This is a genomic window from Mannheimia massilioguelmaensis (assembly GCF_000940515.1).
GTDB lineage: Bacteria > Pseudomonadota > Gammaproteobacteria > Enterobacterales > Pasteurellaceae > Basfia > Basfia bettyae.
In genome coordinates this window covers 57,672-115,342 of sequence record NZ_CDQL01000005.1, presented here as the reverse complement: position 1 = coordinate 115,342, position 57,671 = coordinate 57,672, and the positions used below count along the sequence as shown (strand labels likewise).

Below are 57,671 nucleotides of genomic sequence, written 5' to 3'. Positions count from 1 at the left end.
TGTTCCCAGCCAAAGGTGCATTACTTGTTATGGGACACCGAATTAATAACATGGTTATTAATCGTTGTCGTAAACCAGCTGATGCAGATATCTTAGTGCCTGGCGATACGATTTGCGTTATCGGTACGACCTCTGATCGTATTCCTTATGATCAAATTGATAATATGGAAGTAACGCCTGAAGAAGTTGATATTCTATTCCGTGAAGGTGAAAAACTTGCCCCGAGCCTACGCCATACCCGAGTTTTACGTGCTTATGCAGGCGTTCGACCATTAGTCGCAAGTGATGATGATCCATCAGGTCGTAATGTTAGCCGTGGTATCGTCTTATTAGATCATGCTGAACGTGATGGTTTAGACGGTTTCATTACAATTACTGGCGGTAAATTGATGACATATCGTCTTATGGCTGAATGGGCAACTGATTTAGTTTGTAAAAAACTCAATAATAGCAAAACATGTGAAACCGCAGATCGAGTTTTACCTGGTTCTAATGAAAGTCGTGAAGAAACCAGTGAAAAAATGATTTCATTACCTGCCACTATTCGTAATTCTGCTGTTTATCGACATGGTTCACGAGCAACACGATTATTAGATAATCAGCGTTTAGATCGTTCTTTAGTTTGTGAATGTGAATCCGTTACCGCAGGCGAAATCAATTATGCGGTAAATGAACTCAATGTAAATAATTTAGTAGATTTACGTCGTCGCACTCGAGTAGGTATGGGAACATGTCAAGCTGAATTATGTGCCTGTCGTGCTGCTGGACTAATGGCTCGTTTTGATGTTGCTACACCTCGTCAATCAACAGATCAATTAATTGCTTTTATGGAAGAACGTTGGAAAGGTATCCGTCCAATCGCGTGGGGCGATGCGGTGCGTGAGGCCGAATTCACAAGCTGGATATATTACAGCTTACTTGGCTTAAATGATGTGATTCTAGAAAAAGCACAGGGAGTGAATAACAATGAATTTTGATGTCGTGATTATTGGCGGAGGCATCGCAGGTCTTACTTGTGGTCTCACGCTACAGGAAAAAGGAATACATTGTGCCATTATCAATAATGGTCAAGCAGCTATTGATTTCTCTTCAGGTTCTATGGATTTACTGACCCGTTTACCTCATGGTGAAACAGTAAGTTCTTTCTCTGAATCTTATGCAGATTTAGTTCAACAAGCACCACAACATCCTTATGCTATCTTAGGTAAAGATGTGGTATTAGAAAAAGCACAACAATTTGAAGCACTAGCAAAATCCCTCAATTTATCATTGATGGGGTCAACCCAAAAAAATCATAAAAGAGTCACCGCACTTGGTGGTTTAAGAGGTACATGGCTTTCACCAACCAGTGTACCAACAATTATGGATGAAGAAGCCTTTCCTTATTCAAAGATTGCATTATTAGGCATTGAAGGTTATCACGATTTTCAACCACAATTATTAGCGGAGAATCTCAAACAAAATCCTCAATTTACACATTGTGAATTGACTATTGGCTACTTAAATATTCCTGAGTTAGATCATTTACGTGAAAGCAGTCGTGAATTCCGTAGTGTTAATATTGCACAAGTTCTTGAGCATAAATTATCCTTTAATAATCTAGTAGCAGAAATAAAAGAAGCCGTAGGTGAAGCCGAAGCCGCATTTTTGCCCGCATGTTTTGGTTTAGATGATCAAGTTTTCTTCGATTCATTACGTCAAGCAACAGGTATTGAGCTTTATGAATTACCGACTCTCCCTCCTTCATTATTAGGTATTCGCCAACATCGTCAATTACGTGCACGTTTTGAAAGTTTAGGTGGTGTAATGTTTAATGGTGATAGAGCGTTACGTGCAGAATTTGAAGAAAATAAAGTTGCTCGAATTTATACTCAACTTCACCTTGAAAATGCAATTACCGCAAAATATTTTGTGTTAGCTTCTGGCAGTTTCTTCAGTAATGGCTTAGTTTCTGAATTTGAAGAAATCTATGAGCCATTATTCCGAGCCGATATTATTAAAACAGAACAATTTGATGCAACCAATCGTTTTTCATGGATCAATAAACGATTTTCAGCGCCACAGCCATACCAATCTGCTGGTGTTTTAATCAATGCACAGTGTCAAGTTCAAAAACAAGGCAAAACCATCGATAACTTATTTGCTATTGGTTCCGTCATTGGTGGCTATAACAGCATTGAACTCGGATGTGGTTCAGGTGTTGCAGTGGCTACAGCCTTAAAAACTGCTGACAATATTCTTGCAGCACAAACTAAGAACTAGGAGGCGATGATGAATATTCAAGAATTAATTAGTCACGCAAAACAAGAAATGTTATCTCCTGCTGTGATGGAAGCTTTTCATGATAAAAGCTTTGAAAGTTGTATTAAATGTACTGCTTGTACTGCAGTTTGTCCTGTTTCACGCAATAACCCATTATATCCAGGTCCGAAACAGTCTGGTCCAGATGGCGAACGTTTACGTCTTAAAAATGCCTCTTATTATGATGAAGCATTAAAATACTGTTTAAACTGTAAACGTTGTGAAGTTGCCTGTCCATCCGATGTTAAAATTGGTGATATCATTGTTCGTGCTCGTAATAAACATATCGAACAACAAAATAAACCTTTAGTTTATAAATTACGTGATGCAGTATTAAGTAACACGGATATTATGGGAACATTGGCTACGCCATTTGCACCAGTTGTAAATACCATCACAGGGCTAAAAGCGACTAAATTTATTTTAGAAAAAACTTTAAAAGTCAGTAAGCACCGAACCTTACCTAAGTATGCTTTTGGTACATTCCGTAGTTGGTATATGAAAAATGAATTAGAAAAACAAGCCAAATTCGATCAAAAAGTAGCTTACTATCATGGTTGTTATGTAAATTACAACAACCCTCAACTAGGTAAAGAATTTATTGAAGTATTCAATGCTATGAATATTGGCGTAGTCTTACTTGAAAAAGAAAAATGCTGTGGCTTACCTTTAAGTGTAAATTCATTTCCAGAAAGAGCAAAAAAAATTGCACAATTTAATACTGACTATATCGGTAAAATGGTGGATGAAAATGGCTTAGATGTTATTAGCGAAGCCTCAAGTTGTGCCTTAAATTTACGAGATGAATATCATCATATTTTAGGTATTGATAATGCTAAAGTACGTCCACATATTCATATGGTCACCCCTTTTCTGTATAAATTACTCCAAGAAGGTAAAACCTTACCATTGAAGCCATTGAAATTAAGAGTAGCTTATCATACGGCTTGTCACGTTGAGAAAGCAGGTTGGGCAGCTTACACCTTAGAAATATTAAAACAAATTCCTGGTCTTGAAGTGGTGATGTTACCTTCACAATGTTGTGGTATTGCAGGAACTTATGGCTTTAAGGAAGAAAACTATGAAACCTCACAAGCCATTGGTAAGAACTTATTTGAACATATTAATGAGGGACAATTTGATTACGTCATATCCGAATGCCAAACCTGTAAATGGCAAATTGATATGTCTAGTAATGTGACCTGTATTCATCCTATTACATTGCTTTCCATGTCAATGAATCAATAAACGATAAACCGCACTTAATATGCCAATAAGTGCGGTTTTATTTTAGAAAATATTTTTTAAAATTTGATTTTTATTATGAATAATTTGATCTAGATAACGTTTTTTTATTTTTTATTAGAGTAGAATCTACCTATTAATTATTAGTTTTTAATTTTTTAACATTAATGAGGTACTGTATGACAGATCTAAACAAACTCACACAAGAACTTGCTGCTATTGGTATTACAGGCGCATCTGAAATCGTCTATAACCCAAGTTATGAATTCTTATTTAAAGAAGAAACAAAACCAGGGTTAGAAGGTTTCGAAAAAGGCACCTTAACAAATCAAGGCGCTGTTGCTGTTGACACAGGTATTTTTACAGGTCGCTCACCTAAAGATAAATATATTGTTTTAGATGACAAAACTAAAGACACTGTATGGTGGACTTCAGATGCCGCTAAAAACGATAATAAACCAATGAATCAAGAAACGTGGAAAAGTTTAAAATCTATCGTAACTAAACAGCTTTCTAATAAACGTTTATTTGTTGTTGATGCATTCTGTGGTGCAAACCCAGATACTCGTTTATCTGTTCGAGTTGTTACTGAAGTTGCATGGCAAGCTCACTTTGTGAAAAATATGTTTATTCGTCCAAGTGAAGCTGAATTACAAAACTTTAAGCCTGATTTTGTGGTCATGAATGGTTCTAAATGTACTAACCCAAATTGGAAAGAACAAGGTCTAAATTCAGAAAACTTTGTTGCTTTTAATATTACTGAAGGTATCCAATTAATTGGTGGTACATGGTACGGCGGTGAAATGAAAAAAGGTATGTTCTCAATGATGAACTATTTCTTACCTCTTCGTGGCATCGCATCAATGCACTGTTCAGCAAACGTAGGTAAAGATGGTGATACCGCAATCTTCTTCGGTTTATCAGGTACAGGTAAAACAACATTATCAACAGATCCTAAACGTCAATTAATTGGTGACGATGAACATGGTTGGGATGATGAAGGTGTATTCAACTTTGAAGGTGGTTGCTACGCTAAAACTATCAATTTATCACCTGAAAACGAACCTGATATCTATGGTGCAATTAAACGTGATGCATTATTGGAAAATGTCGGTGTTTTAGCAAATGGCGATGTTGACTATGCTGATGGTTCAAAAACCGAGAATACTCGTGTTTCTTACCCAATCTATCACATTCAAAATATCGTTAAACCTGTTTCTAAAGCAGGCCCTGCAACTAAAGTCATCTTCTTATCTGCTGATGCATTCGGTGTATTACCACCAGTGTCTAAATTAACTCCAGAACAAACTAAATACTACTTCTTATCTGGTTTCACAGCAAAATTAGCGGGTACAGAACGTGGTATCACAGAGCCTACACCAACATTCTCAGCATGTTTCGGTGCAGCATTCTTAAGCTTACACCCAACTCAATACGCTGAAGTATTAGTTAAACGCATGCAAGAATCTGGTGCAGAAGCATATTTAGTGAACACTGGTTGGAATGGTACAGGTAAACGTATTTCAATCAAAGATACTCGTGGTATCATTGATGCAATCTTAGATGGCTCAATTGATAAAGCTGAAATGAGTTCATTACCAATCTTTGATTTTGCAATTCCTAAAGCATTACCTGGTGTTGATCCTGCAATTTTAGATCCTCGTGATACTTATGCAGATAAATCTCAATGGGAAGTTAAAGCTAAAGACTTAGCTGGCCGTTTCGTTAAAAACTTCGAAAAATACACTACAAATGCTGAAGGTAAAGCATTAGTGGCTGCTGGTCCTAAAGCTTAATTCGTAAAAATTTTCTAAAATCAAACCGCACTTTGAAAATCAAAGTGCGGTTTTTTTAATTATATTTATTCTGCGGAATTAGCTCAGTATCATTCTTCAATTTAGCACATAAAAAAAGAGGATATAAAATCCTCTTTTGCAAATATCATCAATAATTAATGAATGACATCATCACTGGCTTGTTTTAATTTCTGAATGGCTTCCTTATTGAAGAAATAATGCGTACCACAACATTCACATTGCATATCAATGGAACCATTATGTGCTGCGAGAATTTCATCAATTTCATCATCAGAAATTAATAATAACGCAGACCCTGAACGTTCTTGAGAGCATCCACAATGGAATTTTACAACTTGTGGATCAAACACTTCTACGGTTTCTTCATGATATAAACGATACATCAATTCTTCTGCATTTAAACCAAATAATTCTTCATCTTTAACAGTCGATGTTAAAGTGGCTAAATGTTCAAAATCTTCTCTTGAACCTGAACCATCAGGCATAATCTGTAATAACATTCCTGCCGCAACAGGTTTACCTTCATATTCCCCAACTCTAATTAATAACTGTGTCTGAAGCTGTTCTGAACGTTCAAAATATTCTTCTAAACATTCAGTGATCGTTGGTTTATCTAGTGCAATAATGCCTTGATAACGTTCACCTTCTTTAGGAGCAATGGTAATAACTAACACGCCTTTACCAATTAATTGATGTGGCCCCATATCATTAGAGATATCGCCTTCAATACGTGCTAAAGCCCGAATATTTTGTTCATCTGTGCCATTAACTAAAGCTAAACGTAATGGACCATCACCTTGAATTTGAACGGTAATATCGCCTTCAAATTTTAAAGTAGCAGTAAGCAAGTTAGTTGCCACCATCATCTCACCCAATAAATGACGCACGACTTGAGGATAATGATGTGTATTTAATGTATCAATAAAAGTTTGATTTAAACGAACCCACTCACCACGCACGGCTCTATTTTGGAATAAATAACGATATAATTTGTCGTTATCCTGAATATAAGTCATAGTTTTCCTTAGTTGAAAACGGACATAATGCCCATTTTAATCATTATTGTTGCTGTATATTGGGATCCTTATCAAAATTTCAACTGATTCTGTTCATTGCAAACAAAATCATTTAATTTTGATTTTTAAATTTAATTAAATCCCGTCGTTCTTTCTTATTTGGACGATGATCTGGATGAGGCATCGCATTCATCTTACGTGCTAATGCCATTTTCTCACGATTCTCCACACTCATGGCAGTTTCAGCATAAAGCAATTGTGCTTGAGGAGCACCTCTGCGTTGTGTAGAAAGTGCAGTCACTTCAACTTCTTTTTCTTCATTACCTTGACGAAGCTTTATTTTCGCCCCTACTTCTACCGCTTTATTTGGCTTAGTACGTTGCCCATTATAATGAACCTTACCACCATCTATCATTTCTTTAGCGATACTACGAGTCTTATAAAAACGAGCAGCCCATAGCCATTTATCTAAACGAATGATGTCATCAGAGTTTTCTTTTTCATTATCTTTATGCAAATTTTTTGCCATAACTGATCCTTATTTCTGCTGCTTTATGGTATCGTTAATACACAGGTTTGTAAAATAAAGAGATCAATATGAAAGCATTACAAAAACCCGAAATCCTGAATATCTCTACTGCTGCAAAGTCTCGTATTCTTGAAATTCAAGCAGTGGATTTAAAATTCTCAAATGGACAATTACGCACCTATGAGCGAATAAAGCCTAGTCGTAAAGCGGCGGTAATGGTACTTCCTATTGATGGTGATGATTTACTGATGGTGCGTGAATATGCAGTGGGCACTGAACGTTACGAACTGGGTTTTACCAAAGGGCTGATGGAACAGGGAGAAACACCTGAGCAAAGTGCGAATCGTGAAATGCAAGAAGAAATCGGTTTAGGGGCAAGATCTATTATCTTTTTACGTACCGTAAATACTTCACCAAGTTTTATGAATAGCCCAATGCATATCTTATTAGCCAGCGATTTCTATGAATCAAAATTAGAAGGTGATGAACCTGAACCTTTAGAGCTAATTCGTTATCCTTTAGCCAATATAGATAAGTTATTAAACGATCCCGAATTTTATGAAGCTAAAAATTTAGTAGCACTCTATACTTTAAGAGATTATTTAAAAACCTCAAAATAAAGTGTATTTCACTTAAGATTTATACGAGAAAAGACGATATGTACACAAAAATTATTGAAAAATCTACCGCACTTTTCCGACTAAATTAATCAATTTCTTTTCTCGTCAAGCTCCAAAAGATTTGCTAGAATCGTTACATTACAGTTTCGGTGGAATATGCCAATGGAAATCACACAACAACTTCTTAATGACGTTTTGGAGCTTGCTAAACAGGCTGGTGAACACAGCAAAGTTTTTTATGCAAAAAATCTAACTGTACAAACAAAATCTGATAATACGCCTGTGACTGAAGCTGATTTATTCATTAGCCAATTTCTTACCCAAAAACTCACCTCTATTACACCTGATATTCCTGTTCTCTCTGAAGAAAACTGCCATATTGATTTTAATGAACGTAAACAATGGCAAGCTTATTGGTTGATCGATCCTATTGATGGCACACAGCAGTTTATCAATCATACCGATCAATTCTCTGTAATGATTTGCTTAGTTCAAAATAACCAACCTATGCTTGGTGTTATTCATGCACCTATGCTTAATCGAACTTATTATGCATGGCGTGAACATGGTGCATTTTTAATTGAAAATGGTATCACAAAAAAATTACCCAAAATTCAACCGCACAATCGAACCCAAATAAAAATTGCCATCGGCTCATCTAATCCAGAAAAAATCCGACAATCTATTAAGCCGCCATATCAACCTGAATTTATCGTTTATGGTTCAAGTAGTTTAAAATCGGGTTTAGTGGCAGAAGGTATCGTAGATTGCTACGTCCGTTTTGGAAATACTGGAGAATGGGATACCGCAGTAGCTGACATATTACTACATGAAGTCGATTGTAAAATTTTTGATTTAGCTTTTCAACCTCTGACTTATAATCAAAGAGAAACATTAATTAATCCCTATTTTGTAATGGGCAATTGCAAATTAGATTGGCAAAAAATCTTTCAATTTAATACGTAATAGCTATTAGATAATTCATGTGAAATACTGCATAGTATGCAAATTTCATAATTAAATATATTTAGGAAGCAAAATGAACGCAAAAAATAATTGTATCGTTATTTTTGGTGCCTCAGGCGATTTAACCCACCGAAAATTAATTCCAGCACTTTATAATCTTTATAAAATCGGTCGTCTAAATGAAAGTTTTTCAGTTTTAGGTGTCGCTCGTACTGATATGACAGATGAAGAATTCCGTTCTAAAATGCATCAAGCCTTAGTAGAGCATGAGTCTGCTGAGGGTGAACATTTAGAAAAGTTTTGTTCACATCTCTATTACCAAGCAGTAAATACCTCAGATGCCTCTGACTATGCTAAATTGGTACCTCGCCTTGATGAATTACATGATATTTATCAAACTTGTGGAAATACCCTTTATTATCTATCAACACCACCAAGTTTATATGGTGTTATTCCTGAATGTTTAGCTGCCCATGGTCTCAATACTGAAGAATTTGGCTGGAAACGTATTATCATTGAAAAACCTTTTGGTTACGATATGAAAACCGCTAAAGAATTAGATATACAAATTCATCGCTTCTTTGAAGAGCATCAAATCTATCGTATTGACCATTATTTAGGTAAAGAAACTGTTCAAAATTTATTAGTTTTACGTTTTTCAAATGGCTTATTTGAACCATTATGGAATCGTAACTATATTGACTATGTAGAAATCACTGGTGCTGAAGAAATTGGTGTAGAACAACGTGGTGGCTATTATGATGGCTCTGGTGCAATGCGTGATATGTTCCAAAACCATCTATTACAAGTTTTAGCAATGGTTGCGATGGAGCCACCTGCAATTATTAATGCAGATTCTATGCGTGATGAAACAGCTAAAGTACTTTATTGTTTGCATCCACTAGAACAAGAAACCCTACAAAATAACCTAGTGCTTGGTCAATATGCGCCCACAGAACATGATGGTGAACATATTAATGGTTACTTAGAAGAAAAAGGGGTTCCAGCTGATTCAACAACTGAAACTTATATGGCATTACGTTGTGAAATAGACAACTGGCGTTGGGCTGGCGTACCATTTTATGTGCGAACAGGTAAACGCTTACCAACTCGTGTCACAGAAGTGGTAATTCACTTTAAGAAAACACCACATCCAGTATTTAGCCAAGAAGCACCTGAAAATAAATTAATTTTACGAATTCAACCTGATGAAGGTATTTCAATGCGTTTCGGTTTGAAAAAACCAGGTGCTGGATTTGATGCCCAAGAAGTTTCCATGGACTTTAGTTATTCTGATTTAAGTGGTGCGAGCTTATTAACCGCTTATGAACGTTTACTATTAGATGCAATGAAAGGCGATGCTACTCTATTCGCGCGTACTGATGCCGTACATGCTTGTTGGAAATTTGTTCAACCTATTTTAGATTATAAAGCAAATGGTGGTAGAGTTTATCAATATGAAGCGGGTTCCTGGGGGCCTATCGAAGCTGACAAATTGATTGCTCATACAGGCCGCATATGGCGTAAACCCTCAGGGGCTATGAAAGAAAAGTCATAATTAAATGATAACTAACCTATTCTGACAAGTACATTCATTTATTGATATTACATAGCTCTCCTTTGTAAATAAAGAGCTATCAGGAAAAACCATGAATAAATTTATATTTCCTACAGCCCAAGCTGCTGTTGAAAAAATTGCCGAAGAGTTTAAAGCTTACAGTGAGCAAAATCGCCCTGTGCATATTTCGCTTTCGGGCGGTTCAACCCCAAAATTGCTATTCAAAACTTTGGCTCAATCTCCTTTTAAAAATGAAATCCAATGGCAAAACTTGCATTTCTGGTGGGGCGATGATCGTATGGTTCCGCCACAAGATCCAGAAAGTAATTACGGCGAAGTGCAAAAACTGCTATTTGATCATATTCAAATCCCAACAGAAAACATTCACCGCATTCGTGGCGAAGAAAACGTAGAGCAAGAACTTGCAAGATTTTCACAAGAATTGACTGCCTGCGTGCCAAATTTGGCGTTCGATTGGATTATTCTAGGAATGGGCAATGACGGACACACCGCCTCACTCTTCCCACACCAAACGGATTTTGACGATCAAAATGTTGCTGTGATTGCCAAACACCCCGAAACAGGGCAACTCCGCATTTCCAAAACGGCATCACTAATTGAAAAAGCCAAACGGATTACCTATTTGGTCACAGGATCAGCGAAAGCGGAAATTTTAAGAGAAATCCAAAATACTGAAGCGGAAAATCTGCCTTACCCAGCGGCAAAAATTAAAGCAAAAAATGGGGAAACGCAGTGGTATTTGGATAATGAGGCTGCAAAATTACTGTAAAGTGCGGTCATAATTTAAGGAATTTTTATGAAACCTGTTGTTTACTATGCACCATGGTGTCCTGACACTGAGCCATTTTTTACTGAACTCGCACGCTTAAATGCTGATGTGGAAAAAGTGAATATGGTGGAAAATTCAGCTGGCCTAAAAGCCTTTTTAAAACTACGAGATAGCCATTCTGCATTCGATGATGCGAAGAAAAACGGATATATTGGTATTCCAGCATTAGTGTTAGAAAATGGGGACGTAATTTTGGATAAAGAGCAGTTAACAACAATTTTTACAAAATAACTTTTAGACAGTGATGTCTCCTTATGAATGCTTGCATAACACTTTAAAGGAATAAACTGGGAGATTCATACTATTGAGCGTAAAATTATAACCAATTAAGTGCGGTCAAAATTTCCAAAATTTTCCGCCAACAGATTAACCAAAACAGGAGAGTAAAATGTCAACAAAAGGCGATATCGGCGTTATCGGTTTAGCGGTAATGGGACAAAACCTTATTTTAAATATGAATGATCACGGCTTTAAGGTAGTCGCATTTAACCGCACGACTTCAAAAGTCGATGAATTCTTAGAAGGGGCGGCAAAAGGCACAAACATTATCGGTGCTTATTCATTAGAAGATTTAGCAGCTAAATTGGAAAAACCACGTAAAGTGATGTTAATGGTGCGTGCAGGTGATGTAGTAGATCAGTTCATTGATGCATTGCTTCCACATTTAGAAGAAGGCGACATTATCATTGATGGTGGTAACTCAAACTATCCAGATACTAATCGTCGAGCGAAATCATTAGCAGAAAAAGGCTTTCGTTTTATCGGTACGGGTGTTTCAGGCGGTGAAGAAGGTGCACGTCATGGACCTTCTATTATGCCTGGTGGTAATGAAGAAGCATGGCCTTATGTGAAACCGATTCTGCAAGCAATTTCAGCCAAAACGGATAAAGGTGAACCTTGCTGTGATTGGGTGGGCAAAGAAGGTGCTGGTCACTTTGTAAAAATGGTTCACAATGGTATCGAATATGGTGATATGCAATTAATCTGTGAGGCTTATCAATTCTTAAAAGATGGTTTAGGTTTGAGCTACGAAGAAATGCAATCTATCTTCGCAGAATGGAAAAAAACTGAATTAGATAGCTACTTAATCGATATCACTACTGATATTCTTGGTTACAAAGAAGCTGATGGTGAAACATTAGTTGAGAAAATCTTAGATACGGCGGGGCAAAAAGGTACAGGCAAATGGACTGGAATTAATGCTCTTGATTTTGGTATTCCATTAACCCTAATCACAGAATCTGTGTTCGCTCGTTGTGTATCTTCTTTCAAAGATCAACGTGTAGCCGCATCACAATTGTTCAACAAAACTATTGAGCCAGTTGAAGGCGATAAAAAAGTATGGATTGAAGCGGTTCGTAAAGCGTTATTAGCCTCAAAAATTATTTCTTATGCTCAAGGCTTTATGTTAATTCGTGAAGCCTCTGAGAACTTTGAATGGAACATCAACTACGGTGCAACAGCGCTATTATGGCGTGAGGGGTGTATTATCCGCAGTGCGTTCTTAGGTAATATTCGTGATGCTTATGAAGCAAACCCAGGTTTAGTTTTCTTAGGTTCAGATCCTTATTTCAAAGGCATTTTAGAAGATGCTCTTAAGGATTGGCGTAAAGTAGTAGCGAAATCTATTGAAGTGGGTATTCCAATGCCTTGTATGGCGTCTGCAATTACTTTCTTAGATGGCTATACTTCAGAACGTGTGCCAGCAAACTTATTGCAAGCTCAACGAGACTACTTTGGTGCTCACACTTATGAACGTACAGATAAACCACGTGGTAAATATTTCCACACTAACTGGACGGGTCGTGGTGGAGATACCGCATCAACAACTTACGATGTTTAGCTCTTCCAACTTCTTAAAAAAGTGCGGTAATTTACCGCACTTTTTATATATAGCATATCATTCAACAGATTATTTACTAAAATTTTATAGTTTTTCAATAAATCCCTGTATTGTTAACAATTAACAGATTTCATACAATGACTAAATGATTCAATAAACAATTTATTTTAATAGGAACTTATTATGGCTAAACAAATTGCAGTATTAATCGGTAGTGCAAGTAAAACCTCTTTCAGCCGATTATTAGTATCTCACTTACAAAAAATGGCACCTGCCTCTATTCAATTAAATATTGTGGAAATTTCAAACCTTCCTCTTTATAACCGTGATTTAGATGAAAATAGCCCAGCTGAATATATTCGTATCCGTCAACAAATTGCTAAAGCAGATGGCGTGTTATGGATAAGCCCTGAACACAATGGATCATATTCAGCGATGTTAAAGAATGCTATTGATATCGTCTCTCGTCCAATGGGACAAAGCTTATGGATTGGCAAACCATTAGGGATTGCTACAGTAGGTGCGGGTATGGCGGGCGGCATGCGTGCAGCAGATCACTTACGCATCATTGCATCAGGTTCATTTATTAATATGCCAACGGCACCATTTGCATTAAATGTAGGTGGTTTATTTAATGGTGTATTTGATGAACAAGGTGAAATTACTGTAGAAGCAGTAAAATCAAGCGTACAAAACTTTATTAATAGTTACGCTGACTTCGTACAAAAATTCTAAATAGATAGATTCTAAAGGGGTAATTTAATCACTTACCCCTTTATTAATTATACTTGATCAGCAGCATAATGCTGTTCTTCTCTTACCAATACCTCTAATTGTGGCAATAACTGTACGATCATTCGAAGTTGTTGTATCAGTACTAACGCTACTTGATCGTGATGATTTTGGCGAGCAATTTCAAATGTAGCCAAAGATTGATCTATTTCTTCTACCTGAGTATTAATATGTTTTGTGGAACAATCCAGATTAGTAATACAATCTAGAATCTCACTGGTCTGTTTGCCTTTTTGAAAGAATAATGCGGAAAATTCCACATGATGATTCAAATCTGCACTCTCTGTTCGATAAGCGCCTAAAGTTGAAATATAACTTAATAACGTATAAGTCATACCTAAAAGACGAGGTGCAAAACTTAATATCGCTTGATATTTCTTAGGTTCACTATGCATATTGGAAATCACTGTACTTAGTGCTGAAATATGGTTATGCACTTCTCGACGAGCCATTCGATAAGCAAGTTGTTCATTATAACCAAATTGTAATTGCGCCATAATATGGCGCAGATATTCTGAACATGCCTGTAAAGTATTTTTTAAATTACGATGTAAATTAAGATACTTCCAGTCTGGCCATAAAAAAGATACTGCAAACCACGCCAATGCCGTGCCTAATAAAGTATCAAATAATCTTGGTAAAATCCCTTCATGGGAACCTAAACCAATAATATCTAAACTCATAAATACGAGTAGAGTAATAAAAAATGTAGATGAACCATAATTACTTAAACGGAAAAAATAATAAAGGCTACTACTAATCACCATAAGCCCTAAAGAAGCCTCCAAACTTGGTGATAGATATTGGAAAGCAAACCCAAATATCACACCTAACATAGTGCCAATAATCCGCTGTACTAAACGTTTCTTAGTAGCTGAATAATTAGGTTGGCAAACAAAAAGTGCGGTTAAAGCGATCCAATATCCCTTACTATCCAAGTTCAATAAAGGCACGATAGCACTGCAAATTACCATAAGAATGGATAATCTAATTGCATGGCGAAACAATTGTGAAGAGAAGGTACATTGATGATAAATAGCTCGTAGCATATTACCTAATCCTGATACATTATCAGCAGTAAGGCGAGTAGAAGATAATAATACTTCTGATTGTGCATTCTCTCCATTATCTTGCTCAATTTGTGCAATTTGGCTTTCAATATGACGCAAATTTTCGGCAATCATTTGCCAACGATAAGCATTCACTAAGCCATTCTCTTGGTTATATTGAAGTGAAGTGAGTAAACCCTGTAATGCTCGTTGACCTCTTGGGCTATGTTCGTAAGTTTCTCGATGGCGTAAAGCATTTGCAATGTGTTGGCAAGCTATTGCCTGCAATTCCATTACTCGTTGGAAACGAAACATTAAATCTGTATTGCCTAATTCCTTAAATAGTTCATGGTATTGATAATGGCTTGAGCTAGCTCGTTCTAAAATATCTTGTGCAATAAAATAATAGCGTAATAAACGATGGGTTCTTGCTTGACGATTATGCCCCTGAAGGCGATAAAATAAGGATGCTCTCGTCATATCAAAAGACAACATCACTTGACGATTAGCATTAGCTAAAGCCAGTTGTTTTGCATTTAAATTATCATCATCAGGATCAAAATATTCTGATTTTGCCTGTAAATAAGCAGCCAGTGCATCATAGGCTTTAGCTAAATTTTCTTGAGTCATTCGATTGGGAAAACATAAGTAGACTACAATACTCACTAAACCATAAATCGTTGCACCAATCAGAATCATTGTCATATTACTGTGCCAAGGCAATTGAGGGTTATAGCTAAGACAGGTATAAATCGCCACCACAAGAGTCCCAAAAGCAATCGTGCTATAACGTTGCCCAATAGCCCCTAACATGACTAATAAAAAAGCACTCACCATCACCGCAGGAATAAAAATCCACCCATAACCTAAAGAGATTTGAGCACCAATGGAGGAAAGTGCAAATGCCAGTAAACTCAAAATCAAGTTTTTGATCCGACCTAATATACTACTATCTAAGTCAACTAGCCCGCCCGCAATAACGCCCAATATTAATGGCATCGCTAATTCAGAAATCTGTAAATTCCAAATCACAATAGCTACTAAATTAGATGCAATAAAAATAGGTAAGGTTTTGATTATGCTTTCAGAAAGCCAATCAGAACTAATTTTTTTTAACAATGAATTCATAAAAGAAAGGTTTTAACTGTCATAAGAAATTTATTGATGAGTTTAAGTTCGTAAGCAAAATATAGCAAGTAAAGGTTGAGAATATAACCACTTTCTTTCAAGAAATGAGGGAGAATAATTTTCTCCCTCACACTGATATCATTTTTGAATTTTTTCTATCGTCGCCTGAATAGAAGGTTGAATAACCGCTCCGTGATCAGCTTGACGAATTAATTCAAACTGAACAGGTAATCCTTGCATTTTTAATTGGGAAGCAAATTCTCTAGTTGTGAGAAAATGTTGACGATGTTTAATCTTTTCTAAGCGCTTTTTATACATATTAGGATCTAACTCTGGGTGTTCTTCATATTCCCCAAAAGTCACTAAAATAGATTGAGGTGACAAACTCACCCAAGGTTGCTGTTTAGGAATAATGGCGCCGTTTCCCCACCAAAGTGAAGGGCTTGCAATAATATAGTGATCAAATAACTCGGGCTGATTAAATAAAACATAAAGACCGAATAAACCACCAAATGAATGCCCAAAGAAATATTCTTTTTCCTTATCAATAAGATATGTTGCTTCAATACTTGGCTTAACTTTCTGGGTAATAAATGCCAAAAAATTAGCTGCTTGTCCGCCTTTAGAGAAACGTTCTCCTGATGCAGGAATAGTATAATCCCTAGTTCGTTCCGCAATCACTTGAGATAAATCAGTGTTATACCCAATCCCAACAATTATCGGTAAAGTGCGGTCTGTTTTTACAGAATTTACCGCATAAGGAAATTGTGTATTGCCATCCAATAAATATAAGACAGGGGTCGGTCCATTTGTTTGTTTCGGAATAGCGATGAATAACCGATATTGATGCTGATTAAATTCGATATTTTGTGTAACAAAATTAAAATATGGCGTTTTATCAGTGTCTATCGCAGGAGTTTTTAAAATAGGTTCAGCCTGAGCTACTGACATAAAAGCGATACTCCATACCCATAAAAGAAAAAATTTTTTACTCATAATAGAAAAAATTGCACAAGGTAAAAACCCTGTGCAATCATATAATTAAACTCAATTAAAATGATACTGTCATATTAGCCCAATAGCGGCGACCATCTTCACGAGCCCAGTTACCACCATTGGTATCAATAACATCCAAACGTTCATTACCTAAATTTAAGACGGCTAAATTTAATAAGACATTTTTACTGATTTGATAATTTGCACCTAAATCGACAGTAGAGAAACCTGAACGTTCACGGGCAATATTTTTATTATCGCCATTGCGTGGATTTGCCCAAATTTGTTTACCTTGATAATGAAGTCTTGTGTAAACATCTAAATTATCATTCACCGTCCAAGTAAGTTTAGCACTTCCTGAATGTTTAGGTGTGTAATCTAATGGTAAACCTCTTAATGAAAGACCTGAAGCTGATAAATCCTCATCAGATTCACGTTTTGAATGTTGATAGGTATAACTTAAATCTAATCCTAATTGTTTCATTAATGGAATATGAGAAGAGAATTCAACCCCTTTAATATTCGCTTTACCCACATTATCATACACGTATAAATTTGCTCCAGTGATAGGATCTCGGGTACCTGTACTATAGCTAGTTAGTTTATTTTTAAAGTCTGTATTAAACACGGTTAAATTCGCATTAAATCCTGATTTATGAACATAGGTTACACCCACTTCTTCATTCACACTGGTTTCAGGATTAATATTTGGATTACCATAAATTACCCCAGCACCAGATTGAGTTGAAGTGACATACCCTTCGCTGACTTCTCGAATGCCAGGCGCTCTAAATGCTTTCGCTACGCCACCCTTTAAAGTAAATTCATCATTTAGGTGATACACTAAGTAAGCTTTAGGACTCCAGTGAGAGCCATATTTTTCATGATGATCTACACGTGCGCCTAAAGTTAATAATAAATCTTCAGTGAATGAAATTTCATCTTCTAAGAACAAGGCTTTTTGAATTGCTTTATTTTTAGTCAACGCCATATTTGCCACTGAACGAACGGCTCCCGTACGAGGATTAGTCACTCTTGTAACACCTGATACTGAATCATCATCTAACTTAGCATGTAAATATTGACCACCAAATACCAAGAAATGCATACCTGCTGGCACCATAAATTTGGCATCAACTACAGAGTTAGTGATTTCAGGTTGACGACTGTTATAACCAGAATAATATTTCACTTGGCGTTTAGCTTGTTCTTGATATACGCTAAATTCAGAACTCATAAAGCCCCAATCCGCATAATGGCTTAATGCCCAATGATTACGGCTAGCCAGTGTTGTTGACCAACTATTTGCTGTACAGTTTGAGCCACGACATGTTTGAGTAGCAACTGATTTTCCTGGAGTTTCTTCTTTTTTCTGAACATTACGCCCAGCTTCTAATTCAAATTTTTGTTTTTCCGTTGGCGTAAAGGTCAATTTAGTGGTAATGTTTTTATTATTATTTTTATTAAAACCGCCCACAAATTCATCTTCATTACGTAAATTACCACCACCGTAAACTTGGATGCCTAATAAATTCTGAACTAATGGACCAGATAAGAAAAAGTTGCCATTATAACCATTACCTGATTCATTATCCTCGTGTAAAAAGCCACCGAAAGATAAAGCTCCAGTCCAATCTTTTGTACTATCTTTAGTAATAACGTTAACTACACCACCCATTGCATCAGAACCATAGAGTGATGACATCGGGCCACGAATTACCTCAATACGTTCAATTGCTGTGACAGGCGGAATAAAGCCAGATTCAAAACCACCATTACCATTTGGGCGGGATTCACGAGTATTTTGACGACGTCCATTAACCATAAATAAAGTATAATCGGCAGGTAAACCACGAATTGATACATCTTGTTTATTTGGTCCAGTACCGCCAATATTCACGCCTGGTACATCTTGTAATGCATCCACAAGATTATTGACGGGTTTACTTTGTAAGGCTTTTTGATTTACCACACTAATACTGGCTGGGGCATCTTTTAATTCTTGAACTGTACCTGTTGCAGTGACAACAATATTCTCTAATTTCTCAAATTTTTCATTTTCAGCCGCTAATGCTTGCTGTGTAAAGCAGGCAGCAGTAAAAAGTGCAATATAACTTAATGTTGTTTTCATGGTTCCCTCTAAATAGTTAAAAATTAATCAAAATCGATAATAATTTAACATTTAATAACATTAAATTAAATAATAATTATTTTATCTAAAAAGTGGATATTCCATGACACGACGAATTAATATTGTTTACATAGAAAATTAAATAAATAATCTTTCTTCAAAAAGGAATCAGCATTCAAACCTGTTAATATTTATACAAATAAACTTTGTGTTTAGATCAAATAATTATAAAAAAATTATAAAATTTAATCGCACTTTCCAATTTTTTTCTTTAATATAATAAACATGATTTGGGTTGTTAGCTCAGTCGGTAGAGCAGCGGACTCTTAATCCGTCGGTCGAGAGTTCGAGCCTCTCACGACCCACCAAACAGCAAATAAAAAAGTGCGGTAGCAATTTTTAAAATTGCTACCGCACTTTTTTATATATTACAATGCTATTTTCTTTCCTTGCGCCGCACTTTCAAAAGCTTTTTCAATAATATTTAATACTGCAATAACTTGTTCAATAGTTACAATCTGTGGTTGGTGATGCACAATACTTTCATAAAAGTTATCATATAAATTTTGATAGCTACAGCTCACATTGGGATAGCTTTGACGAATCAGTTCACCATTTAATTCCGTATGCAATATTCCCCATCCAGAGATTGATTCCATAAACCAGTCGCCTTTAGTGAGAACCCCCTTGTTTAATAAACTTTCTTGAATATCCACATCTTTCTTCACATAAGAGCCTAAACGTCCATGCAGTGAAAAATGATTGCCTGTTTCACGCACATATTTACTCGCTAATAAGGAAACTTTTAAACCATTTTCATAATAAAGATGGATATCAAAATTATCATCCACTAAGGCTCCTTCATGTTGATAACGAATATCCGCAAAAACAGCTTTAGGCTGACCAAATAAATACACTGACTGATCAATTAAATGTACAGCTAAGTCATATACTAAGCCTGTGCCTTTATCACCGAGTTCTTTCCAAAGTTTCGGATTTTTAGTTTTTGCATAGCGGTCAATTCGGATTTCACAATCCACTAACTCACCTAACAAACCTCGTTCAATAATCTGTTTGGCGGTAGCAATTTCACTATCCCAACGACGATTTTGGTAGACATACAGAACAACCTTATGTTGTTTAGCTAATTCACCTAATTCAAATGCTTCTTTTGCCGTCGCCACCAAAGGTTTTTCCACTAACACATGCTTACCTGCAACCATTGCCTGTTTCACCATTTCATAATGAGTTTGATTTGGCGTAGTAATAATGACAGCATCAATATCATCTGTTAATAATTGTGAATAATCACGTACAACTTCAGCAGTTGGAACCCATTGTAAACCACGCTCAGTAGTTCGTTCATAGAATTTTTTTATAGCAAAACGTGCATCATCTTTTAAAAATGGTACATGAAACAAACGACTAGAATAGCCACTCCCCGCAATTGCCACATTAAGCGTTCTCATCTTATTTCCTTTTGCATGAATTTTAAGCAAATATAATAATCTGCTTTAAGTTTAGATAGCAAAGTTTTTCTTTACCCTAACAAAAATCACTTATTTTCCTCTGCAAAACCATAAATACAATGAGCAAGAAAATAAGCTATCAAAAAGTGCGGTAAAATTTTGAAAAATTTTCTGCAAATACAAAACAATCTTTTTATAATCAGCCAAAACGTTATATTGATAAATATATAAAGAAGTATATAATCAAACAAATTTATTTATATAAGACAATATATTATGAAAAGCTTCCCTGTGATTTATAAATTTATGGTGATTTGCTTATTACTATGCTCCCTATGTTTAGTGGCAGCATCAGGAATAAGCCTATATTTAGGTTTTAACTTCTCTTTATCACTTTATCTACATCTTACTTGTGCATGCATCCTTGTTCTATTTGCCGTCCTACATTTTATTAATCGTCGTAGTAAATTTCGTAAACTAAAAACCCAAATGTATGATGTCATTATGCATAGCAAATATCCGAGCTATTGCACATTAGATCGCCTCATTATGACGTTTGAGGGACTGACTATTCAGCAACTAATCGATACTCTTCAATTAGATGAAACACAATTGAAAAATGCCTTCCAAGAAAATCGAATTTTTATTCAATCTAATCAACACACTCTACGTCAAGTCACAAAAAATGATGATGAGAAAATTTTCTTAGCGATTGATATTGTGACAAGACTAAAATTTCTATCAATCTAAGGAGTCTATTTTGCGTTCAATTTTATTTAAACTTAGTACCATATCTATAGCGTTGGCATGTGTTCTCCCTGCATTAGCTGAACAACAAAAAGACGCTAATGATGTTTTCTCTCTCGGCACTATTTATGTATACGATAGCAATAAAACCTTAGCAGATCGTTTAGAAACCACGGTGTCTAAAGAGGAAATGGAACGTTTTGAACATAAAAATATTGGTACTGCATTATCACGTGTACCTGGTGTGGTTTACAGTTATGCTCAGGGCAATCGTTATGAATCCGCTGTGACTGTACGTGGCTATGGTATGCGTTATGTGCCGATTTATGTGGACGGTATTCCTGTTTATATTCCCTATGATGGTTATTCCGATTTAGGTCGTTTCACCACCGCAGATCTTTCTTCTATTCAAGTCTCAAAAGGCTATAGCTCCGTGATGTATGGACATAATGCCATGGGTGGAGTTATCAATATTACAACCTTAAAACCACGCTCTGAATTAGATATTACAGGCACGCTAGGCTATGCCACTGGTAATACTCGTGAATTATCGGCCAATCTGGGCAGCTTACAAAATAAATGGTATTTCCAAGCTGGTGCTTCTGAATTAGAACGTCGTTTTATTGATCTTTCAGAACAAGCTACCGAAGATGCTAATGGTAATCCTGTCCATTCTGATAAATATGCTTATTACACAAAAGATCGTCGAGCAAACATGAAAATAGGCTATATTCCCAATGATTCTGATGAATACGTCATTAGCTACTCAAAACAAACTGCAGAAAAATATCCTCGTCCTGTGAAAAATGGTTTTGCACCAACTACTTGGGAATGGCCTACTTGGGATCGTGAAACCATTTCTTTTGTGTCAAATACAAAATTCTTTAATGAACAACTCTATATCAAACCTCGTATTTATTATGATAAATTCGAAAATACTTTAGTAGGCTGGGGTGGTAGTCGTAATGGTAGCCATTATGATGATAGTGCCTTTGGTTCATCTGTTGAATTAGGTACAACGGCAATAGCAGATCATTTGATTAAAACTATGGTGAGTTATAAACGTGAAAAACACCGCAGTTTTGATACCGATGCAACGACAGGCAGTGTGTTAGCTAATAGTGACTCAGAAGCAACACAAAAATTCTATTCAGTCGCTGTAGAAGATACCATTAAACTCAGCGATCAATTTGAATGGCAAATTGGTGCTCTTTATACTAAACGTAAAGCGCAAGCCACTAACTTAGGTTCAGGTGTACAAAGCATTATTCAAGCTTATCCACAAATTAGTGCCATGCTTGCTCCTAATATTGATGCTTGGGATTATCAAACAGCATTATTCTATAAGCCAGTAGAAAACCATATATTCCACGCAAGTATTGCTAAACGTACCCGTTTCCCTAGCTTTAAAGAAGCATATTCAAATTATTCTGCTGGAAATATGACAAAAAATCCTAAAACAGGAAAACGTGTACCCGCAGTAACCGTGCAAGATTCTGGTTTATCCCCTGAAAAAGCAATGAATTATGAAATTGGCTATCAAGGAAAACCTCTTGAAGGACTAAATCTTGAAGCTGCATTATTTCTCAGTCGCTCGAAAGATGCCATTACACGTAGTGGGTATGACTTTGATAGCTACCCTGGTTTTGCAGTGCGTAAAAATATGAATATTGAAGGCGTGATTGAACGCAAAGGTTTTGAGTTAGGGGCGAACTATGATGTGTCATCATTTTTCAGTTTAGGCGGAGCCTATACTTATTTGCAAGCTAAAAATCGTGATAATCCTAATGGTCAGTTAATAGATATTCCAAAACATTTTGGTAACTTATATGCGACATTCCGTCCAATAGAATCTATTTCTATCACGCCATCCCTAGAAGCACGTAGCAGTAGCTTAGCCACGAATAATGGTTCCGCTCGCAACCCAGGCTATACACTTTATCACTTAAAATTGTCCTATTCCCCTGAAGCATGGAAATATGTGACATTTAATGTAGGCATAGATAATCTGTCAAATAAAAACTATCAAGGTTATGATGATTACTATCCATCGCAAGGTCGTTACTACTACGCCAATATACGTATTGATTTCTATTAATCGCTAAAATAAAGTGCGGTAAGATTTTTAAAAATTTTTAAAAACCTACCGCATTTTTAGTACATTATTACGCCTTTTCAATAACCACTTTAATATCTTCGGGCATAGCATAATAAGGTGCAGAAGTAATAAATAAATTCACACCTGTTTTTGCATATTCAGCCACATTATCTTTATTTATCCCGCCTGCCACAGAAATCTGGATTTTAGCTGTTGGGTGCACTTGATGATACTGAGTTAATAATGCGACAGCAGTTTTAGTTTGTTCAATAGAAAATTTATCACATTGAATAATATCAGGTTCGGCAGAAAGCATTGCTGAAAATTGCTCTAAATTATCCGCTTCCACCGTAACTTTATTTTCAGGGGCTTCACTGCGAATTTGGCTAACAATTTGTTGCCAATTTTCGGGTTGACTACATAAATTACGATGGTTAGTGAAAACTAATAGGGTTTCACTAATTCCTTGACGATGAATATGCCCACCACCAGCTAATACTGCATTAGTTGCTAGTTTACGTGTATTAGGAATGCTTTTTCTTGTACAAGCCACCACCGCATTGGCATTAATTAGCTTTGCATTTTGCACCATATCATAAGTATATTGTGCAACACCACAAGACCATTCCAAAACCAGTTGGACGACTTTCCAAGCTTGATGTAATCGTTCCGCAGTACCTTTAACTTCGATCAAAACTTGGCCTTTATCCACAAGTTCACCGTCTTTTACATAAACTTGTGGACACAATTCTAATTTTTTTAGTAATTTCTCTGCAACTTGAATACCTGCCACCATCCCTGAATTTTTACGTTTAAATAGCATTTTTGCAGGAATATTCTCAATATTCAGTGCATGTGTGGTTAAATCACCACGGTAAATATCTTCTAATAAAAGATCATCGAGTTCTTTTTCTGAAAAATAGATCATTTGTGATCTCCTTATTTTTTCCAACTCACATAAGCCCATTGTTTTGAACATAGATAAAGTTGTAATTGGGTTTTATTGGCTTGATAATAGGCATTCAAACGGGCTTTCTCAGACTCGGTTAATGCACCTATAGACCAACTGACTGAACGTTCTAAATCGGCTAAACTCATCGCTTTATTTTCTACCATACCCATAGCAGACTGAATAAAGCTCACAGAAGCATAATAACCTTGCTGATAAAGAATATTGACCGCATAAATATAATTAGGAAAACCCACTGAATCACGTCCTATGGCTTGTAAAATATCACGAGAAATAAAGTCTTTTTCAACTGTCATGGTCATATAAACTGCACGTTTTGCTTTCTCATTGAGTTTGTTAAGCGCAACAGATAAATCTTCTACCATTGAAGAACGGGAAGACACGGCGATGTCACATTGAGGAATCTCATGCCAATCATCAAACCAAGCTAAATTAATTGGTGTAATATTAGTAATACCTAGTTTTTCAGCACGTTTTAGCAGAAGTTCGAGCATTTTTTGACTAAAATCTAAAGCATATACATGCTTTACCTTAGGTGCAACTGCAAGGCTAATTGCACCACCACCGCAACCAACATCTAAAACAGTATCCGTAGAATTAAGATCCATTTTTGATAAAAAGGCACTCACATATTGGTCGGTTGTATCGAAACTCGATTCCGCCATTTTCTCCGCTTTACGATCCCAATCTTCTGGACATTTTGGTTTTCTCGCTGCTAATTTAAAATGATTACGATAAAGTTCATCAAAAGCAACATCTCTGATAGTTTTCATCTTTTATCCTTATATTTACGTAATAATTGTTCTTCCAAGCCATAAATTTGTGCCAAATTCTCAATGGTCAGTGTTTTCTCTGGAGAATCATCTGCAATAATATGCCCCTGATGAAACAACAATACACGATCGGCAATTTGTTCTGCTTGCTCAGGTTGATGAGTGGTCAGTAAAATTGTAAAACCTTGTTGTTTTAAATTTTGAATATGTTCCATGACTTTAATTTGGTTTCCAAAATCTAAATTTGAAGTAGGTTCATCAAGAATCAAAATATTGGTTTGTTGGCTTAACGCTCTTGCAATCAGTACAAGCTGACGTTCACCACCGCTTAACTCGGTATAAACACGCTGAGTTAAATGAGCAATATTCAACGATTCTAAACTCTGATGCACAATGGCAATATCTTGTTTATTAGGCGTGCTATACCAAGGTAAATGTGCGGTTCTGCCCATTAATACCACCTCTTCTACTGAATAAGGGAATAACTGATGAGCCTGAGGCACATATCCTATCATTTGGGCAATTTCTCTAACCGAGAATGTGCTTAATGCTTTATGATTTAAATAAACCTCACCTGCAATAGGCGTTAATAAACCTAATAAAGTTTTTAGGAATGTGGTTTTCCCACAACCATTCGCCCCTAATAAGCACACTACTTCTTGTTGATTTAAGGTAAAATTTAGGTCAAAACCTACCGCACTTTTATGGTAACCAATGGATAAATCTCTTGTAGCTAAAATCATGGTCTACCGCCTCTAACCAGCAAACTCAAAAAGAATGGTGCACCAACCGCAGAAGTGAGAATTCCTAATGGAATTTCAATCTGAAATAAACTACGAGCAAGAGTATCTGTCAGCACTAAGAAACTCGCTCCGATAAATAAACTTGCTGGCAATAAACGTCGATAATCCGCCCCAATCCATAATCTAGCCATATGTGGAATCACTAACCCAATCCAGCCGATAATTCCCGTAATGGAAACCACCGCAGAAGTCATTAATGTTGCGGAAAAAATAAAAATGATACGTGTACGTTTTGGATTAATTCCTAAAGCTTGAGCCTCTTCTTCATCAAGGCTGAGGACATTCATTTGCCAACGTAACAAAATTAACGGAATTAAACTAACTAATATAAAAGGCAACGTAGTAAGAATATCCTGCCAAGTTGCCATATTGAGTCCACCTAACAACCAAAAAGTCATGGTCGTCAGTTGACTATAAGGGTCAGATAAAATCTTTAATAATGAAATGCCCGCTCCAAGCAAAGAGCCAATAGCAATACCTGATAACACTAAAGCGAGCTGCGGAGCATGATGACGTGCGGTTTGAGAAATAAGATAAACAAGGAAAACAGCTGTTAAACCACCACAAAAAGCAGCGATTTGAATAATAAATAAATTATAACCGAAATAAATCGCAATCACCGCTCCTAAACCTGCCCCAGAACTTACTCCAAGAATATCAGGTGAAACCAGCGGATTTTTAAACATTCCTTGATAAGTTGCCCCAGCTACAGATAGAGCCGCGCCAACAAGTATTGCCGTAATAATGCGAGGTAAGCGAATATTCCATAAAACAGTTTCAGCACTTGTTGATATATTCTCTTGAAAAAGATGAATAAACGCTTGCCACAATTGAGCTAAAGATAAAGGATATTGCCCCAAATTTAGAGCAACTAACATACTAATCAACAAGAGAATGGGTAAACTGCCCATTTTAAGATTTTGCATTATTTTACTCCAAAAGCTAAACCTTCTTGTTCCGTTAATTTATGATCATAAAATAATTCAAAATATTCTGTGATTAAGGCGCTATAAGTACTTTGATCTAATTTATGTGGATTGAGTAAATGTCCTAGCCATATGGCACCTAATAAACGATTAATACTTGGAGGGCTATCGATCCAACCAAATGGTTCATTAGGTACTAAATAAATTTTCTGATTTTTGACCGCAGTTAAGTTCTGCCATAATTCTGAAGTCTGAATAGCTTTATACAAATTAGGATCTTGGGTAATAATTAAATCAGGTTGCCATTGTAACAATTGCTCCATAGAAATGCGGACCGTTTTATTCTGTCCAATGACAGCCGCAGCATTTTTTGCGCCAACCCATTCAATCACCTCTGTATGAATAGAATGTTCTAATCCTGTTTCAAGCCCATCAACACCACGAGCAACATAAACTGACAAGCTATTATCTTGCCGACCAATATTTTCAGTAATTGATAAAATACGTTCAGCAAAAATCGCTAGCTTTTCCGCTCTATCCTGGTTATTTAGTAATTTACCAATGCTTCTAATCTGTTCTGCACTTTGTGAAAAACGCCCATCAATCAATACGTAAGGAACATTAGTTTGCTGATAAACTCGTTCTGCGGTAGCAATATAACTCGGTGTAGTACTACCTAAATCTAAAATAAGATCGGGATTTAAATTGGCAATTTTTTCTATTGGTGCAGTAGAACCACGCCCAGCTAAACGCCCAGTTTCAGGTAATTTCACAATATTTGGATCAAAATAGGGCTGAATTTTAGAAGATAAAGCACTAGATAGACCTATCAGCTTCTCAGGTGCAATAGAAATTAACATCACATCAGAAACTTTACCCGCACTAAATACATGTCGAACTTGCTGAGGATCAATTTCACCATAATGTGCAACAATTAATGGATCTTTTGCTACCGAAAACCATGATGTGAAGCTTAAAAATAAAAACGCTATTATTTTAAAAAATAGTTGTTTTTTCATATAAATGTCACCATAACTAGAACCGTTATATATTATATTTTATATGTTAATTTTTAAATAACAATAGTAAAAGATTTAGATATACATTAAAGATCTTGATGATTATTTTTTAGCAAAATTTACCTCTTGTAATTAGTCCTAAAATTTACTATATTAATAATAAACTTTAGGACTAATTTATGCTAATTACCAATAAACAAATTAATCAAGCAGCCTTAAATACTACATTAATTCATCAAAGTTACAGTGAATATGCTAAACGGTTTCATTTAAATTATAACGAATTGATCGTTTTGTATTCTCTTGTTACCCAGAAAGTCTGTACGCAAAAGCAGATAGGAGCAATTCGGGAATTACCCAAGCAGACTGTGCATAACATTTGCCGAAAATGGATTGCAGAGGGAATAATTAATGTACTTGATAATTCTGAAGATAAACGTGAAAAGAATCTAACATTAAGTAAAAAAGGACAAACTTTGGCATTGCCGATTATAGAACCTTTACTTGAGCTAGAATATCAATCCGTTGCTGAATTTGGCGTAGAAAATATGCATGCATTTATCCATTATTTTTCTACGCTACAGAAGATTATTGCCAAGAATATTGGCTCAAAATAGTCTTATCTTATTTCATTTATTTCAATTTTAGGAGAGTAATAATGGGCTTTAATAAAATCTTAACAAGCTGTTTGTTATCTAGTTTTATGATGACCGCTCATGCCGTGCCAATGGGTGATAATCCATTAAAAAATGTCCCTTTTGCTAATCAAACTAATCATGGTTTTAGTTTAGATTTTGATGGAAGTAAATTCGTAAAACGTAGCACTAACGTAAATGGAGAAGTGATTTCTTATCGTGCGATTGAAAAAATTGTGTATGTAAAAAATCCTGTTGAAGCAGAATATCAAACCATTAATTTTTATGTCCCTGAAGCCTATTTCTTAGCTAAAAAACTTAATGGCTACAGCTCAGAAACAGCTCCTATTTTCTTACCTAATAGCATTGGCGGATATATGCCAGCGGTTGCCGCAACAGCGGAAGCAAAAGGTATGGGTGGAAAAACAAGTACTATTTTACAAGCCTTAAAACAAGGTTATGTAGTGGCCTCAGTTGGGGCAAGAGGGCGTACTCTTGGTCATGATGGCAATTATACGGGGAAAGCACCTGCCGTAATTATTGACTTAAAATCAGCGGTTCGTTATCTACATGCAAATGATGCCAAAATGCCTGGTGATGCAAATAAAATTATTTCTAATGGCACCTCTGCTGGCGGAGCGATGTCGGCATTATTGGGTGCAAGTGGAAATAGTACGGATTATGAAAACTATTTCGCAGAATTAGGCGCTGCTCAAGCAAGCGATAGCATTTTCGCAGTATCTGCGTATTGCCCTATCACAAATTTAGAACACGCAGATATGGCTTATGAATGGCAATTTCATACGTTAACTGATTATGAACGAATGGACATGTCTAAACTAACAGCGCAAACCTATAATGATCGCTCTAAAGCTATGCCTATGATAACAGGAAGTCTAGATAGCAAACAGCGCAATGTCTCCAAGCAACTCAAAGCACAATTCCCTGCTTATTTAAACAGTTTAAATCTTAAAGACAGCAACGGTCAGCCTTTGCAATTAGATGCTGATGGTAATGGTAGCTTCAAAGATTATATTGCTGAACAGATTGTCGCTTCGGCAAATAAAGCTATCTCAGAAGGTATAGATTTATCAAATGAAAAATACTTAACTATTGAGAATGGCAAAGTAACCGCTGTTAATTTCGATGCCTTTATAGCACACAAAAAACGTATGAAAACACCGCCTGCTTTTGATGCTTTGGATTTAAGCTCTGGAGAAAATAATTTATTTGGTGATAAAACCACCAACAATAAACATTTTACTGCTTACAGTTTCGAAAATAGCCAAGTAAACGGCAAAATGGCAGATAGTAATATTATTCATATTATAAATGCGATGAATTATATTGATAATCCACAATCAGCAACCTATTGGCGTATCCGTGCTGGTTCGTCTGATTACGATACATCACACGCTATTTCCGCCATACTGGCAATAAAATTGCGTATGAATGGCAAACAAGTAGATTATGCCTTACCTTGGGGAATACCACATTCAGGTGATTATGATTTACTGGAGCTATTCTCTTGGATTGATAAAATCTCTAAGTAATGCTTAACTCCATCAGGGCGTTTGAAATAATCAAACGCCCTTCTCAAATATTCAGCTAATCTCACAAGTAATAAGTTATGCAACATATTTATTCACAACATAACGAAGGGCTTTCTCTTCGCTTAGTTTTACCTATAGCTTCTACTTCATTAATGTCATTTAGTGGTATCGTTAGTGAAACGGCAATGAACGTCGCTTTTCCCACATTAATGAAAGATTTGCAGATTACCACTTCAAGCGTGCAATGGTTAACCACAGGCTATCTACTAGTATTAGCATTGATTATGCCATTATCGTCTTTTTTGAAAAAACGCTTTGATATACGAACGTTATTTTTTATGGCTATTGGGCTATTTATTATAGGTACATTAGTTTGCATCATTGCTCCAAATTTTACCATACTGTTGTTAGGACGATTATTGCAAGGAGCAGGCACTGGAATTGCATTGCCGTTAATGTTTAACATTATTTTGGCAATCACTCCTAAAAGTAAGCTTGGTTTTATGATGGGCGTTGCTTCGTTAATTTCATCAATGGCACCCGCAGTAGGACCCGTTTTAGGTGGATTTATTGTTGGCACTTATGGTTGGCGAATGATCTTTGTTGTGTTATTGCCCATATTGATGATTTCATTAATCTTAGGCAGTAAATTTATCACTCCAATCAGCAAACCTATTACAACACAATTTGACAAAGTCGGCTATGTGCTTTTAATTATTGGTTTTACTGCTTTTGTTTATGCTACTGAGCAGAGTGCATCTGTGGGTTGGGTTGGTTCAACAGTTTTAGAATTAATGTCTATCGCTGTTTTAGCCTTGGGAATATTTGTGTGGCGTTCCATACATTTATCTTCCCCGTTGTTAAATCTCTACCTATTTCGCAATAATGCTTTCAGTTTCTCATTATTATTTATCTTAATCGGTCAATTTAATGTATTATCCCTTGGGTTTTTAATCCCAAACTATTCACAACTTGTTTCAGGCTCATCAACTTTTATTGCTGGATTATTATTGCTTCCTGGTTGCCTGATTGGTGCTTTTATTGCTCCTATCGCAGGTCGTTTATACGATAAATTCGGAGTAAAACCGCCTATTTTAACAGGGGCTATTTTATTAGTTATAGCAACACTTTTATTTGCCATATTTGTGAAACAATTAACTACGTTAATTACTATGATATTCTATATCGTATTTACCGTAGGCCAGGGTTTAGCCATCGGTAACAGTATGTCCTTTAGTTTATCTCAACTTAACCATGAACAATCTGCAGATGGCAATGCCATTATTAATACCTTACAACAATTAAGTGGCGCCGTTGGTACATCAGTTGCTGCAAGTCTCATCGCTGTAGAACAAACAACTTCATCATCTTTTGCTGAGACTACCTTACAAGGTAGTCAAAACGCCTTTTGGTTATTAGCCATATTGGCAATGGTAGCACTCGTATTAATTATTTTGGCATTCAAAAGCCACCTATTAAAAAAATAGATTTCTAACTAAAAGGAAAAAGTTTGTATCTACATAAACATTATTTAATCTATCGGCAAGAACAGCGCCAAAACAAAAAAATCTGTACTTTTATAGTATGACTGAAATAACAAAAAGTATAAAAGTGCGGTTCTTTTCTAGAAAATTTCTAAAAATCCTACCGCACTTTTAAAATACTGAGTAGTGCCTAAAGATAGCTGATAATAGCCTCCAATGCATCTGCAATATCGCCATCAACGCCCAGAGATTGATGGGCAATTTGTTCTGGAATATAAAGTTCACCTTTGTTAAAAGTCACATAAAACGCATTTGGCTGGCTTGCCACTAAATTCATTAACGGTGCCTTAATTAATTGATTACGAAAACCAATACCAAATTCCAAAACTAAAATAATTTTACCCGAATGTTGTTGCAGAAAGCCTTGTAAATCTCGTTGTTTCACTTGCCAATGAGAAGTACTAAAAAAGCGTTCTCCATGGCCAATATTTACTTTCATATCTCCCCCACATTTAGGACATTTAGGTAATAAATAGTCGGGAAGTTCAGTGGTCTGCGTATGATTTTCCATGGCTTTTAATGCCTCTGAATTATCATAAACACCATCATGGCAATGAGCAGCACAATGGCTTTCGGTTATTTTACCTTCAAGCTCAAAAACATTTTCAGATTTAAAGCCAGCTAACGTGAAATGATCTTCAGTATTACTAGTTAAGACAAAATGCGGTTTATTAGACACTAACTGATATAAATTCTGCATCATGGAAGTTGAATGCTCATGAAAACGTTTTAAATTAGCCAAACGTGCTATATATGCCCAATGCTGATTGGCTTTCTGATAATCATAAAAATAGCCTTGCAAAATACTATGGATAGCAAATTTACTACGAAAATCTGCAAAATGTTGTTGGAACCATACATTATCAGCGAAGATATTAAAACCTTCGGAAATAGACAATCCATTGCTTGCGCCAATTAAAATCGCATCAGCTTGTTTAATTTTTTCGGCAATATGTTGATAGATGGTATTCATTTTAGTCTCTTTAAATAAAAATTTCGCCAAATATAACCGCACTTTTTTATGCGACTTTTGCTTGATTCTGTTTTTTCATTGCTACTAAATCATGTAGAACTTCCGCAATATTGTGATCAAAAATGACTGATTTATTTTCTTCTACCATAGGAAAATGATCTTCATCTTTGTTAATTCGAATTAATGAGGCATTCGCCCAACTATTTACCATCTTAGCGAATGGCCACTTGATAATATTGGGGGTCATTTTTCCTACACCTAATTCAATAAATAAAATCTTTTTATGATGATTTTTAATGACAAAATCTTCATAGCGATTTAATCGCTCAGCCCAAAATTTACCTTCTAAAAATTCATAAGAACGGATCCAAGGTTCTAGTTCAGCCCCACAATGTGGACAATGAGGAATCGTATCAGGATCGACTTCTGTGCCTATGATACTCGCAGACATTTTACGTACAGCTTCTTCCGCAGGATAAATACCATCATGGCAAGGATGTTTACATTGCAACCAATGCGCATCACCCTGTGGATAAGCAATACGTTCTTCATCGAATACTTTTGAAAATTGCATATCTTGATTGGTAGTAATCACAAAATATTGTTTATCTTTAACCAATTCAAACAGATCTAAATAAGTTTGTCCTGCGGGTTCATCAAACATTGCAGTAGCATGCTTAGATAAATATGCCCAACGCTCTTTTGAGGTAGGATAGGCATAATATAATGCCTTGAAACACCCCGTGACCCCATATTTTTCTTGAAACTCACTAAAGTGTTTTTTGAAATAATCGCTGTTATGATAAAAATCATGGCCATTCGCAGTAGACATTCCAGAAGCCCCACCTATAACCACAGCTTCCGCTTGTTGAATACATTCAAATGCTTGTTGTAAATCTTGTTCGTAACCTTTCATCTTTATTCCTAATCATCAAATGTTCTACTGATGCAATCAGAAAATATTTTGCGAGATGATAGAAAAGATAAAAATTGACTTTTTATTCATAAAAAGAAAAAATTGGGTCAATTATTAAAAAATAACAAAGATGATTATGAAAACTGTCGCTTTAATACTTTATCCACATTTCAGTTTATTCCATTTTGCTATTCCTCAAATGGTCTTTTCTGAACGTGGCTTAAATGGTGAACCTTTATTTGATTTGAAAATTGTAGCAGAGCAACCTGAGATTCCTCTTTCAGGCGGAACTATGGTACATATTGATGGTGATTTCAGCTTACTTGAACAAGCGGATTTTATCATTATCCCTGCTTGGAACAATCCAGCTGAACCGCCCACTGAAGCGCTGAAAATTGCATTACAAAAAGCCTATCTACGAGGAGCAACCGTTGTCGGTTTATGCTATGGTGCTTATGCCCTTGCCTATTCAGGCTTATTAGATGGCAAACGGGCAGCAACCCATTGGAAAGCTGAGGAAGATTTTCATCAACGTTTTCCACAAATCAAATTAGATATGAATTCTCTTTATGTGGAAGAAGAACGCTTAATAACTTCTGCGGGTACAGTGGCAGGATTAGATTGCTGTTTAGCGATTGTGCGTTCTATATATGGTGTCAAAGCTGCTAATCATATGGCTCGATTATTTGTCACCTCGCCCCATAGAGAAGGTGGACAAGCACAATTTATTGAACAGCCCTTACCAAGAAAAACCTCAAATGAAAACATTAATCAACTGTTGGATTACTTACGAGAAAACTTACCATCTCCACATTCTGTTAATGAACTGGCCACTCGCCTAGCCATGAGCCGTAGCACGTTTACTCGTCATTTCCGTAAGGCAACAGGCATGTCCGTAGCGCAATGGCTAATTGAGACTCGATTACAAAAAGGGCGAGATTTATTAGAAAGTAGCCAACTGACTATCGAAAATATTGCTGAACAAATTGGCTTTAAAAGTGCGGTAGGTTTCCGACAACATTTTCTGAAAAAGCACCAAATCAGCCCGAGAGCTTGGCGTAAACAATTTGGTATTAGAAGCAGTTGATTTTATAACGACAAATTGTGACGAAAATTTTTTAAAACGACACCGCACTTTTGAGCATAACTATCAGGCTAGTAGTTATCGCATCGATAAAAATAATATTATCTTGCTAAATAGCCGTTGAGCCCTTCAATGGCTTTTTTACCATCTGCTAAGCCTAATTCATACATCGCTTGTACCATATGAGGGTCTTTCTCTAATCGACTAATTTTAAGGCTTTGAGAAGGGCGAATCACAAAGATTTGTTGTTGATTATTCAGCTCAATAATGCGTTCCACGGTTTGGTTATATTCCGCATAACGATTTTCCCAACGTTCCGCTAATTTGGGATATTTACGATAAAATAAATTAAACAATGCCATAGAACTTGGGGTTTTACGATATTCCAAAGGACGTGTCAAAACCACAATAATTTTGTCATAACCGAGATCAAAACATTTTTGCAGTGGAATGCTGTCAGCAATGCCTCCATCTAAATATTTCTGACCATGAATTTCTACCATCTTTGAAACAAAAGGCATAGCGGAAGTAGCTCGTAATACTTCCATTTGTTTAAAGGCATCTTGGATTTTAAAATATTCAGCTTCACCGGTTTCTACATTAGTAAGCGTCACCCAGAAATCCATTGCTGATTGCAAAAAAGCTTTTTGATCAAAAGGATCCAGGCTAAACGGCAATTCATAAAAAGCAAAATCTTTATTCACAATATTGCCCGTGGTCAGTAAACTGTATAGCCCCATATAACGTCTATCATTGAGATATTTTTTATTATAACGAATCACTCGTCCACGCTGTTTTGAAGGCAAATTAATACCAAATAAGGCGCCAGCGGATACGGTTACCGCACCATCAATATGAATATTTTCGTCTAAAAATACATCCAATACACCAGCCGTAAACATGCCACGCATGGCGCCACCTTCTAACACTAAACCAACTTTCATATTATTTGCCTTTGAACTCATGCACAAAAAATTTTAAAAAGGATTAATCATCAAAAAACTGAATAAAATCAATTCTATTGCCACCAGCATAAAATACCTGCAATAAACAATTGATGCAAATAATGCGGTTTTCTACATTAAAAAAAGTGCGGTTAATTTTTTGAAAATATTAACCGCACTTTGTTCTTTCTAGCTTATTAAAATGAACGTAAAGCTAATTGGAAAATGACTGATTCTGCTTGGCAACTAAACACAAAACTTGCAGTTAATTTATAACCAGCTTCAACTTCAGAAATATCACTGGTAATTGTACAAGGGTCACTTTCAATATCGCGTGCTTTTTGAATTAACTGAGATAAAGCTTGCTCTGCCTGATCTTTAGTAGCAAAAACTTTTTCAACCTTTGCCTCAACTTCATCATTATTTAAAATTGAACCAACGTCAAAAGTATTACAGCCGACACATTCAATAGGTTTATCTGATTTCATTATTCTTCCTCGTTTGAATTAATTATTGATTACTTTAATACTAAATAGAAATGGAATCAATCTTACAAAAAACGTTGGTCGTTTTCTTCTCAATATATCAATAAAAACGGCCATAAAACTTTTCAGAATGATGGCCGTAGAAAAACAAAATAATATTAGAAACCCGCTTGTTTTTCTAATTGCTCAACTAAAGCATCTTCTAAGCCTAATGCTTGTGCCAAGTTAGCTAAAAATACAATTTCTTTACGTTCCAAATTTGAACATACAACACGTGCGGCAAGATAAACTTGTGTGGCTAATGCAGGATTATCGCCAACTTGCTCAGCAATTTCTTGTACAGTTGCAGGTTGATACATTTCTTGTTGAATCCATTGTTGGACTTCAGGATCTTCACCCGCATGACTTAAAATAGCTTGCTTTTCTTCTTCTGTAATTGCACCATCAGCCGCTGCTGCTGCAATCATGGTTTGTAAAATAACTTTACTCACATCCGCTGATGAATGCTCTGCTGATTGGGTAAATTCCTTTTCAGTCACGGAGGAATTTCCTTTGACTTGTTTAGTTTGATAATCTTGATAAGCTTGATAAGCTAAACTACCTAATGCAGCTAATGAACCTAATTTGGCTAACCCCGCGCCACCATTACGTCCAAAAATCATTGAAAGAATACCAATGGCAGCTGCACCGCCACCAATTTTTGTCACTTTATCTGTATTTGAATTACCATTGATAGTTTTTTTGACTTGTTCTTGAGCGACACTTAATACTTGATTTAAAACTGAGTTGAAATCCATACTGTTCCTCCTGTATATAGATATTCTCTTTGTCCCTTTATTCTCTCCTTAGTTCACTTTAAAATAGTAAATAAATGTAAACATTATTCATATTTAAAACTCATACTATCCCACTAAACTGTAATAGATTTTCAGTATAATCTAGCCATAAATAACCATAAGAACTTGAGGGCAAAAATTAAGCAACTAAAAAAAATTAAGAAACTTTTTAAAAAAGTTACTTTCTAAAGGCATAAGTCATCTGCATCTGATCAGCAGATGTACTAAATTTTAATTTTAAACTAGGAGAGTTTTATGAAAAAATTTATTGTATTAGCGACAGCCGCTTTAATGGTAAGTAGTTTAGCACACGCAGCAGGTGAACAAAGTGACCCACGGGAAGCTTACGAAAGTACAGTAAAAACAGCAAAAGTAAAATATAGCTGCCAAAATGGTAAAAAATTAGCAGTAAAATATGGTTTTAATAAACAAGGTATTCCAACTTATGCAGAAGCCAAATTAAATGGTAAAACTCGTTTTATGCCAATTAATCTAAATACCACAGATGCTTCAGGTACAACATTTGGCGATGAAAATAATTTTAGCCTTTATGGTGATCCAATGGAATTCGATAACTTCCGCAAAGCAGATGTAAATATCCAAAATCCAGCTAGTGAGATTTTATATAAAGGCTGTAAAGCACAAAAAAGATAATTGAAAAATGCCTTATAAATAGGAATATTGCCTCATTGTTTTAGATTAAAAAGCCACCTTAGGGTGGCTTTTTTAGTAATTGAAAAATAACTAACTTTTTTCATGGCTTGGCTAATATTACGATAAAATGCAGCCAAAACTGACCGCACTTTCCATATTAAGTAATTATTCAGCTGTCATTTGTTTAGGTTTAATAATTGCATAAAGTACACCTGTAACCACCGAACCAATTGCAATTGCACCTAAATAAATTAATGGTTGAGATACCGCAGTTAGTGCAAATAAACCGCCATGTGGTGATTGTAATGTGATGCCTAACCCCATTGAGATTGCTCCTGCGATTGCACCACCGATGATACTAGTAACAATCACACGGATTGGATCTGCTGCAACAAAAGGCAATGCGCCTTCAGAAATAAAGCATAAGCCTAAGATAAATGAAGCTTTACCTCCATCTCGTTGGCTCGCCGTAAATTTAGAACGAGCAATCCATGTAGCAATCGCCATACCAATAGGTGGTACCATACCTGCTGCCATCACAGCTGCCATTGGTGTATAAACTTGTGAAGCAATTAACCCCGTACCAAATGTATAAGCAGCTTTATTTACAGGGCCGCCCATATCAACGCACATCATACCACCAACAATTGCTCCAAGAACTAAGGCATTAGCTTGTCCCATTGTCTTTAACCATTCAGCCAAGCTTTTCATTATGGTAGCAACAGGTTCATTAATCACATAAATCATGATTAAACCAACAATAGCTGTACCCAATAATGGCAGAATTAAGATAGGTTTTAATGAGCTGAATGTTGCAGGTAATTTAATAACGTCATTTAAGGCTTTCACAATATAACCGGCAAGAAACCCTGCAAAGATACCACCTAAGATACCCGCACCTGCACCATTGGCTAACATTCCACCAATGAAACCAACCGCTAATCCAGGACGATCAGCGATAGAATAGGCGACATAGCCAGCAAATGCTGCGATCATTAAACCAAATGCGGTACCACCAATTTTATTTAATGTATAAGCTAAGGTACCCGCATTTTCTTCCGCACCTGCATAGATACCACCTAAGATCCAAGCGATAGAAATTAATAAACCACCAGCGACCACGAAAGGTAACATATGTGATACCCCTGTCATTAAATGTTTATATACCCCTTTTTTTTCGCCTTGAGTTTCAGTCGCATTTGCAACCTTACCAACGCTTTCATAAATTTGAGCATTGTTGAAAGCCTTCTCAAATTCTTGAGCCGTTTTCTTTAATGCAAGACCCGTTGAAGTACGATACATTGGTTTGCCTGCAAACTTATCTAATGGCACATCAATATCCGCTGCTACAAAGACTAAATCGGCATCAGCAACTTCTTGTGGTGAAATTGGATTACCTACGCCAACTTGCCCACGAGTTTCAACTTTAATGTTCCAGCCTTGAGCTTTTGCATAAGTTTCAATGGCTTCTGCGGACATAAACGTATGAGCCACACCTGTTGGACAAGCAGTCACAGCGACAATATTCTTCACACGAGTTGAAGAGGCAGCAGACGGAATGCTTTCTGGTTGAACATAATCTATTGCATGAGTTAACGCCTCAGACAATGCAGATTCAGGGGCTAAAAATACTTGTTGTTCATCGACTAAAGCGACTTTTTTACCTAAAAGTGCGGTCTCATTTGGCAAAATTTTTCCAAACACGATGACAATATCTGCTTGTTCAGCTTGATCTACCACTTGATAATTTTGCTGTTTTGCGACTTGCTTAGCGACTTGATGCAATAAAAATGTCTTTGCTTGTCCTAAATTCGGAGATTGAGTAAGAAAAATGTTCATTTGATTATCCTTCAATCGTTGTAATTTTTACATTAGCTAGAATGGGGTCGAGGAGTCGTTGATCGCTTATACCAACATTGCTTTGTGAAACAGCGAAAGCAGACACGGCACTTGCAAAAGCTAACGTATCTTGTTGGGATAAACCTTTAACAAAGCCATAAATAAGCCCTGCCACCATAGAATCACCCGCACCTACTGTACTGACAACATTCTCACATTTTGCTGGTTGAGCTTGAATCACTTTATCATCATTTAACCATAATGAGCCGTTAGCCCCCATGGAAATAACCACATTTGCAATGCCTTGTGCTTTTAGCTGTTTTGCAGCCGTAACAATTTCTGCAATGCTATTCAAAGGATGACCAATCCAAGCTTCTAGCTCTCGATGATTTGGTTTAACCAACCAAGGATTAGCTTTTAACCCAGCAGTTAAGGCAGCATTACTACTATCTAATACCACTTTCACACCGGCTTCATGTAATTCACTTAACCAAACTTGAAATAACTCAGGTGTCACACCACGAGGTAAACTGCCACATACCGCCACGATATCAAATTGTTGACAATAAATAAGCGAATCTGCTGTGAATTTTTTCCAATCTTCACGGCTAATTTGATAGCCTAAAAAATTCAAATCCGTCACATCAGCTTCAGTTTCTGTGATTTTCACATTAATACGTGTTTTACCAGCAACACGTTGGAATTTATCTTCAATATTTTCTTTTTTGAATAAAGTTTCAAAATCACCAACATTATCTTCACCAAGGAAACCACCCACAGCAACAGGAATACCTAAGTCATTTAATACACGAGCGACGTTGATTCCCTTACCTGCTGGGAACAAACCTAAGGTTTCAACCGTATTTACTTCACCTAATTCAATACGTTTTAAACGCCCCACTAAATCATAGGCCGTATTTAAGGTAATCGTTGCAACTTTCGCCATGGTTATTCTCCTAAACCTGTAGCAATTACTGCACCAATACCATCTATTGCCTGTTGTGCATCTTCACCCGTGGCAACAAAACGTAATCGATGTCCTTTTACTGCACCAAGGGCTAAGATTTTCATCGCACTTTTAGCACTTACTAATTGGCTATCGCGATCAAGATTTTGAACAGCAATAGATGCCTGATATTTTTTTACCTCGTTCACTAATACCGCAACAGGGCGCGCATGTAAACCATGATCATTTTGTACAACAAACACACCTTCGACCTCTTCTGCTATGGTTTCTTCAGCCTTAACTGGTTGGCTTGTTTGATTATCTATTACTTCAATTCTATCTGGTTCTGTTGGCGGTACTGCAGAAACGGGTTCACCAAATCCCAATGTAATTTCTTTAGCAATCGCTTCAATAGCTTGTTGAGCATCCTTACCTTCCGCAACAAAACGTAAGCGGTGGCCACGAATAACACCTAATGCCACTAATTTCATTAAACTTTTTGCATTAACCGCAGGTGTACCACGACTAATATTTTCCACAGTGATATTAGCATCAAATGGTTTCACCAAATTCACAAGATTAGCACTTGGTCTCGCATGTAAGCCATTCTCATTACGCACGGTGAAAGTCCCTATGACGCTATGGCTTGATTGTGAAGCTTGAGAAAAGGAAGGTGGTGTTTGTTCTATAGAGATAGGATCGCCTTTTAATGCAGCAAGAATTTGCTCTAAATTTCCTGTTAATAAAGTATGTTGAACCTTCTTATCTAATAACCGAATCAGCGTATCATTCAAATTCTCATTTTTCATTGCGATGGTAATAACTGCATGAATAGTTTTACCATTATTTTCGAAAGGATGTTTTGCACGACTAAAAGAAAGCGCATTTTTCAAATTTCCTACCGCACTATCTGCTAGCCATAATCCCTTTCCTAAAGGTAATGCCGCATTTGCAATAATCTCTGCAACAAATTGATTATCCACAGCATTTTGTTGTTGCAATTGCCCTGCATTAATTGCGACGAGAGCCAGTAAACTAGAAGTATCAACATCTAAGTGAATATTTTCTCTATTAACAACAAAAGTTTCTTCTTCTCCCATCAATATTGCACGAAATTGTTTTGCATCTTGTAAGGTCGCCAATTTCTTAGCCTTTTCTTCATCACTTAACACGTGTGTTAGTTGACGAAGTAAAGTTAAATGTTCATCTGAACGTGCAGCAATCCCGATAACAACGTAAGCAATATTACCATCTTCCCATACAATACCTTGAGGAAATTGAAACACCTGAACACCAGTATTTTTCACCATACTACGCGTTTCTAAAGTACCATGTGGAATTGCAATACCATTGCCAAGGAAGGTTGAAGTTTGTTGTTCACGTGCTAACATGCCTTTTAAATAGCCACTTTCCACATAATCAGCTTGTTCTAGAGCCTGTGCAACTAACTGAATAGCCTGCTCTTTATTTGAGGCTTGAGCTGATAAGTGAATGTTGCTTTCTGATAAATTAAACATTCTGAATCCTTATTCTAAAATTGGTTATTTTAACTTGCAAAAACGTTTCAGTTTTTAATTCATAAAAAAAATCAAATGAATGGGTTGATTATTGCGAATAATAGACAAATGAGCAAGTTCAAAAAGAAATCAATAATAAAAAATTTGAACTTGCTCACAATATTGAGTAAAAAATGCTTATTTACAGACCTTTAATAAGTCTTCGCTGCCTTTAGTGATATATTCATCTTCATCTGAGCGTACTTTGTCTTTACGTAAGTCTATGACAGCATCGTAAATACCTTGCGTCATACTTTTTGTATCAATTTTCGACCAGCAAGTTTTACTCAAGCGGCTAAAGTTATTTTGTAAATCTGCAGCAAACACCACGCCACTATAATAAGCGTGTAATTGGCTATCTAAACCACTCGCTAATTTATTTCTAATTTGCTCAACTGGCACTAAAATACGTTTTAAATACCAGTCATTTACTCCGCTAGCAAAAGAATTAACATCATAATCTGAGTTAATACGACCTTTATAAGATTGTACCGTTGCCGCATAAGCTACAGCATAAGACTTTTGATCGATTTGCTCTTTATCTAGATTAATCACAGGCTTATCGTTGCCCATAAATGGCACATAAGTTTTCCAAGATGTAGAACAAGCGGAAAGTACCGCCATCATAGCCACAAGAGAAAGTTTTTTTAACATAAATACCCTTTAATAATGAATATAGCTAAAGCTATTATACTGCGACTGAGAAAGAACCTAAATGATTTTTCCTATCTTCATTCCTTCGCCACAAAGTGCGGTTAAATTTTAAAAAATTTATAAAAGATTTTCTCTATCTTAATTTACCCTATACAAAAATGTTGCTATATTACACCCTAATTTATAGTTGACAAAATCACTCAGAATTATGACAGAAATTATCCAAATTACACCACAACAAGCTTGGGACATGATGAATAGCGAAAACGCTGTGCTATTAGATATTCGTGATGAACAACGTTTTACCTATAGCCATGCCAAAGGGGCATTTCATTTGACAAACCAAACCTATGGTAAGTTTCAAGATTTATATGATTTTGATGATCCTATTATCCTAAGCTGTTATCACGGCGTGAGTAGTCTCAATGTTGGAAAATTCCTAATCGAACAAGGTTACGATAATGTATATAGCGTTATTGGCGGCTTTGAAAATTGGGAAAAAGCAAAAATGCCAATAGAAACCGCTTATTCACAGGATTAATAAAAAGCATAACTTGTTATATTATGCGCCAAACCCCACGCTCACGATATAATACAGTAACCCATAAAAAGCGATTGTACTCGCTATTAATAGTTTCTTAGCGAGATTATGATTACGCTGATTCAGCTTATAACAAATACGTGCCACAATAGCTAATACAAAAGGATAAAGCCATAAGCAAAGATACATAAATCTCACTTGACCTTGGCTTAATGCTGGATTTTTTTCTAAGTTAGTAGAAACTAACGATGCTAGTGGCCATAAAAAAATAGGCAAACAAAAAGCTGCAATTGCCCAGGTAAAACGACTAAAACCCTCTGGCATTGAAGGCGATTTTTGCGGTTGATTAATTGATTCCTTTTCCATTCCCTTCCTATCCCTTACAATAAACAAAATTTAGATTAGGAATATATCAAATGCAATTACTGTTTAGAAGTGAAATCCCAACTTTTCCTCGACAATTTAGAGATTATATACGCCAAAAATATCAAATAGAACTCATTTTAAAAACTGAACAAAATGAATTTCAACAACAAATCATTGCCGTTTATTTTCCTGAAAATACACCGCACTTTGACGAAATTATGCAAGATCTAGAAGAATTTAGTCGCAATCCTCTTGATGAACGCTATGAACAAGCCAGTTGGGAAACTGGAGATATTTCCATTTCAAAAGACATCACTAAAGATTTACCGAAAAATGCTACGAGTAATTTACGTCAACAGCTTCTCAAAACAGGCCCTTTCACTTTAGTCATAACTTTAATTTGTTTAATTGTCTATGGATTTGAAATTATCGGCTTTGATGAACAAATTATGCAATGGACACATTATCCTAGCGATTTTAAAGAAAATCATCAATTATGGCGTTATTTAACCCACACATTAGTCCATTTATCAACAATGCATGTTACTTTCAATCTAGTTTGGTGGTGGATTTTTGCTAGTGCGATTGAAAAATCTTTTGGCACAATAAAATTAATCATTCTCTACTTATGTGCAGCTATCATAACAGGCATTATTCAAAACTTTGCTTCGGGTCCTAATTTTTTTGGCTTATCTGGTGTAGTATACGCAGTGCTAGGATGTGTTGTTGTCATCGATAAATTGAGTCATCATCAATTTGCACTCCCACAAGGCTTTTTTAATATGCTAATTATCGGCATTGCTTTTGGATTCATCAGCCCTATTTTTGGCATTGAAATGGGAAATGCTGCACATATTAGTGGACTCATTATCGGATTAGTGCTTGGTTTTATCCAAGAAAAGATCACAAAAAGTTTTAATTTGGTTTAAAATATCAACAAATTATTTATTGCGTTTAGAGGATAGTATGAAACAATCCATTCGACATCAAAAAATCGTTGAACTGGTTATACAACAAGGCTATATCAGTACCGAAGAATTAGTCACATTACTAGATGTGAGCCCACAAACCATTAGACGTGATTTAAATGAATTAGCTGAAAATAATCTGATCCGTCGCCACCATGGTGGTGCTGCCTCTCCATCTAGTGCTGAAAATAGTGATTATTTTGAACGCAAAAATTTCTTTTCTACTGAAAAAAACCATATTGCACAAGTTGCTGCTCGCCTTATTCCTAACGGAGCCTCATTATTTATTGACATTGGCACCACACCTGAAGCGGTATCTAGTGCTTTATTAGATCACAAAAACCTTCGTATCGTAACCAACAATCTGAACGCAGCCCACATTCTCATGCAGAATGAAACATTCCAAATCACCATGGCAGGCGGTTCGCTACGCAAAGATGGAGGGATTATTGGAGAAGCAACAGTTAATTTTATCTCTCAATTCCGTTTAGATTATGGCATTTTAGGTATCAGCAGCATTGATTTAGATGGATCTTTACTTGATTACGATTACCACGAAGTACAAGTAAAAAGAGCCATTATTGAAAGCTCTCGTGAAACCATTCTGGTCACAGACCACTCAAAATTCTCACGTCAAGCTATTGTCAAATTAGCCTCAATCAAAGATGTGGATTACTTACTTACCGATCAAGAACCACCCAAAGAGATTATTGAATTGCTCAAAGAAAGCTCAGTAGAATTAAAAATCTGTAAATAATTTACATAAAAACTGCGGTAGGTTTTCGAAAAATTTTCCAAAATCCTACCGCAGTTTTATTTAACTATCCTTCTATTTCATTAAAGGATTTCTTTCGCTTTCGCAACTACATTCTCAACGGTAAATCCAAAGAGTTTGAACAATTGCTCTGCCGGTGCTGATTCACCAAAACTATTCATTCCAATAATCCGTCCTTGAGTTCCGACATATTTGTACCAGAAGTCCGCAATTTGCGCTTCTATTGCTACTCGTTTTGTCACTGAACTTGGTAACACGGATTCTCGGTAAGCTTCTTCTTGTTTATCAAATACGTTCGTACTTGGCATGGAAACAACTCGTACTTTGATGCTTTCACTCTCTAATTCTTCTGCCGCTTTCATTGCCAAATCCACTTCTGAACCCGTTGCAATCAGGATTAAATCTGCTGTGCCTGCACTTTCTTTTAAGATGTAACCACCACGTGCCACGTTCGCCAGTTGTTCTGACGTTCTCGTTTGTTGAGCCAGATTTTGACGAGTGAATATTAAGGCACTTGGTCCTTCTTTGCGTTCCACCGCTTGTTGCCATGCAATAGCTGATTCCACTTGGTCTGCTGGGCGCCAGGTGTTTAAATTAGGGATTAATCGTAAAGAAGCGGTTTGTTCTACAGGTTGGTGTGTCGGTCCATCTTCTCCTAAGCCGATAGAATCATGTGTGTACACAAATAATGAACGTTGTTTCATTAAGGCTGCCATACGTACGGCATTATGGGCATATTCGTAAAACATTAAGAAGGTCGCTCCGTAAGGAATGAACCCGCCATGCAAGGCGATACCATTCATGATGGCTGACATGCCAAATTCTCTTACCCCGTAGTTGATGTAGTTGCCATCAAGGTTGGTTTTCGCTCGTATCGGTTTTGAGCCTGACCATAAGGTTAAGTTTGAGCTCGCTAAGTCTGCTGAACCGCCTAAAAATTCAGGTAATAGGTGGGCATAGGCTTCAATGGCATTTTGAGAAGCTTTACGGCTTGCTATTGCTGCCGGATTCGCTTGTAATTTCTCTATAAATGCTTTTGATTCTGTCGCCCAGTTCGCTGGTAATTCACCATTGATTCGTCTGGTAAATTCTGTCGCTAATTCAGGATAAGCTTTTGCATAAGCCGCAAATTTTTCATTCCAAGCTTGTTCCGCTAATTGTCCCGCCACTTTGGCATCCCATTTCTCATAAACATCTGCAGGAATTTCAAAAGGAGCGTACTCCCAACCTAAGGCTTTACGCGTTAAGGCGATTTCTTCATCACCTAGCGGTGCTCCATGGCAGTCGTGAGAGGCAGATTTATTCGGTGAGCCGTAACCTATGATAGTTTTACAGATGATTAAGGTCGGTTTCGCTTGTTCTGCTTTCGCCAGTACAATGGCGGATTTGATTTGGCGTGGGTCATGTCCATCAATGTTGCGTATCACTTGCCAACCATAAGCTTCAAATCGTTTTGCGGTGTCATCGGTAAACCAACCATCAACATGACCATCGATAGAGATGTTGTTGTCATCATAAAATGCAATTAATTTGCCTAAACCTAATGTCCCCGCTAATGAACAAGCTTCATGAGAAACCCCTTCCATTAAGCAACCATCACCTAAAAATACATAAGTGTTGTGGTCAACAATTTCATGTCCTTCTCGGTTAAATTGACCCGCTAAGGTTTTCTCTGCTATCGCCATTCCCACTGCATTGGTTATCCCTTGCCCTAAAGGCCCTGTCGTGGTTTCAACTCCTGGGGCATAACCGTATTCTGGGTGCCCTGGGGTTTTAGAATGTAATTGACGGAAGTTTTTTAAATCTTCTATTGAAAGGTCATAACCTGTTAAATGTAACAAGCTATAAATTAACATCGAGCCGTGTCCATTAGAAAGTACAAAACGGTCTCTATCTGCCCATTTCGGATTATTCGGATTATGTTTTAAAAATTTACGCCATAATACTTCTGCAATATCTGCCATACCCATTGGCGCTCCTGGGTGACCTGATTTCGCTTTTTGCACTGCATCCATACTGAGTGCTCGTATCGCATTCGCCAGTCTTTTATGATCTGCCATTTTGTTCTCCTGAATAATTAAAATGAGGAATAAATATTGAAGTATTGTACCTGATTTATTGCTAAAAAATACCAATTAATGTAATAAATCTAATCGTTTTGTGATATGGATCGATAAGATAAAACAAGAGACAAATAAACCACCCTTTATTTGTTTCTTATTTGTTATAATTTTGAAAGATATGTAATAGATAAATAAAAAACCGACAAAATGCCGGTTTTTCATCAATCATAAAATTATTTAAAAACTAACCGCACTTTTTAATTTTTTCAATGCGTTGTTTTCAAGTTGGCGGATACGTTCCGCAGAAACGTTATATTTTGCTGCCAAATCATGTAAGGTTGCTTTGTTGTCATTCAACCAACGAGATTGAATAATATCTAAGCTACGCTCATCTAAGGTTTCCATGGCTGCGCTTAGTTGATCTACTGCCTGATTTTCAAAATTTTCATTCTCTAATTCAGCCGCAAAGTTTGAACCTTTATCTTCAAGATACATTGAAGGAACAAAGGTATCTTCTTCACCATCATCATTTGGCAAATCAAATCCCACATCGGCGCCTGTCATACGGCTTTCCATTTCAATGACATCTTCTTTTGATACGCCTAATTCATTGGCAACTAAATCTACTTCATTATCACTAAACCAACCTAAGCGCTGTTTAGTTTTACGTAGATTAAAGAATAATTTACGTTGTGCTTTTGTGGTTGCCACTTTAACGATACGCCAATTACGGAGGACATATTCGTGAATTTCTGCTTTAATCCAGTGTACAGCAAATGACACTAAGCGTACGCCAACCTCTGGGTTAAAACGTTTTACCGCTTTCATTAAGCCAATATTCCCTTCTTGGATTAAATCAGCTTGTGGAAGCCCATAGCCCGCATAACCTCGAGCTACATGGATAACAAAACGAAGATGAGACAAAATTAATTTTTTAGCTGCCTCTAAATCTTCTTGGTAATACAAACGTTCCGCCAATTCCTTTTCTTCCTCTGCAGTTAGCATAGGATATTCATTAGCAGCTCGAATATAGGCTTCGATACTACCTTGCGGAACTAACATCATAGTTTGAACATCTTTAGTCATTATCTTCCTTCTTAGTCAGAGACTGTCATTACAGTTTTATAGTTATAACATAAATGGAAAGAATATCAACCGCTTTATCTTTCCAAATTTATGTTAAATTAGACGTCGCTTTCATTAAAAAAGTTCATTAATTCTTGAGTTATTTTATCAACTAATATAAGCAATTATTTCAGCAGGAATTTTCCTTTTAATACTAATCCTAAGGTAGCAATAAATAATAAACCTATAGAACAACTTCCTACCCAAAACATGGGTAAACCGACTATCCCAGCCCCTTGTCCATGGGTCATAGCATAAATATGAATGCCATCTCCAGCCATGGCGGCAAGTCCAAATGAGATTGCCCAATACCCTACATGAAAATGTCGAAAAATTCCCATCCAACCTAATAAGCGGCTAATAAAAAAGAATTGTAACACGCCATAGCCCATGAGCATCTTAACAATAAAATCAATTTCACCACCATTGATAGTCAAATACGATGAACTGCAAACAAAAGCTGGAGCAAGCTGAATGCCTAAAGTAGGACGAAGCGCCATGGGCATATCAGCAATATTACGTAAACGTTGTTGAATCGTAGGTTCAATCATTATCCAAAATAAACAACCTGCTCCAAAAAATAAAATGGCAATATCTGGTTCGCCTAATAACACTAGTCCTATCGCACTTACCCAATTTGCTGGAACAATAGGCAAATAGAGTGCTGGAGTTGTGAATTCTTGTGGTTGCCTTCCTTGCCATAATCCTGCTGAACGATACACCGCATAACTAACCTGTAAAGCAATACAAGTGAAGGAAACATATGCCCCTAATATGGTATAAGGGTTTAAGAGCAACCCCACAAAAATTCCCGAAATAAACATCAAACTAACAAAACAACCTGTGATAGGATGTGTGACTTCTGCTCGTGCCAATTGCGGGTAATTGATCCATTTATAAACATATACAATAACAAATGATGCCCATACCACTGAAGCAAATAGGCCTATCAGCTCTCCACTCCAAGCAGGTACATTAATTACAGTTGCCGCATAACGCCATGCAAACCCTAAGGAACTTAACCCTAGAGTTAAGGCAAAATAATTAACAGGAATAGGAAAGGGTTTATTATCTAACATCAGGCTTTTACGGGTTGAAGTTGATACTCTAAATTTTCATTGTTCACTTTAAACAACAAATCAATATTAGGGTGTTTTCCAGGATTTTGCTCGGCATCTGCAACATGTTCAGCAAAAATCTCAATGCCTTTTTGCGCAGAAGTGCGGTCTAATTTTCCATAAAATTGCTGTGCTAGAGCATGATAAACCTTTAATGAACCTAATTTGCTAGGTATAGCTGGAATATGATGAATGACTTCACCTTTCGCTAAAACATTTAATCCTGCCAAGCCATCAACGCTTGGTAAAGTTTCTAAATTTGTTTTGAAATCCATCGTTATCTTTAATAATAAAACTAATTAACTAATTGCTGTTTCTGCATTTACTTCACCCTGAGCAGCAATAAAGCGTACTTCAGGTGATAAATATACTTTAAATTTATCGGCTACCGCTTGACGAACATGATGCGCTAAGGCCACGACATCAGCTCCCGTCGCATGGGCTTTATTAATCAATACTAGTGCTTGATTTTGATGAACTGCTGCGCCACCTATTTGATAGCCTTTAAGTTGGCATTGATCGATTAACCAACCTGCGGCTAATTTCACTGAGCCGTCTGCTTGAGGATAATTTGGAATGTGAGGATAAGACTGTTGCAAGCGAGTGAATTGTTCTGCCGAAATCACAGGATTTTTAAAAAAGCTACCTGCATTGCCAAAATCTTGTGGATTGGGCAATTTTGCTCGGCGCACTGAACAAACCTCATCAAATATTTGTTTAGCCGTAACAGTATTTTCATCAAAATTGGCTAATGAACCATATTTCAATATGGGTTTCCAATTTTTAGCTAATTTTAATCCTACCGCAATGACAATAAATCCATATGCATATTTATGTTTAAAAACACTTTCACGATAACCAAATTCACATTCTGCATTAGTTAAACGAAATTGTTTACCAGTATTCAGATCAAGCACATCCACATAATGACAAAAATCTTTAAATTCACGACCATAAGCCCCAATATTTTGTACAGGAGCGGAACCTGCACAACCTGGGATCAGTGCTAAATTTTCTAGCCCATAAATACCTTGTGATAAAGACCATTGCACTAAATTATGCCAATTTTCACCCGCATTGACGTGTAAATAATGAAAATTTGCATCCTCAGATTTCTCAATTCCCATCAAACGATTGAGTAATACTGTACCTTGAAAATCTTCAAGAAATAAAACGTTACTACCTTGCCCTAAAAATAATACTGGTTGTTGTTCAGCAACACTCTCATTCCATAGCTGTTGAAGTTGTTCAAGTGCGGTAATTTCTACGATTTTTTTAGCATTTGCTGGCACAGAAAAGGTATGAAATGGCATTAAACTTTGCATAAATGATCCTTATGATTTTATCTGGTGCTTAGTTTAACTTTTGTTATCTATTTGAGCAAATTTCTGATAAAAAAATACCGCACAAAGTGCGGTATTTTTTAAGAAAATTTTATTTAGTGAAAGTAAGCTGCAATTTCAACAAAAACTTTCAATAATGAGGCATTCAGTAAATCAATAAAAAATGCCCCTACCATTGGCACAATTAAGAATGCTTTATGTGACGGAACAAAATGAGAGGTGATCGCTTGCATATTGGCTACTGCTGTAGGCGTAGCACCCAATCCAAATCCACAATGTCCCGCACTCAGTACAACAGCATCATAATCGGAGCCCATTGCTTTATAGGTCACGAACACAGCAAACAACGCCATCACGACCACTTGTACGGCTAATATCACAAAAATTGGTAAAGCTAAGCCTGCTAATTCCCAAAGTTTTAATGACATTAAGGCAATAGCTAAGAAAATGGATAATCCCACTGTCCCTAATACATCAATTGCTTCATCAGGTGCTTTAAATTTAATGCCATAAGTTAGTGCATTACGTAAAATAACCCCAGTAAATAAACACCATACGAAGGTTGGTAATTGTAAAGCGGTTCCTTTGGTAAGATTATCAAGATGCTCACCAAACAATAAACAAATTGAAAGCATGGTGATTGTTTCAATAATGGTACGTGTATTCACTTTACGACGATAAACAGGTTTTTCAAAGGCTTCTTCAATATCGTCTACATTTTCATCTTCTGTTTCTTCTTGTTTGTGTAAACGTTTAATTAAGAAACTGGCTACTGGACCACCAATAATACCACCAAAAACCAAACCAAAAGTAGCACAAGCCATAGCTAATTCCATCGCACCAGAAATACCAAAATCACGTGTTAAGGTTTCAGCCCAAGCGGCACCCGTACCATGTCCACCTGTTAACGTGACTGAACCTGCAATTAAGCCATAAGCAGGATCTAGATCTAGTGCTAGCGAGCCCAAAATACCGACAGTATTTTGAATAGCAATTAAAGCCGCCGCCACAACTAAAAATACAATTAAAGGTTTTCCTCCTTTCACTAAACGAGAGAAGTTTGCACTTAAACCTATAGAACTGAAGAATACTAACATCATGGTACGCTGTAAGTTACTATCAAAACTGAAACTTAATCCCCAAAACTGGTGAACAATAGTTAATGCAATAGCAACAATAAAACCACCGACGACAGGTTCTGGAATATTGAAGTGTCTGAGTAATTTAATACGTTTTACGAGGAAATAACCAAGCAATAACACTAAGCAAGCAAGGGCTAGCGTTTCATAAGTATCAAATGTCATAATTTTCCCTTTTAGTTCAAAATAAGCAAAAAATTAAATCTGAATAGCATAAACCTATTCAGTAAATTAACAAGACTTGTTTTAAATAGCCGCCTGTACTTTATCAGAAAATAAAATAAGGTGCTAGGAAAACCACTTTTATTCTGGTTAACCAGCATTCAATTTATATCAACTGCTATACATTCAACCAAAAGGTAACGGGACCATCATTGGTTAAGCTGACTTTCATATCTGCAGCAAATTGACCATTTTCCACATGAATTTTCTCCGCACATTTTTGAGAAAAATATTCATATAATTGATTGGCAAGCTCAGGAGGAGCGCCATTTGAAAAACTCGGTCGAAGTCCTTTTTGGGTATCAGCGACCAAAGTAAATTGAGAAACGATTAACAATGAACCTCCCGCTTGTTGAACATTGAGATTCATTTTTTCTTGTTCGTCATTAAATATACGATAATTTAATAGCTTTTCCGCTAACTTATCTGCTTTAAGACAGTTATCTTCTTTCTCTACGCCAAGTAATACTAACAACCCTGATCCAATTTGACCAATAGTCTGCCCATTTACATCCACTTTTGCCTGCGTAACACGCTGAATTAATGCAATCATTACTACTTATCCCGAATACTTTGAAAATCTAAATGTCCTGATTTAATAGAACGCATATCATCTAACACAGCTGCAAGTTGTGCTCCTAACAACACAAACAACCAACTTAATTGAATCCATAATAAGGTAATTGGCAAGGTTGCCATCGCTCCATAAATTAACTGATAAGACGGAAAGGTTACAATATACCAAGCAAAAGCTTGCTTACCTAAAGTGAAAAAGACAGCCGCTACTAAGGCACCTACCGCTGCATGTTGAAAACTTACTTTTTTATTGGGTACTAAGGCATAAATCAAAGTAAAACTTAACCAGGTTAAAAAGAAAGGTACAAAACTAAGTAGTTGTAGACCAAAGGGCAAATCTAAGTCGGAAGCAAATAAACTCATTGAACGAACATAACTACTTGCCGCAAAACTTACACCAATAAAAATAGGCCCCAAAGTAAGAATCGTCCAATAAATAGCAAAGGAAAATATTGTACTGCGATTTGTTACCTTCCAAATATCGTTTAGGGTATTATCAATAGACTTAATTAATAACAGTGCTACAACAATTAAACTAATCACACCAATGGCACTCATTTGTTTAGAATTATTCACAAATTCATCAATATATTGTCCTACAACATCACCTGCCGAAGGAGCCACATTGGTAAATACAAATTCTTTCATGGTTGCCGTGGCTTCAGCAAACATCGGGAACGCAGAAAAAATCGAAAAGACTACCATCGCTAATGGCACAATTGCTAACATCGTGCTATACGTGAGAGAACCTGCTGCTTGCGGTAATTTATTTTGATTAAAACGATGCCAAAATACCTGTAAAAATAATTTGAATTGTGTCATAACAATCCTCCACAACAAGCTTTAAATTTTTTTCCCGAGCCACAAACACAAGGCTGTTTATTGGTGGGTAATGGCACTGTTGGATCAACAAAATACCAACGTCCATCAATTTTTACAAATAATGAATTTTCATGATGTATCTGTTCACCTTCATTTGTATTAAAAAAAGCCTTAAATTCTACCGCACTATGAATATTAGAAAGTTTGGGGTGATGTGCCAAAATCGCTAAACCAACCCAATCTGTTTTTTCTGACCAATCTTGCAATGCTTTAACATCTAACAATGCTTGTTGATTGGGAACCGTAGTTTCAACCACATAAGAAATTAACTGCAAAACATAAGCACTATAACGTGAACGCATTAGCTGTTCTGCGCTTTCAGGAAAAGCCTTTAAAAGATGAAAGGGGGCACAACAGTCTTCATAATGCTTACCTGATTGACAAGGACAAGCTTGTGTGAAAAGTGCGGTTAAATTTTTCAAAATTATTTCCTTAACAACAGAACCCAATAATTAATAAAAAGCATACCATAAAATTCAGTATTTTTTGACCGCACTTTGATTTTTCCTTATTATGCACAACAGAATATTCAATCGAACGAACAAAATGTATTAGCGCATTTTTAGGGATTTTTATGACACAATATAGCATCGCACAAACAGAACAAGGTTCTCAACTCGGTATCACTGCTAAAATGGCTAATCGCCATGGATTAATTGCAGGTGCAACGGGAACAGGTAAAACAGTAACACTACGTAAATTTGCTGAAGCGTTCAGTGATGATGGCGTTCCTGTATTTTTAGTAGACGTAAAAGGTGATCTTTCAGGCCTGACAGTCAAAGGAACCATGCAAGGTAAAATTGCCGAACGTATCCAACAATTTAATTTAGGTGGTGAAAACTACTTAACTAGCTACCCCGTATCTTTTTGGGACGTGTTTGGTGAAACAGGCATTCCACTGCGAACCACTATCTCAGAAATGGGCCCGATGTTACTTTCTCGTTTACTCAATTTAAATTCAACTCAAGAAGGTTTACTCAATTTAGTCTTCCGAGTAGCAGATGATCGTGGGTTATTACTAATCGATTTAAAAGATTTACGTGCGATGTTTAAATTCGTTGCCGAAAATGCCAAAGAATTCCAAGTAGAATATGGTAATGTATCAGCCGCTAGTGTGGGAGCTATTCAACGCGCATTACTCGCATTAGAAAATGAAGGTGCAGATCATTTATTCGGTGAACCAGCATTAAATCTAGATGATTGGATCCAAACACGTGATGGACGTGGCGTGATTAATATTCTTAACTCTGAAAAACTAATTAATTCTACTCGCATGTACAGTGCTTTCTTGCTGTGGTTAATGGCTGAATTATTCGAACGCTTACCTGAGGTTGGAGATCCAGATAAACCGAAGTTTGTCATGTTCTTTGATGAGGCTCACTTATTATTTGATGGCGCACCATCTGCTCTGATTGAAAAAGTGGAACAAGTAGTACGTTTAATTCGTTCAAAAGGCGTAGGAATTTATTTTGTGACACAAAATCCTTTAGACTTACCAGATACCGTACTCGGTCAATTAGGTAACCGTGTCCAACATGCTTTACGTGCTTTTACTCCACGAGATCAAAAAGCAGTAAAATCCGCAGCAGAAACTTTTCGAACCAATCCTAAAGTCAATGTAGTGGAAACAATTTCCACCTTAGGCGTCGGTCAAGCTTTAGTTTCCTTCTTAGATGAAAAAGGCATGCCCTCACCAGTAGAAATTGCAACAATTTTCCCACCAAAGAGCCAATTGTCTCCTATTACGGAACAACAGCGTGCGGCTTGGGTAAAAGATGATGAAATCTATCCTGTCTATCGTGATTTAGTGGACAATGAATCTGCTTATGAAATGCTCAATGATCAAGCATTACAAGCTCAAGTTCAACAACAAGCAGAGGAAGCAGCTAAACAAGAGGAAAGCAATGATTTCTTAGGTGGTATGATTGCCTCAATTTTTGGTTCTAAGAAGAAAAGTCAACAAACCGTGACTGAGCAAGTTGTTAGCAGTGTTGCTCAACAAGTCGGGCGTAATTTACGCAATCAAGTTACCAAACAAATTATGCGTGGTATTTTAGGTGCGATTACTAAGCGCTAATTAATCTAGTAAATCATAAGCCCATATATTGATATGGGCTTATTTTTTATCTCAAGGATTTCAACATATCCTGATATTCTTTCGATTCATCTAATAAAATTTTAGCGGAAGCTTTCAGTTTATTCACCTCAGAATCCAATAAATAAAATGAGGTACTAATATTCAATACATCTTTTTTCAATTCAGACTCAGGTAAATTTTTTAAGCCTAAATCAACAAAGTGCATTTCCACCCGTCTATTCACAGGTTTCTTTTGCATATTTTTATTCCATTCATCAGCAAATTCATGGAATCGATGCAAGGTGATTTGGGTATTACGATCAATAGGCACATTCACGATAGTATTGACTACATCTGCTGGTCCAGGAACATCCGCACTTTTATTAATTTCACTCACAACCTCATTTTGTGCATTCACATTAATCACAATAATCCGCTTGATATTATGGTTCAATGCTTGTTGATACATGCCTTCTTGACCCGCCACATCAAAAATATCAATTAACCCAGCCAAACCTAAATTATCGGTTAATCCACCATCAACTAAATGAATATAAGGATATTCTTTACTATTTTGATAATATTTAAGTAAATCTTGTGCTTCTTCAATGTTCTTTGTTTTCTGTGTTTCTGAACTAATCTGTTGTGTCATTCGCACTAATTCAGGCACTGAAAAATGACAATTTCCACCATTATTATTAAGTGTTAGAGGGCTAAAAATTAAAGGTACTGAACTAGAGGCTGCCACGGCTCTAGAAATTTCCATTTTACTTAAATTTAAACAAAGTCCGTCAAAGAACTCTTGGGTAAATGTGATTTTTTGCCCAGAATTCATATCTGTGGCACTGATCACAGCAAAAGGCCCTTTACGCTTTGCTACTAAGTCACCAAAGGTTGCCCCTTTGTATAAGGCTAAATCTAGTTGTTCCTGTAATAAATCTCCTCGCCCAAATTGCGGAGAAGAAATACGAGGTAAATTAGAAAAAGAGAAAACTTGACTAATAATTTCACGTTGAAAATCTTTCTTTAAAAAATTATTTTCAAACTTAGGAACTGCATCTGCACCATATAATGCATAATACGCCGCCAACACCGATCCGCCAGAAACGCCATAAACGATATCTACATTATCAATTAATCTAGAACCTTTATCAGTGGGCTTAATTTGAGTATTTTTAAAAGCTTCAAGTACACCATAGCCTAAACTCGCTGCACGACTACCACCACCAGAAAACATGAGAATAATTAGATTTCCATCAGGTTGATTTATCGTCGTTTTCATACGATAACCTTGATTCGGATTAATTTGACTAATTGTCTCAAGAGGCTGATAAGTAATTAAACTACAAGCAGATAATAAACATAACGTAAAAAAGTTTAGCGATTTTTTCAATATCATATTAATAACAATATTCAGAATAATAATGAAATAAATTTTACTCTACCTTATCCCAACTGATGATGCAATATATGAAATTTAGCCTCGCATAATAAAAAATAACATACAGATACAAATAAAAGTGCGGTAAGAATTTTAGAAATTTCTACCGCACTTTATCTTTAATTGAGGCTGATTATTCTGGTTTATCTTCGCAAGCTAAAATTTCTTGAATAAGGCGAGTAAGATCTTGATCTTGCTCAAATACTATACGACGGATTTCTTCATTATCAAATCGCCCAAACTTAGGATCATAAGCATCCGCCATCAACTGTACAGCTTGCTCATCCTTACGTGCATATAACTTTGCAATTTCCTCTACTTTTTGCTGGCTAATCCCTAATGTGCTCAAAGCAAATTTTCCTGCCTGCAAAGCAGATTCAAAAGTTTCACGCACCTCTTTATTTGCCCCAGCTTTTTGTAATTGATAGACATGAATACGGTCGAAAGCACGAGCAATAATGGTGAGGTTTGGATTAAACTTACGTGCTAATTTTACAATACGTGTAGATTTTTCTTGATCATCAATAGCCACAATTAACAGTTTTGCCTGCTCAATTCCCGCTATTTGTAATAATTCTGGACGAGTCGCATTACCATAATAGCCTTTCACTCCGAAACGTTTCATTCCCGCAATCATACTTTCATCCAGATCTATTACCGTGGCATGATGCCCTGTCATAATAATCAAATCATGCACAATCTGACCAAACCGACCAAAACCAATTAAAATAATTGGCTTCTGTTCTTCAATATAATCATCTGGACGTGTT

At 36.4% G+C, this 57,671-nt stretch carries 54 protein-coding genes and 1 tRNA gene (2 of these 55 cut by a window edge); 23 read left to right on the top strand and 32 right to left on the bottom strand.

The genetic code is table 11. The features are described 5' to 3' along the window. The 4 genes from glpA to pckA all read left to right on the top strand — a co-directional run. On the top strand, positions 1–977 hold the 3' portion of the coding sequence (gene glpA / locus BN1226_RS03675; RefSeq protein ID WP_044470049.1) for an anaerobic glycerol-3-phosphate dehydrogenase subunit A. Its footprint begins 706 nt before the window's first position; the window shows 977 of its 1,683 coding nt (coding positions 707–1,683); its start codon lies off the left edge, out of view; the stop codon is at positions 975–977. After that, positions 967–2,262, top strand: a complete 1,296-nt coding sequence (gene glpB, locus BN1226_RS03670) for a glycerol-3-phosphate dehydrogenase subunit GlpB (protein ID WP_044470048.1) — start codon at positions 967–969, stop codon at positions 2,260–2,262. Before glpA ends, glpB begins: the two co-directional genes overlap by 11 nt. Positions 2,263–2,271: 9 nt before the next feature. Then, the gene (glpC, locus tag BN1226_RS03665; RefSeq protein ID WP_044470047.1) at positions 2,272–3,549 is read left to right on the top strand and encodes an anaerobic glycerol-3-phosphate dehydrogenase subunit GlpC; all 1,278 of its coding nucleotides are present in this window, start codon (positions 2,272–2,274) and stop codon (positions 3,547–3,549) included. A 176-nt stretch (positions 3,550–3,725) separates the two neighbouring features. Next, positions 3,726–5,342, top strand: coding sequence for a phosphoenolpyruvate carboxykinase (ATP) (gene pckA, locus BN1226_RS03660; protein WP_044470046.1), 1,617 nt, complete (start codon positions 3,726–3,728; stop codon positions 5,340–5,342). 155 nt (positions 5,343–5,497) lie between these two features. Here pckA and hslO read toward each other — a convergent pair whose 3' ends face one another. Continuing rightward, positions 5,498–6,379 carry an Hsp33 family molecular chaperone HslO gene (gene hslO / locus BN1226_RS03655; RefSeq protein WP_044470045.1) on the bottom strand — a complete coding sequence of 294 codons (882 nt, stop codon included), beginning with the start codon at positions 6,377–6,379 and terminating at the stop codon, positions 5,498–5,500. Between the two features lie 112 nt (positions 6,380–6,491). Next, positions 6,492–6,908 carry a ribosome-associated heat shock protein Hsp15 gene (gene hslR, locus BN1226_RS03650; RefSeq protein WP_044470044.1) on the bottom strand — a complete coding sequence of 139 codons (417 nt, stop codon included), beginning with the start codon at positions 6,906–6,908 and terminating at the stop codon, positions 6,492–6,494. Positions 6,909–6,976: 68 nt separating this feature from the next. On the opposite strand from hslR, the gene nudE reads away from it, so the two are divergent. The 7 genes from nudE (at position 6,977) to BN1226_RS03615 (ending at position 13,480) form a co-directional block, all read left to right on the top strand. Next, positions 6,977–7,528 carry an ADP compounds hydrolase NudE gene (nudE, locus tag BN1226_RS03645; protein WP_044470043.1) on the top strand — a complete coding sequence of 184 codons (552 nt, stop codon included), beginning with the start codon at positions 6,977–6,979 and terminating at the stop codon, positions 7,526–7,528. Positions 7,529–7,690: 162 nt separating this feature from the next. Next, complete coding sequence (gene cysQ / locus BN1226_RS03640) at positions 7,691–8,494, top strand: 3'(2'),5'-bisphosphate nucleotidase CysQ (protein WP_044470042.1); 804 nt, start codon at positions 7,691–7,693, stop codon at positions 8,492–8,494. Between the two features lie 73 nt (positions 8,495–8,567). Next, a complete protein-coding gene (zwf, locus tag BN1226_RS03635; protein WP_044470041.1) occupies positions 8,568–10,052 on the top strand; it encodes a glucose-6-phosphate dehydrogenase in 1,485 nt (494 codons plus the stop codon). A gap of 91 nt (positions 10,053–10,143) precedes the next feature. Further along, positions 10,144–10,842, top strand: coding sequence for a 6-phosphogluconolactonase (pgl, locus tag BN1226_RS03630; RefSeq protein WP_044470040.1), 699 nt, complete (start codon positions 10,144–10,146; stop codon positions 10,840–10,842). A 27-nt stretch (positions 10,843–10,869) separates the two neighbouring features. Next, a complete protein-coding gene (locus BN1226_RS03625; protein ID WP_044470039.1) occupies positions 10,870–11,133 on the top strand; it encodes a hypothetical protein in 264 nt (87 codons plus the stop codon). A 157-nt stretch (positions 11,134–11,290) separates the two neighbouring features. Then, positions 11,291–12,745 (top strand): decarboxylating NADP(+)-dependent phosphogluconate dehydrogenase, encoded by a 1,455-nt coding sequence (gnd, locus tag BN1226_RS03620; RefSeq protein ID WP_044470038.1) that lies wholly within the window; start codon positions 11,291–11,293, stop codon positions 12,743–12,745. Between the two features lie 183 nt (positions 12,746–12,928). Then, positions 12,929–13,480, top strand: coding sequence for an NADPH-dependent FMN reductase (locus BN1226_RS03615; RefSeq protein ID WP_044470037.1), 552 nt, complete (start codon positions 12,929–12,931; stop codon positions 13,478–13,480). 47 nt (positions 13,481–13,527) lie between these two features. Here BN1226_RS03615 and yccS read toward each other — a convergent pair whose 3' ends face one another. The 3 genes from yccS to BN1226_RS03600 form a co-directional block, all read right to left on the bottom strand. Then, positions 13,528–15,714 carry a YccS family putative transporter gene (yccS, locus tag BN1226_RS03610; protein WP_044470036.1) on the bottom strand — a complete coding sequence of 729 codons (2,187 nt, stop codon included), beginning with the start codon at positions 15,712–15,714 and terminating at the stop codon, positions 13,528–13,530. A gap of 138 nt (positions 15,715–15,852) precedes the next feature. Beyond that, the gene (locus BN1226_RS03605) at positions 15,853–16,665 is read right to left on the bottom strand and encodes an alpha/beta hydrolase (RefSeq protein WP_052506679.1); all 813 of its coding nucleotides are present in this window, start codon (positions 16,663–16,665) and stop codon (positions 15,853–15,855) included. Between the two features lie 100 nt (positions 16,666–16,765). Continuing rightward, positions 16,766–18,841 (bottom strand): TonB-dependent receptor domain-containing protein, encoded by a 2,076-nt coding sequence (locus BN1226_RS03600; RefSeq protein ID WP_044470034.1) that lies wholly within the window; start codon positions 18,839–18,841, stop codon positions 16,766–16,768. A 292-nt stretch (positions 18,842–19,133) separates the two neighbouring features. Here BN1226_RS03600 and BN1226_RS03595 point away from each other — a divergent pair. Next, positions 19,134–19,209 (top strand) — tRNA-Lys (locus BN1226_RS03595). Positions 19,210–19,269: 60 nt separating this feature from the next. Here the strand turns inward: BN1226_RS03595 and BN1226_RS03590 are convergent. Then, positions 19,270–20,310, bottom strand: coding sequence for a Gfo/Idh/MocA family oxidoreductase (locus BN1226_RS03590; RefSeq protein ID WP_044470033.1), 1,041 nt, complete (start codon positions 20,308–20,310; stop codon positions 19,270–19,272). Positions 20,311–20,586: 276 nt separating this feature from the next. Between BN1226_RS03590 and BN1226_RS03585 the strand changes: the two genes are divergently transcribed. Both BN1226_RS03585 and BN1226_RS03580 read left to right on the top strand, forming a co-directional pair. Further along, positions 20,587–21,060, top strand: coding sequence for a hypothetical protein (locus tag BN1226_RS03585; protein ID WP_044470032.1), 474 nt, complete (start codon positions 20,587–20,589; stop codon positions 21,058–21,060). A 10-nt stretch (positions 21,061–21,070) separates the two neighbouring features. Continuing rightward, on the top strand, positions 21,071–23,155 hold the full coding sequence (locus tag BN1226_RS03580) for a TonB-dependent receptor plug domain-containing protein (protein ID WP_044470031.1): 2,085 nt from the start codon (positions 21,071–21,073) through the stop codon (positions 23,153–23,155). Positions 23,156–23,222: 67 nt separating this feature from the next. On the opposite strand, the gene modD is transcribed toward BN1226_RS03580, so the two are convergent. Genes modD through BN1226_RS03555 form a run of 5 tightly spaced genes read right to left on the bottom strand, consistent with a single transcriptional unit; the run spans position 23,223 to position 27,646 of the window. Next, entirely contained in the window at positions 23,223–24,083 is an 861-nt protein-coding gene (modD, locus tag BN1226_RS03575; RefSeq protein ID WP_044470030.1) for a ModD protein, read from the bottom strand. Between the two features lie 11 nt (positions 24,084–24,094). Continuing rightward, a complete protein-coding gene (locus BN1226_RS03570) occupies positions 24,095–24,898 on the bottom strand; it encodes a class I SAM-dependent methyltransferase (protein ID WP_044470029.1) in 804 nt (267 codons plus the stop codon). Then, positions 24,895–25,641 carry an ABC transporter ATP-binding protein gene (locus tag BN1226_RS03565; protein ID WP_044470028.1) on the bottom strand — a complete coding sequence of 249 codons (747 nt, stop codon included), beginning with the start codon at positions 25,639–25,641 and terminating at the stop codon, positions 24,895–24,897. Before BN1226_RS03565 ends, BN1226_RS03570 begins: the two co-directional genes overlap by 4 nt. Then, a complete protein-coding gene (locus BN1226_RS03560) occupies positions 25,638–26,627 on the bottom strand; it encodes a FecCD family ABC transporter permease (protein WP_044470027.1) in 990 nt (329 codons plus the stop codon). Before BN1226_RS03560 ends, BN1226_RS03565 begins: the two co-directional genes overlap by 4 nt. Beyond that, a complete protein-coding gene (locus tag BN1226_RS03555; protein ID WP_044470026.1) occupies positions 26,627–27,646 on the bottom strand; it encodes an iron ABC transporter substrate-binding protein in 1,020 nt (339 codons plus the stop codon). The genes BN1226_RS03560 and BN1226_RS03555 overlap by 1 nt, the downstream gene beginning before the upstream one ends. Before the next feature lie 179 nt (positions 27,647–27,825). Between BN1226_RS03555 and BN1226_RS03550 the strand changes: the two genes are divergently transcribed. The 3 genes from BN1226_RS03550 to BN1226_RS03540 all read left to right on the top strand — a co-directional run bounded on the left by BN1226_RS03550 (position 27,826) and on the right by BN1226_RS03540 (position 31,321). Then, positions 27,826–28,263, top strand: coding sequence for a MarR family winged helix-turn-helix transcriptional regulator (locus tag BN1226_RS03550; protein ID WP_044470025.1), 438 nt, complete (start codon positions 27,826–27,828; stop codon positions 28,261–28,263). An 86-nt stretch (positions 28,264–28,349) separates the two neighbouring features. After that, entirely contained in the window at positions 28,350–29,834 is a 1,485-nt protein-coding gene (locus BN1226_RS03545) for a subtype B tannase (protein WP_044470225.1), read from the top strand. Between the two features lie 77 nt (positions 29,835–29,911). Beyond that, a complete protein-coding gene (locus BN1226_RS03540) occupies positions 29,912–31,321 on the top strand; it encodes an MDR family MFS transporter (RefSeq protein WP_044470024.1) in 1,410 nt (469 codons plus the stop codon). 187 nt (positions 31,322–31,508) lie between these two features. Here the strand turns inward: BN1226_RS03540 and BN1226_RS03535 are convergent, their stop codons facing one another. Beyond that, the gene (locus BN1226_RS03535; protein ID WP_044470023.1) at positions 31,509–32,351 is read right to left on the bottom strand and encodes an SIR2 family NAD-dependent protein deacylase; all 843 of its coding nucleotides are present in this window, start codon (positions 32,349–32,351) and stop codon (positions 31,509–31,511) included. A 46-nt stretch (positions 32,352–32,397) separates the two neighbouring features. Next, positions 32,398–33,267 (bottom strand): SIR2 family NAD-dependent protein deacylase, encoded by an 870-nt coding sequence (locus BN1226_RS03530; RefSeq protein WP_044470022.1) that lies wholly within the window; start codon positions 33,265–33,267, stop codon positions 32,398–32,400. A gap of 136 nt (positions 33,268–33,403) precedes the next feature. On the opposite strand from BN1226_RS03530, the gene BN1226_RS03525 reads away from it, so the two are divergent. Then, positions 33,404–34,354 carry a GlxA family transcriptional regulator gene (locus BN1226_RS03525; protein WP_420835341.1) on the top strand — a complete coding sequence of 317 codons (951 nt, stop codon included), beginning with the start codon at positions 33,404–33,406 and terminating at the stop codon, positions 34,352–34,354. 98 nt (positions 34,355–34,452) lie between these two features. Here BN1226_RS03525 and BN1226_RS03520 read toward each other — a convergent pair whose 3' ends face one another. From BN1226_RS03520 to BN1226_RS03510, 3 genes are all read right to left on the bottom strand, one after another. Next, positions 34,453–35,295 (bottom strand): patatin-like phospholipase family protein, encoded by an 843-nt coding sequence (locus BN1226_RS03520; protein ID WP_044470020.1) that lies wholly within the window; start codon positions 35,293–35,295, stop codon positions 34,453–34,455. Positions 35,296–35,492: 197 nt separating this feature from the next. Continuing rightward, positions 35,493–35,783, bottom strand: a complete 291-nt coding sequence (locus tag BN1226_RS03515) for a YfcZ/YiiS family protein (protein WP_005760944.1) — start codon at positions 35,781–35,783, stop codon at positions 35,493–35,495. Between the two features lie 155 nt (positions 35,784–35,938). After that, the gene (locus BN1226_RS03510; protein ID WP_044470019.1) at positions 35,939–36,577 is read right to left on the bottom strand and encodes a tellurite resistance TerB family protein; all 639 of its coding nucleotides are present in this window, start codon (positions 36,575–36,577) and stop codon (positions 35,939–35,941) included. 294 nt (positions 36,578–36,871) lie between these two features. On the opposite strand from BN1226_RS03510, the gene BN1226_RS03505 reads away from it, so the two are divergent. Next, positions 36,872–37,270, top strand: coding sequence for an ACP-like domain-containing protein (locus tag BN1226_RS03505; RefSeq protein ID WP_044470018.1), 399 nt, complete (start codon positions 36,872–36,874; stop codon positions 37,268–37,270). A 165-nt stretch (positions 37,271–37,435) separates the two neighbouring features. On the opposite strand, the gene BN1226_RS03500 is transcribed toward BN1226_RS03505, so the two are convergent. The 4 genes from BN1226_RS03500 to BN1226_RS03485 form a co-directional block, all read right to left on the bottom strand. Beyond that, positions 37,436–39,109: a fructose-specific PTS transporter subunit EIIC gene (locus BN1226_RS03500; RefSeq protein ID WP_044470017.1), complete on the bottom strand. Its 1,674-nt coding sequence runs from the start codon at positions 39,107–39,109 to the stop codon at positions 37,436–37,438. Between the two features lie 4 nt (positions 39,110–39,113). Further along, entirely contained in the window at positions 39,114–40,055 is a 942-nt protein-coding gene (fruK, locus tag BN1226_RS03495; protein WP_044470016.1) for a 1-phosphofructokinase, read from the bottom strand. A gap of 2 nt (positions 40,056–40,057) precedes the next feature. Next, positions 40,058–41,572, bottom strand: coding sequence for a fused PTS fructose transporter subunit IIA/HPr protein (gene fruB / locus BN1226_RS03490; protein WP_044470015.1), 1,515 nt, complete (start codon positions 41,570–41,572; stop codon positions 40,058–40,060). Between the two features lie 177 nt (positions 41,573–41,749). Continuing rightward, a complete protein-coding gene (locus BN1226_RS03485) occupies positions 41,750–42,265 on the bottom strand; it encodes a hypothetical protein (RefSeq protein WP_044470014.1) in 516 nt (171 codons plus the stop codon). Positions 42,266–42,473: 208 nt separating this feature from the next. Here BN1226_RS03485 and glpE point away from each other — a divergent pair, with 208 nt between their 5' ends. Continuing rightward, entirely contained in the window at positions 42,474–42,806 is a 333-nt protein-coding gene (glpE, locus tag BN1226_RS03480; RefSeq protein WP_044470013.1) for a thiosulfate sulfurtransferase GlpE, read from the top strand. A 21-nt stretch (positions 42,807–42,827) separates the two neighbouring features. On the opposite strand, the gene BN1226_RS03475 is transcribed toward glpE, so the two are convergent. Further along, positions 42,828–43,172 carry a DUF5389 domain-containing protein gene (locus BN1226_RS03475; RefSeq protein ID WP_044470012.1) on the bottom strand — a complete coding sequence of 115 codons (345 nt, stop codon included), beginning with the start codon at positions 43,170–43,172 and terminating at the stop codon, positions 42,828–42,830. A gap of 50 nt (positions 43,173–43,222) precedes the next feature. Here BN1226_RS03475 and BN1226_RS03470 point away from each other — a divergent pair, with 50 nt between their 5' ends. Then, complete coding sequence (locus BN1226_RS03470; RefSeq protein ID WP_044470011.1) at positions 43,223–44,101, top strand: rhomboid family intramembrane serine protease; 879 nt, start codon at positions 43,223–43,225, stop codon at positions 44,099–44,101. Positions 44,102–44,138: 37 nt separating this feature from the next. After that, on the top strand, positions 44,139–44,897 hold the full coding sequence (locus BN1226_RS03465; protein ID WP_044470010.1) for a DeoR/GlpR family transcriptional regulator: 759 nt from the start codon (positions 44,139–44,141) through the stop codon (positions 44,895–44,897). Between the two features lie 80 nt (positions 44,898–44,977). On the opposite strand, the gene tkt is transcribed toward BN1226_RS03465, so the two are convergent. The 9 genes from tkt to BN1226_RS03420 form a co-directional block, all read right to left on the bottom strand. Then, positions 44,978–46,975, bottom strand: coding sequence for a transketolase (tkt, locus tag BN1226_RS03460; RefSeq protein WP_044469607.1), 1,998 nt, complete (start codon positions 46,973–46,975; stop codon positions 44,978–44,980). 240 nt (positions 46,976–47,215) lie between these two features. Beyond that, positions 47,216–48,064 (bottom strand): RNA polymerase sigma factor RpoH, encoded by an 849-nt coding sequence (gene rpoH / locus BN1226_RS03455; protein ID WP_044470009.1) that lies wholly within the window; start codon positions 48,062–48,064, stop codon positions 47,216–47,218. Positions 48,065–48,228: 164 nt separating this feature from the next. Then, positions 48,229–49,182, bottom strand: coding sequence for a dicarboxylate transporter/tellurite-resistance protein TehA (tehA, locus tag BN1226_RS03450; RefSeq protein ID WP_044470008.1), 954 nt, complete (start codon positions 49,180–49,182; stop codon positions 48,229–48,231). After that, on the bottom strand, positions 49,182–49,496 hold the full coding sequence (locus tag BN1226_RS03445) for a DUF2322 family protein (protein ID WP_044470007.1): 315 nt from the start codon (positions 49,494–49,496) through the stop codon (positions 49,182–49,184). The genes tehA and BN1226_RS03445 overlap by 1 nt, the downstream gene beginning before the upstream one ends. Positions 49,497–49,520: 24 nt before the next feature. Beyond that, positions 49,521–50,546, bottom strand: a complete 1,026-nt coding sequence (gene murB, locus BN1226_RS03440; RefSeq protein WP_044470006.1) for a UDP-N-acetylmuramate dehydrogenase — start codon at positions 50,544–50,546, stop codon at positions 49,521–49,523. Between the two features lie 113 nt (positions 50,547–50,659). After that, the gene (gene gltS / locus BN1226_RS03435) at positions 50,660–51,868 is read right to left on the bottom strand and encodes a sodium/glutamate symporter (protein WP_044470005.1); all 1,209 of its coding nucleotides are present in this window, start codon (positions 51,866–51,868) and stop codon (positions 50,660–50,662) included. A 175-nt stretch (positions 51,869–52,043) separates the two neighbouring features. Next, complete coding sequence (gene dtd, locus BN1226_RS03430; protein WP_044470004.1) at positions 52,044–52,478, bottom strand: D-aminoacyl-tRNA deacylase; 435 nt, start codon at positions 52,476–52,478, stop codon at positions 52,044–52,046. Between the two features lie 2 nt (positions 52,479–52,480). Then, on the bottom strand, positions 52,481–53,323 hold the full coding sequence (locus tag BN1226_RS03425; protein WP_044470003.1) for a virulence factor BrkB family protein: 843 nt from the start codon (positions 53,321–53,323) through the stop codon (positions 52,481–52,483). Then, positions 53,320–53,805, bottom strand: a complete 486-nt coding sequence (locus BN1226_RS03420) for a YchJ family protein (RefSeq protein WP_156149887.1) — start codon at positions 53,803–53,805, stop codon at positions 53,320–53,322. The genes BN1226_RS03425 and BN1226_RS03420 overlap by 4 nt, the downstream gene beginning before the upstream one ends. A 152-nt stretch (positions 53,806–53,957) precedes the next feature. Here BN1226_RS03420 and BN1226_RS03415 point away from each other — a divergent pair, with 152 nt between their 5' ends. Beyond that, a complete protein-coding gene (locus tag BN1226_RS03415; protein WP_044470002.1) occupies positions 53,958–55,460 on the top strand; it encodes a helicase HerA-like domain-containing protein in 1,503 nt (500 codons plus the stop codon). Positions 55,461–55,506: 46 nt separating this feature from the next. Here the strand turns inward: BN1226_RS03415 and BN1226_RS03410 are convergent, their stop codons facing one another. Both BN1226_RS03410 and BN1226_RS03405 read right to left on the bottom strand, forming a co-directional pair. Further along, positions 55,507–56,859: a patatin-like phospholipase family protein gene (locus BN1226_RS03410; RefSeq protein WP_044470001.1), complete on the bottom strand. Its 1,353-nt coding sequence runs from the start codon at positions 56,857–56,859 to the stop codon at positions 55,507–55,509. 175 nt (positions 56,860–57,034) lie between these two features. Beyond that, positions 57,035–57,671 carry the 3' portion of a monovalent cation:proton antiporter-2 (CPA2) family protein gene (locus BN1226_RS03405; protein ID WP_044470000.1) on the bottom strand. The gene runs 1,178 nt beyond the window's last position, so the window shows 637 of its 1,815 coding nt (coding positions 1,179–1,815); its start codon lies off the right edge, out of view — the gene reads right to left on this strand; it ends in the stop codon at positions 57,035–57,037.

Excerpts from the sequence above, each read along its gene's own strand:
- BN1226_RS03515 (WP_005760944.1), bottom strand. The coding sequence starts at position 35,783 with ATGAAATCAGATAAACCTATTGAATGTGTCGGCTGTAATACTTTTGAC.
- pgl (WP_044470040.1), top strand. The coding sequence starts at position 10,144 with ATGAATAAATTTATATTTCCTACAGCCCAAGCTGCTGTTGAAAAAATT.
- BN1226_RS03600 (WP_044470034.1), bottom strand. The coding sequence starts at position 18,841 with ATGAAAACAACATTAAGTTATATTGCACTTTTTACTGCTGCCTGCTTT.
- BN1226_RS03555 (WP_044470026.1), bottom strand. The coding sequence starts at position 27,646 with ATGAAAAAACAACTATTTTTTAAAATAATAGCGTTTTTATTTTTAAGC.
- tehA (WP_044470008.1), bottom strand. The coding sequence starts at position 49,182 with ATGTTAGATAATAAACCCTTTCCTATTCCTGTTAATTATTTTGCCTTA.
- BN1226_RS03565 (WP_044470028.1), bottom strand. The coding sequence starts at position 25,641 with ATGATTTTAGCTACAAGAGATTTATCCATTGGTTACCATAAAAGTGCG.
- modD (WP_044470030.1), bottom strand. The coding sequence starts at position 24,083 with ATGATCTATTTTTCAGAAAAAGAACTCGATGATCTTTTATTAGAAGAT.
- BN1226_RS03445 (WP_044470007.1), bottom strand. The coding sequence starts at position 49,496 with ATGGATTTCAAAACAAATTTAGAAACTTTACCAAGCGTTGATGGCTTG.
- nudE (WP_044470043.1), top strand. The coding sequence starts at position 6,977 with ATGAAAGCATTACAAAAACCCGAAATCCTGAATATCTCTACTGCTGCA.
- zwf (WP_044470041.1), top strand. The coding sequence starts at position 8,568 with ATGAACGCAAAAAATAATTGTATCGTTATTTTTGGTGCCTCAGGCGAT.
- BN1226_RS03585 (WP_044470032.1), top strand. The coding sequence starts at position 20,587 with ATGAAAAGCTTCCCTGTGATTTATAAATTTATGGTGATTTGCTTATTA.
- BN1226_RS03425 (WP_044470003.1), bottom strand. The coding sequence starts at position 53,323 with ATGACACAATTCAAATTATTTTTACAGGTATTTTGGCATCGTTTTAAT.
- murB (WP_044470006.1), bottom strand. The coding sequence starts at position 50,546 with ATGCAAAGTTTAATGCCATTTCATACCTTTTCTGTGCCAGCAAATGCT.
- BN1226_RS03415 (WP_044470002.1), top strand. The coding sequence starts at position 53,958 with ATGACACAATATAGCATCGCACAAACAGAACAAGGTTCTCAACTCGGT.
- gltS (WP_044470005.1), bottom strand. The coding sequence starts at position 51,868 with ATGACATTTGATACTTATGAAACGCTAGCCCTTGCTTGCTTAGTGTTA.
- BN1226_RS03590 (WP_044470033.1), bottom strand. The coding sequence starts at position 20,310 with ATGAGAACGCTTAATGTGGCAATTGCGGGGAGTGGCTATTCTAGTCGT.
- BN1226_RS03505 (WP_044470018.1), top strand. The coding sequence starts at position 36,872 with ATGAAAAAATTTATTGTATTAGCGACAGCCGCTTTAATGGTAAGTAGT.
- BN1226_RS03525 (WP_420835341.1), top strand. The coding sequence starts at position 33,404 with ATGAAAACTGTCGCTTTAATACTTTATCCACATTTCAGTTTATTCCAT.
- BN1226_RS03540 (WP_044470024.1), top strand. The coding sequence starts at position 29,912 with ATGCAACATATTTATTCACAACATAACGAAGGGCTTTCTCTTCGCTTA.
- BN1226_RS03570 (WP_044470029.1), bottom strand. The coding sequence starts at position 24,898 with ATGAAAACTATCAGAGATGTTGCTTTTGATGAACTTTATCGTAATCAT.
- hslR (WP_044470044.1), bottom strand. The coding sequence starts at position 6,908 with ATGGCAAAAAATTTGCATAAAGATAATGAAAAAGAAAACTCTGATGAC.
- BN1226_RS03520 (WP_044470020.1), bottom strand. The coding sequence starts at position 35,295 with ATGAAAGTTGGTTTAGTGTTAGAAGGTGGCGCCATGCGTGGCATGTTT.
- glpC (WP_044470047.1), top strand. The coding sequence starts at position 2,272 with ATGAATATTCAAGAATTAATTAGTCACGCAAAACAAGAAATGTTATCT.
- fruK (WP_044470016.1), bottom strand. The coding sequence starts at position 40,055 with ATGGCGAAAGTTGCAACGATTACCTTAAATACGGCCTATGATTTAGTG.
- BN1226_RS03475 (WP_044470012.1), bottom strand. The coding sequence starts at position 43,172 with ATGGAAAAGGAATCAATTAATCAACCGCAAAAATCGCCTTCAATGCCA.
- BN1226_RS03470 (WP_044470011.1), top strand. The coding sequence starts at position 43,223 with ATGCAATTACTGTTTAGAAGTGAAATCCCAACTTTTCCTCGACAATTT.
- yccS (WP_044470036.1), bottom strand. The coding sequence starts at position 15,714 with ATGAATTCATTGTTAAAAAAAATTAGTTCTGATTGGCTTTCTGAAAGC.
- glpB (WP_044470048.1), top strand. The coding sequence starts at position 967 with ATGAATTTTGATGTCGTGATTATTGGCGGAGGCATCGCAGGTCTTACT.
- BN1226_RS03545 (WP_044470225.1), top strand. The coding sequence starts at position 28,350 with ATGATGACCGCTCATGCCGTGCCAATGGGTGATAATCCATTAAAAAAT.
- glpE (WP_044470013.1), top strand. The coding sequence starts at position 42,474 with ATGACAGAAATTATCCAAATTACACCACAACAAGCTTGGGACATGATG.
- dtd (WP_044470004.1), bottom strand. The coding sequence starts at position 52,478 with ATGATTGCATTAATTCAGCGTGTTACGCAGGCAAAAGTGGATGTAAAT.
- gnd (WP_044470038.1), top strand. The coding sequence starts at position 11,291 with ATGTCAACAAAAGGCGATATCGGCGTTATCGGTTTAGCGGTAATGGGA.
- fruB (WP_044470015.1), bottom strand. The coding sequence starts at position 41,572 with ATGTTTAATTTATCAGAAAGCAACATTCACTTATCAGCTCAAGCCTCA.
- BN1226_RS03625 (WP_044470039.1), top strand. The coding sequence starts at position 10,870 with ATGAAACCTGTTGTTTACTATGCACCATGGTGTCCTGACACTGAGCCA.
- hslO (WP_044470045.1), bottom strand. The coding sequence starts at position 6,379 with ATGACTTATATTCAGGATAACGACAAATTATATCGTTATTTATTCCAA.
- cysQ (WP_044470042.1), top strand. The coding sequence starts at position 7,691 with ATGGAAATCACACAACAACTTCTTAATGACGTTTTGGAGCTTGCTAAA.
- BN1226_RS03465 (WP_044470010.1), top strand. The coding sequence starts at position 44,139 with ATGAAACAATCCATTCGACATCAAAAAATCGTTGAACTGGTTATACAA.
- BN1226_RS03560 (WP_044470027.1), bottom strand. The coding sequence starts at position 26,627 with ATGCAAAATCTTAAAATGGGCAGTTTACCCATTCTCTTGTTGATTAGT.
- BN1226_RS03615 (WP_044470037.1), top strand. The coding sequence starts at position 12,929 with ATGGCTAAACAAATTGCAGTATTAATCGGTAGTGCAAGTAAAACCTCT.
- tkt (WP_044469607.1), bottom strand. The coding sequence starts at position 46,975 with ATGGCAGATCATAAAAGACTGGCGAATGCGATACGAGCACTCAGTATG.
- BN1226_RS03530 (WP_044470022.1), bottom strand. The coding sequence starts at position 33,267 with ATGAAAGGTTACGAACAAGATTTACAACAAGCATTTGAATGTATTCAA.
- pckA (WP_044470046.1), top strand. The coding sequence starts at position 3,726 with ATGACAGATCTAAACAAACTCACACAAGAACTTGCTGCTATTGGTATT.
- BN1226_RS03535 (WP_044470023.1), bottom strand. The coding sequence starts at position 32,351 with ATGAATACCATCTATCAACATATTGCCGAAAAAATTAAACAAGCTGAT.
- BN1226_RS03605 (WP_052506679.1), bottom strand. The coding sequence starts at position 16,665 with ATGTCAGTAGCTCAGGCTGAACCTATTTTAAAAACTCCTGCGATAGAC.
- BN1226_RS03500 (WP_044470017.1), bottom strand. The coding sequence starts at position 39,109 with ATGAACATTTTTCTTACTCAATCTCCGAATTTAGGACAAGCAAAGACA.
- BN1226_RS03510 (WP_044470019.1), bottom strand. The coding sequence starts at position 36,577 with ATGGATTTCAACTCAGTTTTAAATCAAGTATTAAGTGTCGCTCAAGAA.
- rpoH (WP_044470009.1), bottom strand. The coding sequence starts at position 48,064 with ATGACTAAAGATGTTCAAACTATGATGTTAGTTCCGCAAGGTAGTATC.
- BN1226_RS03485 (WP_044470014.1), bottom strand. The coding sequence starts at position 42,265 with ATGTTAAAAAAACTTTCTCTTGTGGCTATGATGGCGGTACTTTCCGCT.
- BN1226_RS03550 (WP_044470025.1), top strand. The coding sequence starts at position 27,826 with ATGCTAATTACCAATAAACAAATTAATCAAGCAGCCTTAAATACTACA.
- BN1226_RS03410 (WP_044470001.1), bottom strand. The coding sequence starts at position 56,859 with ATGATATTGAAAAAATCGCTAAACTTTTTTACGTTATGTTTATTATCT.